Genomic DNA, 42191 nt, shown 5'->3' on the forward strand with positions numbered 1-42191 from the left:
CGGGGCGCTCAACTCGATCTCGCGGATGGTGGGGGCAAGCCAGCGAATGGCGGAAACCCGCAGACCCAAGGGGCCTGCGGGCGCGACCGGCACCGAAGCGCCGGTTCCGGGAGCAACCAGTTCCGTCATTCTGCTGCCGTAAGCTTGGGCTTGTAGCCCTTGGCCTTGGCCATGGTTTCCTCGTAGCCGTCCAGCCAGTCGGTCCCCTTGGGCACAAGGATGTCGCCGCCGCGCGCCGCCTGGGCGTATTCGGGGTGATCGACGAATTCGGGCAGCTTCTTGTTGTCGCGCCAGTCCATGGCGGCATCCAGCATGACGCGGCGCGTCAAGATGACCATGCGGTCCGAGGCCGCGAGGTGTTCCATTTCCCGGTCGACAATGGCGCCCATCGATTCCTGGATCATCTGGTCTTGCAGCGGGATGCCGACGACGCCGGTGTAGCTGTCGCCCGAACGCTGCCATTCGCGGTCGATGCCGTAATCGTTGGTGCGGTCCTTGACCGGACGCCAGCGGCCCTTCCAGTCGGTGGTGGTCGGCAGGTATTCCAGCGGGCGGGCGAGGCCGCCGACAGGGGTGCCGTCCAGATACTTCAGGCCCTTCTTGCCGCCCCCCCTGGCGCGCGAAAGGTCGATGTTGAAGATCATCGTGGAATCGTCGTCGATCGGAACCCAGGCGTTCGCGGTCTGCGCGACTTCCAGGCCGCCGCCACCGGGGTAGGTGACCCAGAACGGGTAGATGTAGCAGGCATAGCGCTGGTGCTCCTGGCCTTCATAGGCGTCGCGCTGCGCGGAATACATCGTGCCGAATGTGGTTGTCGTGACGTTGATCCTCGGGGCCTTGTTCTTGACGGTGAAAACCTCGGGGTCCGACAGATCCAGCTTGTCGCCGTCGACGCCGCCCACATGCAAGAAGCCAAGGTGCGAGGTGTCGATGTCGCCTTCCAGCGCCTGCATGTAGTTGCAGTCACGGTGGGTCAGGGCGATGTTGCGGTCATCGGGGTCGCCGATGATGGCATCCAGTTGCGGAAGGCCCGGGGGGTTGTCCTGGCGTTCGCCGAAATAGGCGAAGACGATGCCGCCGGATTCCGTGGTGCGGTAGGCGATGGCGGGGGTGCCGGCCGGGTATTTGTTCTTGTCTTCCAGGTTCGGCTGGTCCAGGCACTTGCCCGTCACGTCGAACTTCCAGCCGTGGTAGGCGCAGCGGATGCCGCCCAGTTCGTTGCGGCCAAAGAACAGGCTGGCGCAGCGGTGGGGGCAGCGGTGGTCCAGAACGCCGACGCGGCCTTCACTGTCACGGAAGGCGATCAGCTTTTCGCCCAGAATCATCAGGCGGACGGGATCGCCGTCGGCCTTCAGTTCGGACGACAGGCAGACGGGGGTCCAGAACTGGCGGAAGAACTCACCCATCAGGGTGCCCTTTCCGACGCGGCAAAGATCCTGGTTCTCTTCGGCTGTAATCATGGCTCTCTCCTAGAGTTCTACGGTCGAGACCGGCTCGGCAGCGCCGACGGCAAGCGGTTGAAGAACGCCGACGCGTTCCATATTGGCGCGGGCGATGGCCACGGCCCCCTCGCATTGCGAGGCATGGGTCATGGGCGCATTCAGGTAGTAGTCGGGCGGATAGAACCGCGCGGCCGCGTAATAGGGCACATACATCTCGTAGCGGGCCCGCAGATGCGGATTGGCAAGGCCGATATCGGCCCGGCGGTCGCGGCGCAGCTTTTCGATGTCGATCAGCGCGGAAACGGAGGTGGTCTCATCGGCCTCCTCGCGGAAGGCGAGCGTCCCGCCCATATGGTCGATGATATGCGAGCGGCCGCCCCGGTGGGTGCCATCGGGCGAGAAGCCGATCGCGCCGGCCACATTGGCGGAAATCATATAGCTCATGTTCTCGCCGACGCGGGCAAGCTTGGCCGCCTCTTGCAGCACCGAATGGCGCGAGTTGGTCGGGTGCAGGATCACCTCGGCGCCGTTGAGCATCATGCAGCGCGCCACTTCGGGAACGGTGATCTCGCCGCAGGCGATGACGCACAGCTTGCCAAGCGGCGTGTCCACGACCGGGAAGACATCGCCCATCGGCGTGACGCGCATGTAATCGGTCATGAAGTCATGCACCGAAGGGAAGGCCGCCACGTTCACACGACGGTAGTTCAGGATCACGGTGCCTTCGGGCCCGATGATGAAAGAGCTGTTGAAGTAGCGGCCCGGCCATTCCTCGGGCGCTTCGAACATATTGCCGGCGATGTAGATGCCTTCGCGCTTGGCCAGATCGCGCAGGGGCTTGGTGATCCAGCCGTCGATCCTGTCGCAGGCGCGCGCGATCCAGTCGGCGACCTGCATGCCAAGCGGCGGGCCGGACATGCCGAATTCGGGAAAGACAACCAGATCGGGGCGTTCGTCGCTTGCCAGTGCCTTTTCGATCAGGCCGACAAGGCGGGCCTGATTGCGCTTGATCACCTCGCGCGCGGCGGCATCGTCCGGGGCCTGGCTGGCACGTTCGCTCTGCATCTGGATGCAGGTCGCACGCCATGGCTTGATCGGCATTTTGGGTCTCCGTCCGGAAAGATCTGTCCGGTTTCAGTTCGGTGCCTGGATCAAGAACGATTTGCGCACCGTTGGTATACCAATTTTTTACATAGCCTTCCCAACAAGGCGCAACCTTTTTGGAACGCTGGGGCAAGGTCTGAACCCGAACGGCCCTAAATTTGTGCACCAATGGTATGCCAGATGACCAAAGCATAGGCCCCGACCATTGGTTGTCGGGGTTTGACGTCTCCATGCGGCTTTCCATGGGGGGGAATCGTGCTCTAAGAAGAAGCGAATCCCCAAGTTGCGGAGGCTCTCGGGCATGGCGATCACCGAAGAGATTGACGACGGCGCATTGCAGGACCATCCGAACCGGACGGAAACGGTTTACGAGATGCTGGTCGAGTTGCTGATCTCTGGTGAGCTGCGCCCCGGCGATGTCATCGTGGAGCGCAAGATGGCCGAGCGTCTTGATGCCTCGCGGACCCCCGTCCGGGAGGCGCTTGGTCGGCTAGAGGCGGAACGGCTGGTCTATAAACAACCCGGTCGCGGCGTGACCGTCAGCCCCTTCTCGACCGAGGCCTTTGTCGAGATCCTGAACATCCGCCAGCTTTTGGAGGGCGAGGCGGCCTGGCTGGCCGCCGGAGAGGTCCCGGCCGACCGTCTGGCGCTGATCCGGCAGGTGCAAGCGCAGCTCGAGGCCAATCCCGCGCCAACCCCCACCGACATTTGGGAAGCGGATGATCTCTTGCACGGCACCATCGCCGAAGCCGCCGGAAATGCGCTGATGGTTGACATGATCCGCGATCTGCGGCGGCGGACCCATGTCTTCAACGCCTTTCGCAGCCCTTGGGCCTTCTCTTATCAAGGGCGCGACAACCATCGCCTGCTTGATGCAATCGAGCGCGGTGAACGTAACAGCGCCCGTGACGCCATGTGGAGCCATATCGAAGCCGTGAAGATCGCGCTTGTCGACCGGTTGGCCGGTCGGACACGCGGGCCGAATATATGACACCAACGGAATTTCGCCGGGTCGAGGCGGCGCTTTTGGCGCAGGCCCATGTGACCCTGCCGCCTATGCCCGCGCCGATTGGCAACTTCATTCCCACCGCTTTGGCGGGCGGGCTCCTTTATCTGTCGGGTCAGGCTCCGCTGGATAAGACCGGCCAGCCGATGCGCGGCAAGGTGGGCTTGGACGTCTCGCCCGAAGAGGCGCGGCACCGGGCGGGGCGGGTGGCGGCCACGCTTCTGGGGCTGATCGGGCTGGAGCCGGGGCGCCTTTTGCGGGTGCGCCGGGTGGTGCGCCTGTTCGGCATGGTGAATGCCACCGCCGATTTCACCGCCGCGCATGAGGTGATGGATGGCTGCTCCGAGGTGTTGGACCGACTGTTTCCCGGCAGCCATGCCCGCACCGATGTGGTGCTGCCTGCCCTGCCCAACAACATCACGGTTGAGGTCGAGGCGATTTTCGAGATGGCGCCGAACTGAGTTCTCCCTCAGGGTCTAGACCCGCGCCGCCTTGCCTATCCGGCGGAGCAGCACGGCGGCAAGGATGATCGCACCGGTGATGATGTCTTGCAGAAACGTCGAGACGCCAAGGATCGTCAGCCCGTTGGAGATCACCGCGATGATCGCGGCGCCAACCAGCGTGCCCGGCACATTCGCCTCGCCATCGCGAAAGGCGGTCATCCCCAGAAACACGGCCGCATAGGCGGTCAGCAGATAGCCGCCCCCGCCCGTCGGATTTGCGCTGCCGATACGCCCGGTCAGCAGCATGCCAACCAGCGCCGCCAGCACCGCAGACAGGGCAAAGGCCGCCATCGTGTTCGGCACGATCCGCACCCCGGCCAGCCGCGCGGCCTCTTTGTTGCCGCCGATGGCGTAAAGGCGGCGGCCAAATTCGATGCGGTCCAGAAGCAGCCATATCACCACGGCGACACCGATCATCCACCATGTCTGCGTGGGTAGCCCCAGCGTGGTGCCGCGCGCCAGATCGCGCAGGTCCGGGGGCAGGCCGCCCATCAGGGTGGCCCCGTCCGACAGCCAGAACGTCAACCCGCCGACGATGGTGCCGACCGCCAGCGTGGCGATGAAGGACAGCACCTGAAACCGCGCCACGACATAGCCGGACAGCGCACCGAAAAGCGCCGCCACCGCCAGAACCGCCAGACAGGCCAGCGCCGGGGAAACCCCCTTGGCCAAGAGCACCATCATCAGGATGCCGCCGAAGGAGACCAGCGAGGCGGTGGCCAGATCGAACTCGCCCGCGGCCATGACGACGGTCGCGCCAATGGCCACGATGGCGAGAAGGGCCATCTGTTGGGTGATGTTGATAAGGTTGCCGGGCGTGCCGAAGGCCCGGGGCGAGGCGATGGCAAAGGCTGCGATGATCAGGATCAGCGCCAGAGCGGTGCCGTATCTGGCCAGAAAGCGGCTCATGCGTTCTGCTCCTTGGGGGGAATGGGCGCCGCTTCCGCAGCAAAGGCGGCGGCAACGACGGCGGCGGGGGTGATGGCCGGGCCGTCCAGCCGCGCGGTGATCTGGCCGCCCGCCATGACCATGACGCGGTCTGACAGCGACAGAAGTTCATCCATGTCGCTGGTGACCATCAGGACGGCGGCGCCTTCATCGGCCATGCGGCGGGCGATGGCGTGGATCTCGGCCTTGGCGCCGATATCCACGCCGCGAGAGGGCTCATCCAGCAGCAAGAGCCGCACCGGATGGCCGAACCAGCGCCCGAACAGCAGCTTTTGCTGATTGCCCCCCGAAAGGGTGAGCGGGCCATCCCAGACCCGGCCCAGCCGGATCGACAGCTTCGCGCGGATCGCTTCCGCCCGCGTGGCAAGGGCGCGGGTGCTGACGAGTGGCAGGCGGGGCAAGTGCCGCACGGCGGAAAGGTCCGTGATCGCAAGGTTTTCCGCAATCGGGCGGGTGGTGATAAGCCCCTCGGCCCGCCGATCTTCGGGCACAAGGGCAGCCCCTGCGGCGATGCGGGCCCCGATCCGGCCAGGCGGCATCACCTTGCCGTCAAGGGTGACCATGCCGCCGCCGTGGGGCCGTCCCCCCCAGATCTGCTTCAACAACGAACTGCGCCCCGCCCCGATCAGACCGTAAAGGCCAAGGATCTCACCCTCGCGCAGCTCAAGCGACAGGCGCGCGCCCGGGGGGCCGAAGGGCAGATCGGCGACCTTCAGAACGGATGCGCCGACGGGGCGGGCGGCCTGGCGCCGCGCCTCGGGGTGGTCGGTGCCGGTCATCAGGCGGATCAGATCGGCGCGGGTGACATCGGCAATGGCGCCTTGGCCGGTCGTGCGCCCATTGCGCAAGACGGTAAAGCTGTCGCAGATCTCCAGCACCTCATCCAGACGGTGCGAGATGAAGACGACGGCAACCCCCTCCTCGGCCAGCCGCCGCACCGCCGCATGAAGCCGCTGCGCCTCGGCCGAAGACAGCGAGGCGGTGGGCTCGTCCATCACGATCAGCCGCGCCCCCCGGGTCATCAGGGCGCGGATGATCTCCACCATCTGCTTCTGCCCGGTGGTCATGCGGCCAACCGGGCGGTTCAGCGGCAGGTCCGGCGCGATCCGCCCGGCCGCATCCTGCACCAGCGCGCGCATGGCGGCACGGTCGACGAAGGGACCGCGCCGGGGATAGGGGCGGCCGACAAAGCAATTCTCGACCACATCGAAATGCGGCACAAGCGAGAGCTCTTGATGAATGAACCGCAGGCCCAGGGCCTCTGCTTCACGCACCGATCCGATCCGCACCTCTGCCCCGTCCAGCGCGATCGCGCCGGAATCGGGCGTGACCAGCCCGGCAAGGGACTTGATCAGCGTCGATTTGCCCGCGCCATTCTCGCCCAGAAGACCATGGACGGAACCGGCGCCGACCGTCAGGTCGACGCCGTCCAGCGCGCGCGTGCCATCGAACCGCTTGTGAAGGCTGCGGACCGTCAGCACGAGGGGTCAGCCGCAGGTGACGCCAAGCGTCTCGGCGGTGATTTCCACCGCAGGGACATAGACTTCAGGCTCGGACACCGTGCCGCCGTCCAGCACTTTGGCCAGTTCCTCGGCCCCGATGCCGGCCATCCTGGGGAAGTCCTGCCGCAGGGTCGATTTGAAATGCGTGCAATCCTTGATCATCTGCACGGCCTGCTCGTTGCCGTCGATGCCCATGATGATGAACTTGGCATCGGGGCGTTCGGATTCGGCGGCGAGTTCGGCGCCGATTCCCGGATCGTCGAAGGCGGCCCAAACGCCGTCGATGTCATCGCCATATTGACGCAGGATGTTTTCCATCGCGATGCGGCTGTCATCGATCGGACCCGGCACCTTGACGTAATGTTCGGCCACGATCTCGACATCGGGGTAGTTCTTCAGCACCTCGTCCAGGCCCAGTTCGCGCTGATGCACGCCCGGGTGGGCCGAGTGGAAGAACTTGACGATCTTGCCCTTGCCGCCAAGTTCGCGGATCAGATTTTCCGACAGCGCAACGCCAAGATCGAAGTTGTTCGAGGTGACGTTCACCGTCACATCCTCTCCCGCCGTGCCATCAAGCGAGATGACAGGGATGCCCGCTTCATGCGCCAGCTTGACCTGATCGCCCACGGCGGCATGGTCGACCGAAATCAGCACGATGGCGTCGGGCCTGGCATTGACCGTATCCTCGATGCGCGAGGCCAGTTGGCCAAAGTCGTTGCGGGTATCGATGATCGTCGTGGACCAGCCGCGCTTGTCGCCCTCGGCCTTGAAGGACTGCGCCATCTCATTCGTCGGGATCGAGCTGATATAGGGCGTCAGGATCGTGATTTCCGTCGCCATGCCCGGCGTGGCGGCCAGAAGGGCGGCAAGCGGCAAAAGCGCAAGTCGTTTCATCTTGGTTCCTTCCTGTCTTGTTGTTCTGGTCTGGCTGGTCTGGGTCAAGGTGCGGAGGTGGTCAGACGGGTGCCGCCATCATGGCGCGCATCGGGTGCAGCGCGTCAATGGCCTGGCCATAGGCCGCGAACATCCGGTCATAGCGCGGCCGCATGGTCGGATCCGGGGTGAAGACCCGTTCGATATTGGTCATGGCGGGCACGGCATCGGCCATATGGGCATAGCGGCCCACACCTACCGCGGCCATGATCGCCGCGCCAAGGCAGCCGATATCGGCATGGGCCAGACGGTGCAGGGGAATACCCAGACAATCGGCGCGGATCTGGCTCCAGAGATCGGATTGCGATCCGCCACCGCCATAGAGCAGATGCCGGGGCGTAAAGCCGGCGGCCTGTTTCAGCGCGTCCAGCAGCAGGCGCGACGACAGCGCCACCCCCTCCAGCACCGCAAGCGCGGCCTCTGCCGGGCCGGAGCGGCTGTCCAGCCCGATGAAGGCGCCGCGGGTCTCGCTGTCCCATAGCGGCGCGCGCTCGCCTTCCAGATGCGGCAAGAACAGCACGGGGTTGCCGCGACGGTCGGCCTGTGCGGCAAGGCGCGGCACGTCAAGCGGGGCGATATTCGCGATATTCGCCCACCAGCGCAGGCAATCGGCGCCGCTTTGGGTGGGCCCGGCATGGACCACCATCTTCTCGACGGTCGGGAAGGTCACGACACCGGGGGCGGTGGTGCGGCGATCCCCGGCAATGGCGAGGATCTCGCTCGTGCCGCTCATGTACATACCCTGGCCGGGACGGAAGACCCCGCAGCCGAAGAGATTGCCCCAGGCGTCCATTGTCCCGGCGACCACGGGAACCTCATGCCCGGCGATCAGCGTGGTCCCCACGGTCTGAGTCATCGCTTGCAGGGGCGGCAGCCGCTGCGCCGCGCCCGGAACCCGCGCCAGCATCCCCGCGACATAGCGGTGGTCCGCGCCGACCTGTCCCCAGGCGGCGATCGGATCGGCCAGCGCGCGGCCGGTCAGATGGAACAAGCAGTAGTCCTTGGGCGTCAGCACATGGGCGCAGCGGGCCCAAAGCCCGGGGTGGTGGCGCGACAACCACAGCATCTTGGGCAGAACATGGCTGGGGCCGACCGGCACGTCCATCCCCTCGCCCCACCACTCGGCGCGGTCCTGGGCGGTGAAACCAGCGACCAGCTCTGCCGCTTCGGCCTGGGACCGCAGGTCCTGCCAGACGATTGCGGGCATCAGCGGGCGGCCCAGATCATCGACGAAGACATCGGTGTTCACTTGGCTGCAAAGGCCAAGCGCGGCGATGCGCGATGGCTCGATGGCTGCGGTCAGTTCCTCCAGGCCCTCGCGCAGGCCGCGCATCCAGTCTTCGGGATCCTGTTCAACCAGGCCGGGGCCCGGGCGATGGGTCGGATAGGGACGGCTGAAGCTGGCCAGAACCTGTCCGGTCTGGTCGAAAAGGCCGCCCTTCACCTGGGTGGTGCCAATGTCAAAGCCGATGAACACCGGCTTTCGTGGCATGCTGTCAGCCATCAAGGCCACTCCTTAGCTCGGTCAGAACCCGGGCCAGCACTTTCGGCCCGTCCAGCGCCGCCCGCAAGACCGCCGAGCCGACAACAACCCCGTCTGCCCCCATCGCGCGCATCTCGCGCGCCTGATCGCCGGTGCCGATACCGAAACCGGGCAGGATCGGCGCGGTGACGCCGCTTGCGCGCAGATCGGCGATGCGGGCGGCATTCCCCGGATCGATGCCGCTGCGCGTGCCGGTAACGCCTTCGACCGCCTGGAGCATCACGTAATAGCCCGCCGCTTGCGCCGCCTTCCGCCCGGCGGGGCTGACCGGCAGCGGCACGAAGGCGGAAAGCGGCAGACCGGCGCGCTGCGCTGTCGCTTCGATCTCTGGCAAGCTGCGGCTTTGCGCGGTGGCGACGACCAGCGCCGATTGCAGCCCGGCCCAAAAGGCCGGATCTCGGCGGCCTGGATGATCGGGATCGTCATAGCTCATCAAAAGCGCGGCGGGTGGTGTGGCATGAAGGGCCAGCCGGGTCAGCACGAGGTCCAGATCCGCGCGTGCCCGCCCACGATCCGCCCGCGCCATCGACGCCCGCACCTCGGCCCCGTCCAGGGCGGGATTGGCCGAGGCAAGGCCGATTTCGATCACATCCACCCCCGCATCCGCATAGACATCCAGCAGCGCGACCGGCACGGCCGGATCTCCCAGCGGGAAATAGCAGCTCAGGATCGGCGCGCGCAGCGGGCGGGCAAGGAAGGGTGTGTCGGGGGCGGTCTGCTTCATTCCGGTGATCCGGGGGCGGGGCCCCACATGGCGCGACATGGCGCTTTTCGGATCCTGTCATAGCAGCGGGTGGCGGATGTGCCAGAGCCTTTGCGTCGGCCAATTGCCCCGAGTTCCGGCAAAGGGGATGCGAATGCCTGCATGCCCTGCGCCGCGACCGACAATATGGTGCTGGCTTCGCTTTGTTCCGCGCGGCCGATCTGATCGGCGCAAAGCCAGCCGCATCGAGACGGAAAGGCAGAGCCCGATAACCAGCATCACCGACAAGCTCGCCGCCGCGGCACCGTTCCCGCGCGATGCCCTTATCGGTATTGGCCCTTCGAACTGCCGCCCGGACTGGTTCCCATAAGTCGCGACGACGCTATCGCGTCAGCGCCGTGGCCGCGACCAGGTTGCGGGCCTTCGGCGGGTCCGAAGGCCGGATTCTGATTTCCCTCTGGCCCGACTGTTCGCGAAAATGGTTTGGAGTGGCAGGTCTCGAACCTGCGGCCCCGGCGTCCCGAATGCCGCGCCGCCGAGGACCGTGGTCACGCCGGGTCCGAGACAGCGCAGGAAGGCCTCCCGGCTAGGAAGGCCGAGGCAAGCCGCAGCGCGAGCGAGACCCGCACGGGGGTAGGCTTGGGCCGATCAGCATCCTTGTCCCGCTGAGGCTCACCGAAGTCGATGTCGTAACCTTTGGCGCCGGTCCGCGCCTTTGCCTCTGCCGCCGGGGGCGGTTCACCCGTCGGCTCTGCTTCCCCGGCCGGTTCGGCATCCGGGGCGACGGGGACAACGTCGCGGGAATAGGCGGCGTAGCGATCGGACTTTTGCGACAGGGACCAGGCAGGCGGTGCAGCACCTCATTTGCATAGGCCTGGGCAGGGGAAGATCCGGGATCGGACAGGATTGACCTTTCAAGGGAAAACAGGGGGCGACCCATGGCGGGGGCCGCAGGGCGATGGGTTCGGGCAGGTGGGCGGGCCCCCGAGGGGAAGGAGGGCCAGTGCTGCCGCGCAGGCACGATTGCCCGCCAGGCGATGCCCTTGAACAGCGTTTTCATCTGCACCGGCGTCAGGGCCACTGGCCCTTCCCGCGGCTTCGGTCAGGTGAGGCGCTTGCGCTCCATCCGCTTCATGGTCGGCACCGGGCCGGTGCCGTCCCGGACCAGGGTTTCAGCTTGTCGGCGCTGCGCGACCGCAAGACGTAGATCGCGCGGTCGAAGGGGGCGAGGTCGAAGTGACTGGCGACATGGGCTGCCAACCCGTCCATACCCTTGCGGAAGTCGATCGGCTCGGCGGCGAGGAAGATGCGGAAGCTGGCGGGCGGCAAGATTATTGCGAAGCCCTCACAGCGCGCAACACCTCGGCCAGATGCGTGGCGGGGGCGCCGGGCGGGACCGCGATCTCCGTGTCCCCAATTCTGATACGCAGATCGGTCGTGCCGACGGCGGTCGCGGTCGGCGGGCCAGTGCTGTCGCCTGGAAGGGTCGGCTCCATGAAGCCCAGTTCTGGTCTCTTCGGCATTCCAGCCTGAACCATTTGGCAACGAGGGATTCGCTCCTGCCGATCTCGTGGGCGACATCGACGATCCTGCTGCCGACACCCATGCGCCCGGCGGGCCGGAGCCTTGATCTCGTCAGGCCGGTAGCGGGCCGTCGTTGGGAGGGCAATCCCCCGGACAGGATCTCGCTCGATACGCTCTCGTCCGGCATGGCCGTCTCCACGACAAGATAAGGGAGATGTATGTAAAATATTGATTTTTATTGATTTTGTTCCGATTGTGGGGGTTGCGCTTTTTGCCTTCGGTGCAGGTGCCCAGAAGATGATCTATACGACGAATGCCGTTGGCTCGCCGAACCGGATGCTGGGGAAGATCTTGAAAACCAAGAGCTCGTTCCCGACCGAGGAGGCCTCCACGAAGCTGATTTACCCCGCCGCTCGCAACTTCTAGATGAGCGCCCACGCAGTTCGCAAATGGGTTGCGGTCGGCAATCGGCTGACCCCCGTAGTCGGCTGGCTATAGTGCCTGCAGGGGGGATGCCTGACTAATGTATCTGAAGCGGTATGGGTACGAGCGGATACACAGAGGTTGAGACACCCTCGTTTCGGGCCATTGCCATCGACAGCAACGAGGTAGAGCATTTCCCGGCCACCCTCGCCCATCTGCGGGCCGTTGCCGTCGCGGAGCCTGCTGGTCGTAAGGTGCGGGCAGGGGCGAAGGAGCGGGTGGCGCCCCTGGGGAGGAGACCGTCGCAGCGGCAGGTTTGCGGCTCCGAGGAATGTGGGAAACGGCCTGCTGCGTCCGATGCGGAAATCGGCGGGTGGGGGATCGTGACTGGATTTCGAAATCCCGCGAGGGAGTTGGCCTTCGGCCTTTTGGTCGACGCGGAGGGGGATTGCGCGACATTCGTCTGCGATAGGACTTTGGAAATTGCGATGGACGTCGGCAGGGATCCCCTTTGAGGCGGATGGCCTGGAGATGGACAGCGAGAAGGCGGAGGATGCGGAAGCGCAGGGCGGGAAGACGCTTGGCGGGCAGGCGGATGGGGAGAATGCGGCTAGCGAGGCAGGGGCCGGGCGAGGGGAGGTTTGGGGGAGGGCGCTTGGCGGGTAGGCGGATGGGGAGGACGTGACCAGCGAGGCGAGCGCCGGGCGAAGAGGCAGAGTGCGGGGATACTGTGGCGGGGGCGGATAGCAAGAAAGCAGACTGCGAAGCAGGCACAGGGCGGGGGGGGGCGTGATAGGCAAGCTGATGGGGAGGGTGCGGACAGCGAGGTGGCCGATATCGCCGATCGGGGCGTTTCCGGTGGGTCGGGGATATCTGGAGCGGTGATTTCAGACGATCCGCCTCGGACATCGGATCGGTCTGCCTGGGATCAGCCTTCACCGGATCAGCCTCGTAGCGAGACAGGCGCATTTGCGGCTGCGGGTTCGCTGCGTTTGAGGCTATGATCCGGGGGAGAAATCCGGCGATCTTCCGCAAAGCCGTCGGGGTGGTTCGTTGAGCGGCCCCTCCGGATCGTCCCAGATTAGCTCTCGGATGGCGCTTTGGGAAAGCCCGATGACAGATCTTGGATAGCCGCCGAACATTGGATAGCCGCCGAACAGTCGCCCGGAGAACCTAGCCAGACCGCCTTTGCCGGACGGCCTCTTGCCTCGGGGAGGGATGCTCGCCAGTCTGTCGGTCCTGCGGTCCTGCGGTCCTGCGGTCCTGCGGTCCTGCGGTCCTGCGGTCCTGCGGTCCTGCGGTCCTGCGGTTCGGGCCCGGATACTGTCTTCCAACCCCCTGTTCTGAAAGGATGACCGGAGCGATGAAGTTCCTCGACCCTGACGATCCATTCTTCCGTTCTCCGGTTGCGCGCTGGCTGACGGTCTTGTTCCCGCTGGGCTGGGGCGGGGTCGAGATCTGGTTCGGCGCGCCCTGGTGGGGCGCGGCTTTCATCGGGATCGGCCTCTATGCCGGGATCAGGTTGCTGGGGCCGAAGGCCGGAACCGGAAGCCGCGGCGCCGGGGGTGAGGCCGGGCCGAAAGACGACCGCTCCGATCCGCCGGGCTGAGCGGTTTGTCCTCTTCCGGCGGGCGCTGTCTGGCCTTCGCCGTCCGCGTGGGCTGAGGCGCCAAGCCGGAACAGGACGGCGGACCACAGGACGGTGAACCGGGACAGGGGGGCAGGCCGGAGCGGGCCCAGGGGGGACGGGCCCAGGGGGGGCGGGCCCGGATGGTCCCGGCCAGGAAGGGGGGGCAACTTCGGTATCCGCCAGCCCCGCATGCCCCGATCCCGGATTCGCCATGCCGGAGCCGACAGATCCAGGGCCGGTCACCCTGGTTCCGCCATGTCCGAACCGGCCGCGTCCGAATCCGAGGATGCGTCCGGGCTGCGCCGTCGCCGCGCGCCTCTGCCCGCGGCCGCTGTCTTGGGTATTGTCCGGGGCGCCATCCTGGACGGCGGCGGTGCGCGCGGGCAAAAGACCCGGCCCCGCATCTCTCCGCTGTCGCCCTGCAACCAGGCCTCGCGCAGCCGACAGCCGGTCAGCTCCGGGATCAGCGCGATCATCGTCGCGCGGATCTGCTGGTGCTCCCCCGGTTTTGCATGGCCGAGACGGATGATCTCGACCCTGTTGTCCTTCAGGAACAGCACATAGTCGCGCCCGTCGCGCCGCGCCTCGAACCGCTCGGCGCCGGACATATGCGGCGCGGGCTGCGCCCCGCAGGCGGCCAGCAGAAGCATAAGAAGGGCGGCGGGCAGGGCGTTCATCCCGCCAGTCTTGCAGGAATTAGTTAATCCTTGGTTCACGACCGCCCCCGGCCTGAGGCCCAGATCGAAGCGCAGGCCGGTGCGCCGACCCTCGGACGGGAATGTTGCCGATCCCGCCCGAACCGGCTAGGAACGGCGCAACCGTTTCCCATGAGGCCAATGATGCGTCTGTCGCGCTACTTCCTGCCTGTCCTGAAGGAAAACCCGGCCGAGGCGCAGATCGTCTCGCACCGCTACATGCTGCGCGCGGGCATGATCAAGCAGCAGGCCGCCGGGATCTATTCCTGGCTGCCCCTGGGCCTGCGGGTCCTGCGCCGGATCGAGCAGATCGTGCATGAGGAACAGGTGCGCGCGGGCCATATCCCGCTCTTGATGCCGACGCTGCAACCCGCCGATCTGTGGCGCGAATCCGGCCGCTACGACGATTACGGCCAGGAAATGCTGCGCATCAAGGACCGGCACGAGCGCGACATGCTCTACGGCCCGACCAACGAGGAGATGATCACTGACATCTTCCGCAGCCATGTCAGCAGCTACAAGGACCTGCCGCTGACGCTCTACCACATCCAGTGGAAATTCCGCGACGAGCTGCGGCCGCGCTTCGGCGTGATGCGCGGGCGCGAGTTCCTGATGAAGGACGGCTACAATTTCGACGTCGACCGCGACTCTGCGCTGCATGCCTACAACCGCCATATGGTCAGCTACCTGCGCACCTATGAGCGGATGGGCCTGACCGCGATCCCGATGCGCGCGGCCTCGGGCCCGATCGGCGGTGACAACACCCATGAATTCCTGGTGCTGGCCAATACCGGCGAGAGCGAGGTCTTCTACGACGACCGGGTGACCGGGCTGAAACTGGGCGCGCGCGCGGTGGATTACGACGACCGTGCGCAGGTCGAGGGCATCTGCGGGGAGTTCACCACGCTCTACGCCCGCACCGACGAAACCCATGATCCGGCACTGTTCGAGACGGTGCCCGAGGCGCATCGCAAGGTCGGGCGCGGCATCGAGGTGGGGCAGATCTTCTACTTCGGCACCAAATATTCCGACGCCATGGGCGCGACCGTGGTCACCCGCGACGGCAGTCGCGTGCCGGTCGAGATGGGCAGCCACGGCATCGGCGTCTCGCGCCTTCTGGGCGCGATCATCGAGGCCAGCCACGACGACAAGGGCATCATCTGGCCCGAGGGCGTGACGCCCTTCCCGGTGGGGATCGTCAACCTCAAACAGGGCGACGGGGCGGCGGATGCGGCCTGCGCGGCGCTGGAAAAGGCGCTGCTGGCCCGGGGGCTGGAGCCGCTTTACGACGACCGCGACGAACGGGCGGGGGCGAAATTCGCCACCATGGACCTGATCGGCCTGCCCTGGCGCATCACCGTGGGCCCGCGCGGCCTGGCCAATGGCGTGGTGGAGCTGACCTCGCGCCGCACCGGCGCAAGCGAGGAACTGAGCCCCGAGGCCGCGGTCGAGCGGATCGCCGCGATCTATGCGGAGCATCCCTGACGTGGCCTTCGGTCGGATCCTCGTTCTGGCCGGATCGCTTGCGGGGGGCGTGGGCTTGTCGCAGTTTCCCGAATTCTCGCAGCAATATCTGCAACGCCTGGCGGGGCAGGTCGATGCCCTGGGCGAGGTGGTGCGCGACTTCGACGCCTCGGCCGCGCGCAACGGGCTGACGCGGGAGGCGGCGCTGGCCCAACTGACCGGCACCCCGTTCCTGGAGGACCGGCAGCGCGACCTGCGCCGCAGCTTCCTGCGCCATGCCCGGCTTTCCGACAATCTCATGGCCCTGCGCGAGGCCTCGCCGCTTCAGCGCATGACGATGCCGCAGCGGCTGGGGGATGCCGAGACGCTTTCGGCGACCTGGCAGGACTACCGCCCGGCGGTTCCGGCCACGCTTGACGGGGTGACGGCGGCGGGGGTGGGCTTTGTGGGCGGCGGCGGGCTTCTGGCCGCGCTTTGGGGGCTGTTGCGCCTGCCGTTCCGGCGTTTCGCCTGACCTCACGTCATCTTGAGCGCGGGATTGCCCGCAAACGCGGGTCGGGTCATGCTTTCTTGACCTTTTTCCAGCAAGATGACGCCATGACTCTGCCAGAACACCATTACCGCATCCTCAAGCGCCTGCCCTCGACCGGAGAGATCCTGGCCGACGGCATCGTCCATGCGCTGGCGCTTCTGGCCGGGATGATCGCCTTTCCGCTGCTGCTGTCGCATGCGCTGAACCATTCCGGCCTCGGCGTCTTCGCGGCGCTGACCGTCTATGCCGCGGGCTTCTTCCTGATGTTCGGCTTTTCGCTGGCCTATAACATGGCGCCGCCCTCTGCGGTGAAATGGCTGCTGCGGCGGTTCGACCATTCGATGATCTATGTGATGATCGCGGGCACCTATACGGCGGTGCTGGTGCATCTGGAAAGCCCGGCCTGGGCCTGGGCGATCGGCGGCGTGGTCTGGCTGGGGGCGCTGGTCGGGATCCTGGTCAAGGTGGCGCTGCCGGGGCGCTACGACCGGCTGTCGATCCTGGCCTATATCCTCTTGGGCTGGGTGGGGGCGGTGGCGGTGGTGCCGGTCTCGGCGGCGCTTCCGGCGGTTTCGCTGTGGCTGCTGGTGGCGGGCGGCCTGACCTATGTCCTGGGCGTGGCCTTCCATCTGTGGGAGCGGCTGCGGTTCCAGAATGCGATCTGGCATCTTTTCGTGGCCATCGCGGCCGGGCTGCATTTCGCGGCCATCGCGGTTTCGGTCGCGGCCTGAGCCGGTTCCGGCGGGAGGGCCGGGCGCGCCCGGGGGAAGGGGATGAGGCTCTGAGGGCACCGCTCGACCGCGCTTCGCCAGGCCGGGGCGGCGGCGACCCGCACGCGGCCCCTCGCCGCCGCAGGGCGCGCTTCCTTGACCTTTCCCGCCGCCCGGGCCAGTTTCGCCAAAAATCGGAAAGCCCGGGCAGATGGCCGCAACGACTCGACCCTTCTCCGCCTTCGAATGGATGATCGCCTGGCGCTATCTGCGCGCCCGCCGCGCCGAGGGCGGGGTCAGCACCATGACCTGGATCAGCCTGATCGGCATCACCCTGGCGGTTTTCGCCCTGATCGTCACGCTTGCCGTGCGCGCGGGCTTTCGCGACGAATTCGTCGGCACGATCACCGGCGCCAACGGCCATGTCTCGGTCTATACCACCGACCGCATCGACGAGAGCGGCCAGCGCATCCGCGGCTTTGCCGATTTCGAGGCGGTGCGCGCGCGCATCCTTGAAATCCAGGGCGTGACCCGCGCGGCGCCGCTGGTGAAGGGCCAGGTGTTCCTCAGCGACGGCGACCGCGGCGCCGGGGCCGAGGTGCATGGCATCCACCCCGAGGATCTGGCCTCGATCCCCCGGGTGGGCGAGGGCATCGCCGCGCGCGGCGAGATCGCCGATTTCCCGCGCGGCATCGCGATTGGCCTTGGCATCGCGCGCGACCTCGGCCTTTCGGTGGGGGACCGGGTGCGGGTGATCTCGCCCACCGGGGTGCGCACCGCCATGGGCACCAGCGCGCGGCAGAATGCCTATGAGGTGGTCTATATCTTCTCCTCCGGCCGCTACGACATCGACAAGACCCGGGTCTACCTGCCCTTCGATGAGGCGCAGAGCTTCTTCAACCGCGAGGGTTTCGCCGACGAGATCGAGGTCTCGGTCACCGACCCCGAAGAGGTCGCCCGCTACGGCCTGCCGCTTTTGAACGCCGCCGGGCCGGATGCGCTGCTCTGGACCTGGCAGGACAGCGCGGGATCCTTCCTGCGGGCGCTGGATATCGAGGACAACGTGATGTTCGTCATCCTGTCGATCCTGGTGCTGATCGCATCGCTGAACATCGTCTCGGGGCTGATCATGCTGGTGAAGAACAAGGGGCGCGACATCGGCATCCTGCGCACCATGGGCCTGACCGAGGGCGCGGTGCTGCGGGTCTTCTTCATCTGCGGCGCCTTCACCGGCGTGATCGGCACGGTGGCGGGTGTGGTGCTGGGGGTGCTCTTCGCGCTGAACATCGACCAGATCATGAGCCTGGTGAACTGGATCAACGGGGCCGAGGTCTGGGACCCTTCCATTCGCGGCATCTACAGCCTGCCCGCGCGATTGCAGCCGGGCGACGTGCTGTCGGCGGTGGGGCTTTCGCTGGGGCTGTCCTTCGTGGTGACGATCTTCCCCGCCCGCCGCGCCGCCCGCATGAACCCGGTGGAGGCCCTGCGCTATGAGTGACGCGCTTTTGCTCGACGGTATCGAGAAGGGCTACAACCCCGGCCGCCCCAATGCGGTCGAGGTGCTGCGCGGCGCCTCGCTTTCCGTGGCGCCGGGCGAGGTGGTGGCGCTGGTCGCGCCCTCGGGCGCGGGGAAATCCACGCTCTTGCACATCGCGGGGCTGCTCGACACCCCCGACCGGGGCCGGGTGGTCCTGGGCGGGCGCGAGATGGCGGGGCTCTCGGACCGCGCCCGGACCGAGGTGCGGCGCGGCGAGGTCGGCTTCATCTACCAGTTCCACCACCTGCTGCCCGAATTCTCGGCGCTGGAGAATGTGGTGATCCCGCAGCTTGCCAATGCCGTGCCCCGGCGCGCGGCCGAGGCGCGGGCGCGGATGCTGCTTGAGCGCGTGGGCGTGGGCGCGCGCGAAGATCATCGTCCCGCCGCCCTTTCCGGGGGCGAGCAGCAGCGGGTCGCCTTCTGCCGGGCGCTGGCCAACGGCCCGCGCCTCCTGCTGGCCGACGAGCCGACCGGGAACCTCGATCCCGCCACCTCGGACCGCGTCTTCGCCGCTTTGGTCGATCTGGTGCGCGAGACGGGGATGGCGGCGCTGATCGCCACCCACAACCTTGATCTCGCGGCGCGGATGGACCGGATCGTGCGGCTGGAAGCGGGGCGCGTGGTCTGATAGGCCCGGGCCTGTCCCACGCAGCCCCAAGACAGCCCCGGAGGAAAACATGCGCATCTGGATCGCGGCTTTGCCGCTGCTTCTGGCCGCCTGCCTGCCCGAACGCGACCGCCCGACCGGGCGCGCCGATTACGCCACCTTCTGCGCCGCCTGCCATGGCGCCTCGGGGGCGGGGGACGGCACGCTTGCGACCGATCTGATCGCGAGGCCCGCCGATCTGACCCGGCTGAGCGCGCGCAACGGCGGCACGTTCCCGAAGACGGCGGTCATGGCCAAGATCTGGGGCTACGCCGAGGGAACCGGCCATGGCGAGGCGGTCATGCCCCAGTTCTCGGCGCTCCTCGATTCCGATCTGGTGCCCTATGACGGCGGCGACGGGATCGCGACGCCGACGCCGCTGCGGCTGGTGCAGGTCTCGGAATATCTCGAATCCCTGCAACGCTGAGCCCCCTGGGCGCAGGGCGCGTTTGGCGCAAGGGGCGGCACGACCGCATGGGCGCGTGGCCTGCATGGGGGTGCGCCTAAAGGGCCCCCGCGCCCTGCACAATCGCGCGACGGCCGCCGCCTTCGGGCAAAAAAATGCCCGTGGGTTCTTGCCTGTGCGGCAGAAAGCCTTTCCTCTGGGGGGTAACAAAAAGAGGGGGGCGAAAACCATGGCCCGGATCGAGCAGGCGCCGAAATCCTGGAAACGTTTCATCTGGCCGGTGATCGGCGCGCTGGCGATCGTGATCTCGTTCTGGCTGCTGGCGCGCGAATTGCGCGGCATTTCCCGGGCCGAGCTTTGGGCCGGGATCGGCGCGCTTCAGGCCTGGCACTGGGGGCTGATCGCGCTTTGCACCATCGGCTGCTACTTCACCCTGGCGCTTTACGACCAGATCGCGCTGAATCACCTGGAAAAGCGGCTGAATTTCGTCTTCGTCGCGCTGTGTTCGCTGACCACCTACGCTTTGGCCCACAATATCGGCGCCTCGGCCTTCACCGGGGCGGTGATCCGCTATCGCGCCTATAGCTCCAAGGGGCTGAGCGGGGCCGAGGTCGGGATCCTGGTCACCTTCTGCTCCTTCACCTTCTCGCTGGGGGTGATGATCCTTCTGGGCGTGGCCTTTCTGTTCAGCCCGGGGCTGGAGGACCGCTTCGCCGAGGCGCTGTCGCCGGTTCTGGTGCGCTGGCTGGCCTTCGGGCTCCTGGTGCTGATCGGGCTTTATCTGCTGGGCAGCGCGCTTGGGCTGCGGCCCCTGCGGATCCGCAGCTTCACCGTCTCTTACCCGCGCCTGCCGGTGGCCTTGCAGCAGATCACCGTCGCGCCGGTCGAATTGCTGTTCGCCGCGGGGATCCTTTATTTCGCTTTGCCCGATGCCGGAAATCCCGGCTATCTGGTGGTGATGGGGGTCTTCGTCGTGGCCTTCGCGCTGGCGCTTTTGTCGCATGCGCCCGGGGGGCTTGGTGTGTTCGAGCTTGCGGTGCTGACCGCGCTGCCGGAATTCGAGCCGGAGGAGGTTCTGGCGGCGCTGATCGTCTTCCGGCTGTTCTATTTCATCCTGCCGCTGATCCTGTCCCTGATCGTGGTGGCGATCTTCGAACACGGGCAGTTGCGCGACAGGCGGGGGTAGGCGCCCCCGCCCCCGCCACCGGCAGGCAGGTCAGACGTCCAGCTCTTCGACGAAACGGGCGTTTTCCTGGATGAACTGGAAGCGCAGCTCGGGCTTCTTGCCCATCAGCCGTTCGACCAGATCGCCGGTGGATCCGCCCTCGTCCTCGTCGATCGAGACCCGGATCAGCTTGCGCGTCTCGGGGTTCATCGTGGTGTCCTTGAGGTCCTTGGCATCCATCTCGCCCAGGCCCTTGAACCGCTGGACGTCGATCTTTCCCTTGCCGCCCAGGCCCTTGGCCAGCCATTCCTCTTTCTCGGCATCGTCGGCGACGTAAAGGCGGCGCGCGCCCTGGGTCAGCCGGTAAAGCGGCGGGCAGGCCAGATACAGGTGGCCCCGGTCGATCAGCGGTCGCATCTGGGTGAAGAAGAAGGTCATCAGCAGGCTGGCGATATGGGCGCCGTCCACATCGGCATCGGTCATGATGATGATCTTGTCGTAGCGCAGGTCGTCGACGCGGAACTTCGCCCCCATCGAGACGCCGAGCGCCTCGCAGATGTCGCGGATCTCGGCATTCTCGCCCAGCTTCGACGAGGCCGCGCCCAGGACGTTCAGCACCTTGCCGCGCAGAGGCAGAAGCGCCTGGAACTTGCGGTCGCGCGCGCCCTTGGCGCTGCCGCCGGCCGAATCGCCCTCGACGATGAACAATTCCGTGCCCGAGCGGTTCGAGGCCGAGCAATCGACCAGCTTCCCCGGCAGCCGCAGCCGCTTGGTGGCGGATTTGCGCTGCGTTTCCTTTTCGGCCCGGCGGCGCAGCCGTTCCTCGGCGCGCAGCACCAGGAAATCCAGGATCGCGCCCGCCGATTTCGGATCGGCGGCCAGCCAGGTGTCGAAATGGTCGCGCACCGCGCCCTCGACCCATTTCGCGGCCTCTTCGGTCGCGAGCCGGTCCTTGGTCTGGCCGACGAACTGCGGCTCGCGCACGAAGACCGAGATCAGCGCGCAGCCCCCGGTCAGCATGTCCTCGCGGGTTATCTGGTCGGCCTTGCGGTTCTTGACCCGGTCGCCATAGGCGCGGATCCCCTTCAGGATCGCCGACCAGAAGCCCGATTCATGGGTGCCACCCTCGGGCGTGGGCACGGTGTTGGTGTAGGACCAGATGAACCCGTCGCGCGCGGGCGTCCAGTTGATCGCCCATTCGACCGAGCCGGGGACGCCGAACTTCTCGCGGAACGAGACCTTGCCCGCGAAGGGCTTCTCGGCATAGGTCGAATCCTTCGACAACTGCTCGGTCAGATATTCGCCAAGCCCGCCGGGATAGTGGAAGGTGGCCTCCTGCGGCATGTCGCCGTCGGGGATTGCCGATTTCCAGCGGATCTCGACCCCCGAATAGAGATAGGCCTTGGAGCGCACCGCCTTCATCAGCCGCATCGGCTTGAAGCTTTGATGGCCGAAGATCTCGGGGTCGGGGTGGAAGATGACGGTGGTGCCGCGCCGGTTGGGGGCGGGGCCGACCTTTTCCACCGGACCCAGCGGCTTGCCGCGCGAGAATTCCTGGACGTAAAGCTCGCGGTTGCGCGCGACCTCGACCCGCATGTGGTCCGAGAGCGCATTGACCACCGAAGAGCCGACCCCGTTCAGCCCGCCCGAGGTCTCATAGGCGTCGCCGTTGAACTTGCCGCCGGCGTGCAGCGTGCAAAGGATCACCTCAAGCGCGGATTTGCCGGGGAATTTGGGATGCGGATCGACAGGGATGCCGCGCCCGTTGTCGCGGATCGAAAGCGCGCCATTGGCCAGCAGTTCGACCTCGATCCGGTTGGCATGGCCCGCCACCGCCTCGTCCATCGAATTGTCGAGGATCTCGGCCGCAAGGTGGTGATAGGCGCGTTCGTCGATGCCGCCGATATACATGCCGGGCCGCATGCGGACCGCTTCGAGCGGCTCCAGAACCTCGATCGACGAGGCGTCATAGGTCTGGGCCTGCGCAGAGGCAAGAAGGTCGCCGGAATCGATGGGGGACATGGGCTGCTCTTGTCGTTGGTCGCGCCCATTAGACCATTTCCGGCGGCAGGGACGCAAGGGATGGTGGCGCCCCGCCCCGGCGGGGGCGAGGATTGGGGGCGCGGGAGGGGGGCTGCGCCCATGGCGGGGGCAGTTTCGCCCGGAGGCGGCCCCGGGGCAGGCGTGTCCGCCTTCCACGGCGATCGGGCGCGGCGCGTTCCCGCGCCGGGATCACAACCCGGCGGGCGGCGGCGCGCCAAGCCGGCCGGCGAGGGCGGCGAGCGTGGCGCGCGCCTCTTCCCACGGCGCGCGCCGCGCGGCATAGAGCGTGGCCTGGCTCTGGTGGATCAGCCCGTCCGAAAGGATGCGCAGGTGGTTCGCGCGCAAGGTCTCGCCGGTCGAGGTGATGTCGGCCACCGCCTCGGCGGTCATGTTCTTCACCGTGCCCTCGGTCGCGCCCTGGCTGTCGACCAGCGCGTAATCGGCGACGCCGCGCCCGGTCAGGAATTCGCGCACCAGCCGGTGGTATTTGGTGGCGATCCGCAGCCGGTGGCCATGGGTGGCGCGGAAGGCGGCGGCGGCGGCGTCCAGATCGTCCAGCGTCTCGACATCGATCCAGGCATTGGGCACGGCGATGATCAGATCGGCATGGCCGAAGCCCAGGGGGCGCCACTCGGCCACGCAATCCTGCCACCCGGCCAGCTTCTCGCGCACGAGGTCCGAGCCGGTCACGCCCAGATGGATCCGGCCCGCCGCCAGTTCGCGCGGGATCTCGCCCGCCGAAAGCAGCACCAGCTCGGCCGCCTCCAGCCCCTCGATGGCGCCGGAATATTCGCGCTCGTTCTCGCCCTTGCGCATGGTGACGCCGTGGGCGCCGAACCAGTCGAAGGTCTTTTCCATCAGCCGCCCCTTCGAGGGCACCCCGATCTTGAGCATCACTTTCCCCTCAGCCTGGCCGCGAGTTCGGGGCGGATGATCCCCCCCACGGCGGGGATCGAGCGGCCCTGGCCCAGCACCCGCGTCAGCGCGTCGTAGCGTCCGCCCGAGGCCACCGGCGGCAGATCCCCGGGGCCTTGCAGCGAGAAGACGAAGCCATCGTAATATTCCAGCGTGGTGCGGCCGTGGCTCGCCTCGAAGGGCAGGCTGTCGACATCGACGCCGCGCGCCGCCAGCGCGTCGAGCCTGCGGGCGAAGACCTCGATCGCGGGGGCGATCGCGGGCAGCATCGGCGCGATGCCGCGCAGATGGGTCAGCGCGGCCCGGGCGGGGGCCTGAAGCGACAGCAGATCGTAAAGCAGCGCCGCCTCGGGCGCCTCGATCGGCGGGGTCGCGGCATCCTCGATCAGGGCGCGGGCGCGGGCGGCGATATCCTCGGCGGTGCGCAGCCCGACGAGGGGGCCCGCCGCCTCGACCAGCGCCTCCGCGCTGTCCGAGCCGAGGCGCTCAAGCAGCGCGCGCCGCGCGGGCGGCATCGGCGCGCGGCCCGCGAAACGGTCGAGCAGCGCGCGGAACCTTTGCGGGCGCCACAGATGGCGCAAGAGCGCGGCGCGCCGCGCTTCCGAGGTCGAAAGCCCGCGCACGGCGGCCATCAAGATGCCGATGTCCCCGGTCAGAACCCGCAGCGGCAGGCCGCCCAGCAGGTCGGAAAACAGCGCGAAGACCTCGGCATCGGCCTCGGGCGCGGCGCGGTCGAAGACCTCGTATCCCACCTGCAGGTATTCGCGCGCGCGCAGGTCGGGCTGTTCCTGGCGGCGGAAGACCTTGCCCCTGTAGGCATAGCGCGCCGGTTCGGCGCCGTTCGTCATATGGGCCAGAACCACCGGGACGGTGAAGTCGGGGCGCAGCATCATCTCGCCGAAGACGGGGTCGGCGGTGACATAGGCGCGGGCGCGGATATCCTCGCCGTAAAGGTCGAGAAGGGTCCCGGCGGGTTGCAGGATCTCGGTCTCGACCGGCGCGGCGCCGGTGGCGAGAAGGGCGGCGTAAAGCCGTTCGGCCTCGGCGCGGGTGGCGGGTTTTTCGGGCATTCGGGTTTCCGGGGAGGGCGAGGATTCGGGCGGCGTTTCCGGTGAGGTTTCCGGGGATTTTCGCAGGGATTTTTCCGGGGATTTTTCCGTGGACTTTCCCGGGGGCGTTTCAGGATGCGAGCATCCGATGCACCGCCTGGACCAGATCGGCGCGCGCCACCTCGGTCTGGGCGGGGCGGTCCTTCCATTCGGCCAGGGTCGCATTCTCGGCGATCCGGGCACCCAGGACCAGGTCCTTGAGCACGACGACCCCGCGCGCGGCCTCGTCCGAGCCCTGGATCACCGCCACCGGCGCGCGGCGCTTGTCGGCATATTTCAACTGGTTGCCGAAGTTCTTCGGATTGCCCAGATAGACCTCGGCCCGCAGGCCCGCGGCGCGCAGCTCGCCCACCATGGCCATGTAATCACCCATGCGGTCGCGGTCCATCACGGTGACGACGACGGGGCCCGCGGCTTCCTGGCCGATGCGGCCCTTGGCGCGCAGCGCGGCCAGCAGCCGGTCGACCCCGATGGAAATGCCGGTGCCGGGCACGGTCTGGCCGGTGAAACGCTTGACCAGATCGTCATAGCGCCCGCCGCCCGCGACCGAGCCGAAACTGCGCTTGCGGCCCTTTTCGTCGAGAATCTCGAAGGTCAGTTCGGCCTCGAACACCGGGCCGGTATAATAGCCAAGGCCGCGCACGACGCCGGGGTCGATCTCGATCCGGTCCGGCCCGTAGCCCTGGGCGGCCAGGAGCGCGGCGATGGTTTCCAGCTCTTCCACTCCCTCGCGCCCGACCTCCGAGGATCCGACCAACTCGCGCAGCCGCGCAAGCGTCCCCGCGGTGCTGTCGCGTTTCGCGGCGACGAAACCCATGATCACATCGGCCTCGGCATCGCCCAGGCCCGCGCCCTTGGTGAAATCGCCCGACTCGTCCTTGCGGCCCTCGCCCAGAAGGGCGCGGACGCCCGCCGCGCCCAGCCGGTCGATCTTGTCGATGGCGCGCAGCACGATGCCGCGCGCCTCGGCCTTGTCGTCGCCCGAAAGGCCCGCGACCTCCATCACCCCGTTCAGCACCTTGCGGTCGTTCACCTTGATCACATAATCGCCGCGCGGGATGCCCACCTCTTCCAGCGCATCCGAGAGCATGGCGCAGATCTCGGCATCGGCCGCGACGCTGGCCGCGCCCACCGTATCGGCATCGCATTGGTAGAACTGGCGAAAGCGGCCGGGCCCGGGCTTTTCGTTGCGCCAGACCGGCCCCATCGCATAGCGCCGGTAGGGCGAGGGCAGGTCGTTGCGGTATTGCGCCGCGACCCGCGCCAGCGGCGCGGTCATGTCGTAGCGCAGCGCCATCCAGCTTTCGTCCTCGTCCTGCCAGGCGAAGACGCCCTCGTTGGGGCGGTCGACATCGGGCAGGAACTTGCCGAGCGCCTCGACCGTCTCCACTGCCGAGGTTTCCAGCGGATCGAAGCCGTAGCGATGATAGACCGCCGCGATCGCATCCAGCATCTGCTTGCGTTCGGTGACTTCCGCGCCGAAATAGTCGCGGAAGCCCTTGGGCGTTTCGGCCCTGGGACGGCGGATCTTGCCTTCGGACATGGGAAATCCCCTGATATCGGTCGGGGCTTCCCATATCGGATGGGGGCGCAGGCGGCAAGCGGGGCGCGTGTGTGGGTGCGGGCCCGGCGGGGATGGAGACGGGAATGGCGGACAGGCTTGACGGGATCGAGGAGCGGCTGGCGCATCTCTTGCGCGCGGTCGAGGATCTGTCGGACGTGGTCGCGCGCCAGGCGGGCGAGATCGAGGTGCTGACCCGCCGGGTGCGGCTTTTGCTGGAGCGCGAGGCCGAGCGCGAGGCGTTCGGCCCCGAGGCGCCGCCCGCGAACCAGCCCCCGCCGCATTGGTGAGGCGGGCGGGCGCGCCCGGAATGGCAGGTGCCCGGGGACGCTGGCGGCTGGTGTGCCGGGGGGGGTGGCGGGCTCGCGCGCCGGGTGCTGGCGGCATCACGCGGCCGCGCAGGATAGGCCGGGCGCAAGGATCGGCGATCGGCATGCCGGGTGAGGCCCTCGCCCGGGCGGCCTGGCCCGTCAGGCGGCGGGCGGCAGCACGCGCCAGGGCGCGGGATAGTGGTATTCCTCAAGATTGGCGGTCGGGCCGATCCGGTCCACCACCGCGAAAAGCCCCGGCGCATGCAGCGGCGTCAGCACCCCGTGCCAGGTGCCGCGATGCAGGTTGATCCCCTGTGCGCCGCTGGTGACGAAGGCCTGCGGCCGCGTCCCGGGGCCATCGGCGACGATCACCAGGAAAGGAAGCGCCGAAAGCGGCAAGAAGGCCTGGCTGCCCTCGGGGTGGCGCTCGATCATGTCGAAGACATAGGGCAGGGCGCGCGGTTCGGCGTCGAAGATCGACAGGCCCGCGCGCCCCGCCGCCGCGCCTTCGGCGCCGAAATCGAGCCGGGCGAGATCGTGGTGGCGGCGGCACAGCCCGGCATTGATCAGGCGGAAATCGCCCGCGGCCTCCAGCACGTCGCCATAGGGGGCGAAATCGGCGGCGGTGAGGGGGCGGGGGTGGATATCCTGCATCCGACGCTCCTTGTTTCTGAACGGGGTTGTTCGGGGGACGGGGGCGGCCCGGGATATGCGGGCCCGAAGGGGGCGGGTCTTGGCGGGTCTGGTCCGGGCAGGTCTGGAGGGCAGGTCTGGGGGACGGGTCTGGGAGGGGCGGGGCCGAAGCGGTTGGGGAGACGGGGCCGAGGGGGGGTGAGGCGGGGGCAGGCCGCCCTTGCGGAGCCCCGGGCCGCGAGGCCCGGAGCGTGCCGAGTGCGCCCCCCCCCGGGCGGCTAGCGCCCGAAGGCGCCGGGGCCGCGCAGCCGGGCGTGGCGGTTCACGTCCTTGTAAAGCAGGTAGCGGAACGGCCCCGGCCCCCCGGCATAGCAGGCCTGCGGGCAATAGGCGCGCAGCCACAGGAAATCCCCGGCCTCGACCTCGACCCAGTCGCGGTTCAGCCGATAGACCGCCTTGCCCTCCAGGATATAGAGCCCGTGCTCCATCACATGGGTTTCCTCGAACGGGATCAGCCCGCCGGGCTGGAAGGTGACGATGTTCACATGCATGTCGTGGCGCATGTCGAAGGGATCGACGAAGCGGGTGGTGGCCCAGGCCCCCCGGGTGCCAGGCATGGCGGCGGGCGAGACATGCTGTTCGTTGGTCACGAAGGCCTCGGGCAGGGGCACGCCCTGCGCCGGTTCGTAAAGCTTGCGGATCCAGTGCAGCGTCACCGGCTGGCGGGTGGGGTTGCGCAGGCTCCATGCCGCGCCGGGGGGCAGATAGGCATAGCCGCCGGGGGCCAGCGGATGGACCTTGCCGTCGAGCGTCAGCAGCGGGCGGCCGTCGGTGACGAAGAGGACGGCCTCGGCCCCCGCCTCGGGCTCGGGGCTGTCCGAGCCGCCCTCGGGGTCGATGGTCAGGACATATTGCGAGAAGGTCTCGGCAAAGCCGCTCATCGGCCGGGCGATCACCCAGAAATGCGTCCGGTCCCAGCCCGGCAGGTAGGAGGTGACGATATCCGTCATCACCCCGCGCGGGATCACGGCATAGGATTCGGTGAAGACGGCGCGCCCGGTGTGCAACGCGGTCTGGGGGGGCAGGCCGTCGATCGGCCCGGCATAGCTGCTCATCTCGTCTCTCTCACGGCAGGATGTCGTTCAGGCGCAGGGCTGCGATCCGCTCCACCTGCGCGCAGGCGGCGGCGAATTCGCGGGCGCTGTCATTGGCGATCCGGGCCTTGAAGGCGGCCAGGATCGACTGCTTGGTATTGTCGCGCACGGCGATGATGAAGGGAAAGCCGTGGCGCGCGACATATTCGGCGTTCAGCGCCTGAAAGCTTTCGCGCTCGGCGTCGGTCAGCGCATCCAGCGCGGCCGAGGCCTGTTCGGCCGTGCTTTCCGCCGTCAGCCGCCGGGCCTGGGCCAGCTTGCCCGCAAGGTCGGGATGCGCGCGCAGGACGGCCAGGCGCTCTTCCGCGCTGGCCGAGCGGAAGACCCGCGCCAGCGCATTGGCCAGGCCTGCGGCGCTGTCATGCGCGGGCCCGAGTTCCAGGTCGAAGGCGCGGTCGGCGACCCAGGGCGAATGTTCGTAGATGCCCCCGAAGCGGGCCAGGAAGCGGGCGCGGTCCATCGCGCTCGGCCGTTCGAACCGGGCGGGGGGATGCGTCTTGCGCCAATGTTCGGCGATGTCGATGCGGCGGGGGAACCAGACGCCCTCATGGCTTTGGGCGTAGTCGAGAAACCGCGCCAGCCCCGCCACCTTGCCGGGCCGCCCGATCAGCCGGTTGTGCAGCCCGATCGAGAACATCTTCGCGCGGCCCTCCGCGCCCTCGGCGTGAAGCGTGTCGAAACTGTCCTTGAGATACTGGAAGAACTGTTCGCCGGTGACATAGCCCGGCGCGGTGGCGAAACGCATGTCGTTCGCCTCCAGCGTATAGGGGATCACCAATTGGTCGTGATCGCCGAATTCGGCCCAATAGGGCAGGTCGTCGTCATAGGTGTCCGAGATCCAGGCGAGGCGTCGGGTCCCGGCGGTCAGGCGGACGGTGTTCATCGAGCAGCGCCCGGTATACCAGCCCTGCGGGGGGGCGCCGGTCACCTCGTGATGCAGGCGGAAGGCCTCGGCGATCTGGCGGGCCTCCTCCTCCTCGGGCATGTCGCGATGCTCGACCCATTTCAGCCCGTGCGAGGCGATCTCCCACCCGGCGGCCTGCATCGCCCCGACCTGTTCGGGATTGCGCGCAAGCGCGGTGGCGACGCCGTAGACCGTGACCGGGATCCCGCGCGCGGTGAACAGGCGGTGAAGCCGCCAGAACCCCGCCCGCGCGCCGTAGTCGTAGATAGATTCCATGTTCCAGTGCCGCTGGCCGGGCCAGGGCTGGGCCCCCGCGATGTCGGAAAGGAAGGCCTCGGACTGGCCGTCGCCATGCAGGATGTTGTTCTCGCCGCCCTCTTCGTAGTTCAGCACGATCGAGACGGCGATCCGCGCGCGCCCGGGCCAGGCGGCATCGGGTGGGTTCGGGCCGTGGCCGCGAAAATCGCGGGGGTATCGGTTCATGGCATTCCTCATCTTCCTGCCGCGACAATAGGCGGGCCGGGGCGCACGCGCTTTCAAGAATTGCGAGAAGGTGCTTTGACGGCAAGCGAATGTCGCTTTCGGCGCCCATTCGTGTTTGGCTGGCGGCCGGTTCGGCAGGATGGAGCGATGAAATGACGGGCGGCAGGCTGACAACCCATGTTCTGGACACCGCGCGCGGCAAGCCCGCCGCCGGGGTGCGGATCGCGCTTTACCGCATCTCGGGGCAAAGCCACCGCAAGATCGCCGAGGCGGTGACCAATGCCGATGGGCGCACCGACCAGCCGATGCTGGCGGGCGCGAAACTGACCCCGGGTAGCTATGAGTTGGTCTTCTTCGCGGGCGACTATCTGCGCGAAAGCGGCCAGGCCGGGGGCGAGGTGCTGTTCCTGGACCAGATCCCGATTCGCTTCGGCATTCCCGATGCGGGGCAGCATTACCATGTGCCGCTGCTGATCTCGCCCTTCGCCTATTCGACCTATCGCGGCTCCTGATCCCCGGGGGCGGTGAAGGGGAAGGTCATGAAGCCGGCACTTGCGGTCGGCGGCCAAAACGGGTCTGTTGCGCGCGCATCGACCACAGCCCCAGGGGAGGCCCAGCCCGTGCTTCATTTCCGTAATTTCGCCGTCGCACCGGCGTTTGTTCTTCTGATGGGGGGCACCGCCCATGCCGCGTTGACCGCGGATCAGATCTGGCAAGGCTGGCAGGATTCGGCCGCCGCAGTGGGGATCGCGCTTTCGGCGGCGACGGAATCGCGCGGGGACGGGGTGCTCACGCTCAACGGGCTGCGAATCGGCCTTGTCGGCCACGACGAGGCCGCGACGGTCTCTTTCCTCACGCTGACCGAGGTCGGCGACGGTTCGGTCCTGATCGAACCGGGCGATTCGATCTCCTTCGCGCAGGAGGATGATGGCCTTTCGGCGACGGCGGAACTGACCCATGAGGGATTCGCGCTGGTCGCCTCGGAGGGCGAGGCGGGCGCGATCCATTACGATTTCGCAGCCGATACGCTGGAGGTCAACTTCTCGGCCGAGGCCGAGGGCTATTCCTTCACCGACGAGCCCGCCCAGCCCCTTGTGACCGGGGGCGCCATGAGCTTCACCGATCTGGCGGGCCGCTACAGCGACACCCCCGGCGCGAACCGGGTCTTCGACCTGGCGGTGGCGGTGGCGGGCGTCAGCTATGAGATCAGCAGCGAGGATCCCAATTTCGGCAGCAGCAGCCATACCAGCAGCGAGACCGAGGATGTGACGCTGGGGGCCAGCCTGACCCTGCCCTCGGGCATCGCGCTGACCGAGATCGAATCGGGCGCGCAATTCTCCACCGCCCTGCGCGAGGGGCTGGCGCTGTCGATGGCGGGCAGCCAGGGCGTCTCGGTCGCCACCAGCCACGAGGCGAACGAATTTTTCCCGATGGAGGTCTCGGCCACCGGCCAGCCCGGATCCTGGGCCTTCGTCGCCGATCAGGAGCGGATCGCGCTTGAGAGCGAGAGCGAGGGGCTCAGCTTCCAGCTCAACATGCCGGAACTGCCTGCGCCGCTGGAACTGACCATGGGCACCGCCCGGTTCGACATGCTGGTTCCGGTCATTACCGGGGGCGAATCCGGGGATTACGCGCTGAGCTTCTCGATCGTCGATATCCTGGCGAGCGATGCCGCCTGGGACATGTTCGATCCCGAGGGGGTGCTGCCGCGCGATCCGGCGGCGCTGAACGTCGACCTGTCGGGTAGCCTGGTGGTCGACCTGCCGGACTTCCTGGTCGGCGGCGATGCGAGCGTGGCCGAGCCGGTGCTCGAAAGCCTCGACATCGCGGATATTTCCGTGAGCGTGGCGGGCGCGGCGCTTCAGGCCGTGGGCGCCTTCGTCTTCGACAACAGCCTCGGCACGCCCGTCCCGAACGGCGAGGCGGACGTCACCCTGACCGGGGCCACGGGGTTGATCGCGGGGCTTTCCGCGCTCGGGCTGATCTCGGAGATGGATGCCGCCATGGCGAGCGCCATGATCGACGCCTATATGGTGCCGGGCGACGCGCCCGACAGCCTGGAGGCCAGGATCGAGATCGACGAGAACGGCATGGCCTTCGTGAACGGCCAGCCGCTGCAATAGGCCGGGGCCGGTCTGAACGGCCGGGGCGGTCGCGGGCCGCTCTGGCCGACAGGATCGAGGGGGCGCGGATCACGCGCCCCCTTTTGCTTTGCACGGGCCTTTTGCTTGCCCGGGCCGGGGGCCTTCGGGCGGAAGGCGGCGGGACGGAAGGCGGGCTGCGCTTGTGGCGCCGGGTCGTGGTGTCCGGTCGTGGTGTCCGGCGTGGGGCCTGGCATCGGGCGGCGCGGGCTCAACCGCTGCCGTCCTCCCCGCCGGGGGCCGGATCCATCGCCTGGCGCATCGCCTCGCGGATGCGCGGGGTGATGAAATCGGTGAAGAGCCGCACCTTGGGATCCTTCAGCCGCCGGTGCGGCGTCAGGCTGGAAAGCTGCACCGGCAGCGGCGGATTGGCCTGCGCCACCGGGACCAGCCGACCCGCGCGCAGATGCTCGGCCACTTCGAACCGGGGTTTCAGCACGATCCCGTGCCCCTCCAGCGCCCAGCCGGTCAGCACATCGCCGTCGTCGCTTTCGAAGGGGCCGGTGATCTCGAACCGGCGCAGCCCCTCCGGGGTCTGCAGCGTCCACTGGAATTCCTTTGCCCCCGGATAGCGCAGGTTGAGGCAATCGTGTCGCCTTGAGACCAGCGCCGCCCCATTCTCGGGCATGCCGCGCCGCGCGATATAGTCGGGCGCGGCGCACAAGAGCCGCGCGCAATCGGCGATCAGCCGGACCTTGAGCGTCGAATCCTCAAGAATGCCCAGGTGGAAGGCCACGTCGATCCCCTCGGCCACCACATCGATCGGGCGGTCCGACAGCCGCAGCCGCAGGTCGATCTGCGGGTAAAGCGCGGTGAAGGCGGGCACATGCGGCGCGATCAGCCGCCGCCCGGTGCCAAGCGGGGCCGCGACGACGATGGTGCCGCGCGGGTTTTGCGTGACATCGGTGACCGCGGCCTCGGCCTCGACGATGGCTTCGAGCACCCTGGTCGCCCCTTCGTAGAAGATGCGGCCGTTCTCGGTCGGCTGCAGCGAGCGGGTGGTGCGGTTGAAGAGCCGCACGCCGAGATGTTTCTCAAGCTCGGAGATTCGCGCCGATGCCACCGCGGGCGAGGTGCGCTGGTCGCGGGCGGCCGCACTCATGCTGCCCAATTCATAGACACGGACGAACATGCGGATGTTGTTCACATAGCTCATCTGCGGTCCAGGCGGGAATGAGGGCGCCGGTCGGCGCTTTTGGGGATGCGGATTTTCTGCCAGGGTTTGAAAGTGATCCGGCATATCGACGGATTAACGTCAAATGCCCTGCCGGTATAGCCTCCACCGACCGAATGGTCCGGAAGACGGGGCCGGGCCGGAGAACGAAGCCAGACGCCACGGGGGTAGCACGAATGTATGACTGGGTGGTCCTTTGGGACTGGGTAGAGGTGGCCGTGCGCTGGCTGCATGTGATCACCGCGATCGCCTGGATCGGATCGTCATTCTATTTCGTGGCGCTGGACCTGGGGCTGCGCAAGACGCCGAGCCTGCCGCCCCTTGCCCATGGCGAGGAATGGCAGGTCCATGGCGGCGGATTCTACCATATCCAGAAATACCTGGTGGCGCCCGAGTTCCTGCCCGAGCATCTGGTCTGGTTCAAATGGGAAAGCTATGCGACCTGGCTTTCGGGCTTTGCCATGCTGGTGCTGGTCTATTACCTGGGATCGGACCTGTTCCTGATCGACCCGACGGTGATGGAGCTGACGGCGCTTCAGGCGGTGGCGATCTCGCTGGGTTCGCTGGCTTTCGGCTGGCTGGCCTACAACCAGATCTGCAAGACCTTCGTGAACGCCAACCAGACCGCGGTGATGGTGGCGCTGTTCGTGGTGCTGGTGGGGATGGCGTGGTTCTATACTTCGGTGTTTTCCGGCCGGGCGGCGCTTTTGCACCTGGGTGCCTTCACCGCGACCATCATGTCGGCCAATGTCTTCATGATCATCATCCCGAACCAGAAGGTGGTGGTGGCCGATCTGAAGGCGGGCCGCACGCCGGATCCAAAATACGGCAAGATCGCCAAGCAGCGCAGCACCCACAACAACTACCTCACGCTGCCGGTGCTGTTCCTGATGCTGTCGAACCATTACCCGCTGGTCTTCGCCACCCAATACAACTGGATCATCGCCAGCCTGGTCTTCCTGATGGGGGTGACGATCCGGCACTGGTTCAACACCCGCCATGCGCGGGCGGGCAATCCGCACTGGACCTGGGCGGTGACGGCGGTGCTGTTCCTGCTGATCGCCTGGCTTTCGACCGCGCCGATGCGCCAGCCGCCGCAGGAGGCCAGCCTGCATGGCGCGGCGCTGCGGCTGGCCGCGGCGCCCGAATTCGAGGAGGTGGTGATGATCGTGCAGAGCCGCTGCTCGATGTGCCATGCGAGCGAGCCTTATTGGGAGGGGCTGCACTGGCCGCCGAAGGATGTGGTCCTGGAAACGGAAAGCCAGATCGCCCGCGAGGCGAAGCGGATCTATCTGCAATCCGGGCTGAGCCATGCGATGCCGCCCGGAAACCTCAGCTATATGGAGGAGCGCGAGCGGGCGCTGATCGTGGATTGGTTCCGGGGGACCGGGCGGGCCGATCCGCTTTGACGGGGGGAGGAGGGGGGCGCTGCCCCCGTCTTCTGCGAAGACTCCCCCGGGATACTTTTGCCAAGATGAAGGGGCAAGGGGGAGGCCCGCCACGGCGCGTGGCGGGGGTAGGGGCCGGGGGTCAGTCGCCCAGCTTGGCGTGGACCTCGTCCAGGTCGATCTCGCCCTTGGGCATCTTGTTGGCGGGATTGTCGAAATCGTATTTGAAGAGCTGGAAGTCGCGCCGGTAGATTTCCCAGACCAGATGCATCGAGAGATCGTCGAAGTAATCCTCGACCGGATGGGCGCGTTTCGGGCCGTGGCCCTCGCTTTCGTTGAAGCGGGGCATGGCGGACAGGTCGATGCGGTGCGGGGTTTCGACGCTGTCGAGCACCTTCTGCATTCCTTCGTTGAACCTTTCGGTGAAGAGGATGTGGTCGTAGCGCCCGCCGTTCACGATGAAGGTCGCGACATGGCCCGACATCGCCGACCAGTGGATGTCGGGCTCCATCGGCTTTTTCCAGCGGATGGTGTCGCGCGCGAAGAGCAGGAAGCGCCGGAACGAGCGGATCTGGTCGAAGGGCTGCTTGCCGTCCTCTCCTCCGACCTCGATGCCGTATTTCTGGATCAGCAGCGGCACCAGGTTGCCCCGGTAGCGGCGGCCGTTGCGCTGGATGCCGCAGATCTTGTCGAAGAAGGACGACAGGATCCGGGTGTAGGGATTGCGCACGCAGGTGAAGGCGTAGCTCTTGTGCCGACGCACGTTCTTTTCGATCAGCGGCTGGCTGGCCTCGAGCGCCCATTTGTGCATGCCCGAAGTGGCGTCATGGATGTCGCCATCGAAGAACACGCCATGGTCGGAATGGAACATGATCTGCCCGATGGTCGAGCAGGCGCATTTCGGCACCACCCGATAGACCAGGCTTTCGCTCTCCGTCATCCATGTTCCCGGGAAACCCATGCTGCACCTGCCTCTTGCCGTGATCGGGATCTTCGTCGCCCCGAAACCAGTGGCGGGGACAGAAGCAAATAAACTCTGTCTTTTCAAGGAAGCATGAAACACTTTATGGAAACAATACCGCAGCCGTCCCGGTTTCGCTGCCCGATTCAGAAAAAGTGTGCCCTGTCATGGCGAAGATTGCCTACATCCTTCTGTGTCACAAGGACCCCGAAGGCATCATCGCCCAGGCCGAGCGGCTGACAGCGGCGGGGGATTGCGTCTCGATCCATTTCGACGGCCGGGCGCCGCGCGCGGCCTATGAGACGATCCGCGCCGCGCTGGCCGACAATGCCCAGGTCGTCTTCGCCGCGCGGCGGATCCGCTGCGGCTGGGGCGAGTGGAGCCTTGTCGAGGCCACGCTCGGCGCGCTTCGCGCGGCCGTGGCAAGCTTTCCCCGCGCCACGCATTTCTACATGCTCTCGGGCGATTGCATGCCGATCAAATCGGCCGAATTCGCCCATGCCTTCCTGGAGCGCGAGGATGTCGACTATATCGAGAGCTTCGACTTCGTGAACTCTGGCTGGATCAAGACCGGCATCCGGGAGGAGCGGCTGATCTATCGCCACTGGTTCAACGAGCGTACCAGCAAGGCCTGGTTCTACCGCTCGCTCGACTGGCAGCGGCGGCTGGGGCTGGAGCGGCGGATCCCGGCGGATCTGGAGATACAGATCGGCTCGCAATGGTGGTGTCTGCGGCGGCGCACGGTGGAATGGGTGCTGGATTTCATCGCCCGGCGCCGCGACGTGATGCGGTTCTTCCGCACCACCTGGATCCCGGACGAGACGTTCTTCCAGACCCTCGTGCGCCATCTGGTGCCCGAGGCCGAGATCCGCACCCGGCCGCTGACCTTCCTGATGTTCACCGATTACGGCATGCCGGTGACCTTCTACAACGACCATTACGACCTGCTGCTGAGCCAGGACTATCTTTTCGCCCGCAAGATCAGCGCCAATGCGAAAGAGTTGAAGGACCGCTTCGGCGCGCTTTACGCGGCCCCCGGCAAGGGGTTCGAGATCTCGAACGAGGGGCGCAGCCTCTACCGGTTCATCGCCGGGCGGGGCCGGGTCGGCCGCCGTTTCGCGCCGCGGTTCTGGGAAAACGAATCCAGCCTCGGGCGCGAGCGCACGCTGATGATGGTGACCTGCAAGAAATGGCATGTCGCGAAACGCCTGGTCGAGCGGGTGCGCGATGTCACCAGCCTGCCCGCGCTGGACTATGTCTTCAACGAAGAGGCCGCGGCGTTGCCGGATCTGGGCGGCATCCAGTCCAATATCGAGAAACGGACCCGCCATCGACGCGCGCTGGTGCGCATGTTGTTCGATTATTGGAAAACCGACCGGCTGATCTTCTGTATCGACCCCGCTTCGATCGACCTGATGCAGGATTTCTACAATGACAAGGCGCGGGTGCGCCTGCTTGAGATCCAGTGCGATTTCGATGACGACTATCTGATCGGCCATGCGCGGCGGGTGGGCCTGGCGGGCGAGCATACGCCGCAGGAAACGCTGGCGCGGCTTCTGCCCACCATCCGCTACGACGTGCGTTTCGAAAGCGACCGCATCCGCGAATGCGACTTTCCGAACTTCCACCGCATCCGCGAGGGCGCGGGCGTGGACGAAAACACCATGCCTTTGGCGGAATTCCTTGGTATCCCGGTGGACAAGGCGTTCCAGATCGCCTCGACCGACCATCTTTTCACGGATTGAACATGCCCGGACCCTATGACCCGCAGAACGTCTTCGCCCGCATCCTGCGCGGCGAGATCCCCAACAAGACCGTGGCCGAGACCGCCCATACCCTGGTCTTCCACGACATCCGCCCCCATGCGCCGCAGCATGTGCTGGCGATCCCGAAGGGCGCCTATGTCGACCTGGCCGATTTCGCCGCCAATGCCTCTGCCGAGGAGATCGTGGATTTCCATCGCACCGTGGCGCAGGTGATCGCCGATCTGGGGCTTTCGGGCCCCGAGGGCTACCGCGCCATCACCAATGCGGGCCTGCACGGCATGCAGGAGGTGCCGCATTACCACCTTCACATCCTCGGCGGCCGGGTGCTCGGCCGCCTGGTCGATCCTGCGTGAGGCCCGGCATGTCCGACGACGATTACGTCTATGACGAGGCGACGGGCGAATGGCGCCTGGCCTCGGAACTGGCGGCCGAGACCGCGCGGGTGGCGCGCGACGCGCTCGGCAATCCGCTGGCCGACGGCGATCAGGTGGTGCTGGTCAAGGATCTCAAGGTCAAGGGCGCGGGCCAGGTGCTGAAACAGGGCACGGTGATCCGCTCCATCCGCCTGACCGACGACCCCGAGGAGATCGACTGCCGCCACGAGACCATCCGCGGCCTGGTGCTGCGCTGCGAATTCGTGCGCAAGCGATAAGCGCTCTGGACCTCCGCGCGGCGCGGGTATAGCGGCCGTGCGGGCGGCGGGGCAGGGGCCCCGCCCGTAGAGCGAGGCGCGCGCGAGACAGATGGCGGCAAGCGACAATATGCGCGGGATCGTTCTGATGAACCTCGCCATGGCCTTCTTCACCCTCAACGACACGGCGATGAAGGCGGTGATGGAGGTCCTGCCCATGATGCAGGCCATCGGGCTGCGCGGCCTGCTCGCCACGCTGGCGCTGGCAGGGATCGCCTGGCGGATGGGTGTGCTGCTGCCGCCACTCGCCCCCCGGGACCGCCGACTGATCCTGTGGCGCACCCTGGCCGAGCTTGTCGCGACGCTGAGCTTTCTGGCCGCGCTCATCCATATGCCGATCGCCGAGATTTCGGCGATCCTCCAGGTCCTGCCCCTGGCGATGACCCTGGCGGCGGCGCTGTTCCTGGGCGAAAGGGTGGGCTGGCGCCGGGTGCTGGCGATCGCGACCGGCTTTCTGGGCGTGCTGCTGGTCATCCGCCCGGGGGGCGAGGCCTTCAACATCTGGGCGCTCTCGGGGCTGCTGTCGGTCGCGGCGGTGGTGCTGCGCGATTTGGCGACGCGGCGGCTGGCGCAGGCGGTGCCCTCGGTCTTCATCGCGATGGTGACGGCGGGGGCGGTGATGCTGATGGGATTTGCGGGCAGCCTCCTCGGCGAATGGGTGACGCCCGGCCCGCGCGAGGTCGGACTGATCCTCCTCGCCGCAGCGGCGCTGATCCTGGGCCTGGTCACCGTGGTCGCGGCGATGCGGGTGGGCGATGTCGCGGTGGTCTCGCCCTTCCGCTACGCGTCGCTCCTGTGGGCCATCGTGCTGGGCTGGCTGGTCTTCGGCCATCTCCCCGACGCGCTGGCCCTGACCGGGGCGGTGCTGATCGTGGCGAGCGGCGTCTTCACCCTCCTGCGCGAGCAAAAGCTGAAACGCGCGCGCCCGACCTGACCCCCCCCGGCCCCGAAAAAAAAACCGACCCGCAAAGCGGTAGCCCCGGCCTCTCCCCTTCATCTTGGCCCAAATATCCCGGGGGTGAGCCCGGGCCCCGCCCGGGCGAGGGGGCAGCGCCCCCTCACCTTTCGCGCCGCGCCAGGCACCCCGTTGACACCACCCGTTGACACCCCCGGCGATTCCCCCTATACGCCCGCTCACCCGTCGCCACAGGTCCGCCTTTGGCATCGGGTCAGAGCACCGAATATGGTCAAGATCCGGGTCCAGCACCCCGATCCTCTGGGAATTGTGCCGCGTCATCCCTGGAGTCGGGATGGGAGCGGCTTTCGTGTTTTGCGATGAGCGCATGGCACGGTCGAGAAGCGGCGCCCCGAAGGCAACGGGGCGAGTATCGAAAACGAGGAACGTGAATGCCGACGATTCAGCAGCTTATCCGGAAACCCCGGGAAGCGAATGCGCGCAAGTCCAAGTCCCAGCACCTGGAATCCTGCCCGCAGAAGCGGGGCGTCTGCACCCGCGTCTACACCACCACTCCGAAAAAGCCGAACTCGGCCATGCGGAAGGTCGCCAAGGTGCGGCTGACCAACGGATTCGAGGTGATCTCCTATATCCCCGGCGAAAAGCACAACCTGCAGGAGCACTCGGTCGTGCTGATCCGCGGCGGCCGGGTGAAGGACCTTCCCGGCGTCCGTTACCACATCCTGCGCGGCGTGCTCGACACCCAAGGCGTCAAAGACCGTCGTCAGCGTCGTTCGAAATACGGCGCCAAGCGTCCGAAGTGAGGTAGAGAGACATGTCCCGTCGTCACGCCGCAGAGAAGCGCGAAATTCTCCCGGACGCCAAATATGGCGACCGCGTCCTGACCAAGTTCATGAACAACCTGATGCTCGACGGCAAGAAATCCGTCGCCGAAGGCATCGTCTACGGCGCGCTGACCCGGGTCGAGACCCGGCTGAAGCGTTCGCCGGTCGAGGCCTTCCACGAGGCGCTCGACAATGTGAAGCCCTCGGTCGAGGTGCGCTCGCGCCGCGTCGGCGGCGCCACCTACCAGGTTCCGGTCGACGTCCGCCCCGAGCGCCGCGAGGCGCTGGCGATCCGCTGGCTGATCACCGCCGCCCGCAAGCGCAACGAGAACACCATGGAAGAGCGCCTGGCCGCCGAGCTTTCGGACGCGGTCAACGGCCGCGGCACCGCGGTCAAGAAGCGCGAAGACACCCACAAGATGGCCGACGCGAACAAAGCGTTCAGCCACTATCGCTGGTAAGGGAAAGCCATCATGGCACGCGAATATCCGCTCGACCTCTACCGCAACTTCGGCATCATGGCGCATATCGACGCGGGCAAGACCACGACGACCGAGCGCATCCTCTACTACACCGGCAAGTCCCACAAGATCGGCGAAGTCCATGACGGCGCCGCCACCATGGACTGGATGGAGCAGGAGCAGGAACGCGGCATCACCATCACTTCGGCCGCGACCACGACCTTCTGGGAAAAGACCTACGACGGCAAGGAAGCGGCGTCCAAGAAACACCGCTTCAACATCATCGACACCCCCGGCCACGTCGACTTCACCATCGAGGTCGAACGTTCGCTGGCGGTTCTCGATGGCGCGATCTGCCTTCTCGACGCCAATGCCGGCGTCGAGCCGCAGACCGAGACCGTCTGGCGCCAGGCCGACCGCTACAAGGTGCCGCGCATCGTGTTCGTCAACAAGATGGACAAGATCGGCGCCGACTTCTTCAAATGCGTCCAGATGATCAAGGACCGCACCGGCGCCACCCCCGCCCCGATCGCCCTGCCGATCGGTGCCGAGGACAAGCTGGAAGGCATCATCGACCTGGTGACCATGGAAGAATGGGTCTATCAGGGTGAGGATCTGGGCGCCTCCTGGGTGCGTCAGCCGATCCGTGCCGGACTGGCCGACGAGGCCGCCGAATGGCGCTCCAAACTGGTCGAGCTTGCCGTCGAGCAGGACGATGCGGCGATGGAAGCCTATCTCGAAGGCACCGAGCCCGACGTGGACACGCTGCGCGCGCTGATCCGCAAGGCGACGCTTTCGATGGCCTTCGTTCCGGTCACCGCCGGTTCTGCGTTCAAGAACAAAGGTGTGCAGCCGGTTCTTAACGCGGTCATCGACTATCTGCCCTCGCCCCTCGACGTTCCGGCCTATCTGGGCTTTACCCCCGGCGACGAGACCGAGACCCGCAATATCGAGCGTTCGGCCGACGACGCCCAGCCCTTCTCGGCGCTGGCGTTCAAGATCATGAACGATCCCTTCGTCGGCTCGCTGACCTTCACGCGGATCTATTCCGGCGTCCTGAAAAAGGGCGACCAGATGCTGAACGCGACCAAGGGCAAGCGCGAGCGCGTCGGCCGCATGATGATGATGCACGCCATCAACCGCGAGGAAATCGAAGAAGCCTTCGCGGGCGACATCATCGCGCTGGCAGGCCTGAAGGAAACCACCACCGGGGATACGCTCTGCGATCCGGCCAAGCCGGTCGTGCTGGAAACCATGACCTTCCCCGAGCCGGTGATCGAGATCGCCGTCGAGCCGAAGTCGAAGGCCGACCAGGAGAAGATGGGTCTGGCGCTGGCGCGTCTCGCGGCCGAGGATCCCTCGTTCCGCGTCGAGACCAACTTCGAATCCGGCCAGACCATCATGAAGGGCATGGGCGAACTTCACCTCGACATCCTGGTGGACCGCATGAAGCGCGAGTTCAAGGTCGAGGCGAATATCGGCGCGCCGCAGGTGGCTTATCGCGAAACGATCAGCCAGGCGCATGAGATCGACTATACCCACAAGAAGCAGACCGGCGGCACCGGCCAGTTCGCCCGCGTCAAGCTTCAGATCACCCCCACCGAACCCGGCGAAGGCTATTCCTTCGAATCGAAGATCGTGGGCGGCGCGGTGCCGAAGGAATATATCCCCGGCGTCGAAAAGGGCATCAAGTCGGTCATGGACTCGGGTCCGCTGGCGGGCTTCCCGGTGATCGACTTCAAGGTGGCGCTGGTCGACGGTGCCTTCCACGACGTCGACTCCTCGGTGCTCGCCTTCGAGATCGCGACCCGCGCGGCGATGCGCGAGGGCCTGAAGAAGGCCGGCGCCAAGCTGTTGGAGCCGATCATGAAGGTCGAGGTGGTGACCCCGGAGGAATATACCGGCGGCATCATCGGCGACCTGACCTCGCGTCGCGGCATGGTCCAGGGCCAGGATACCCGTGGCAATGCCAATGTGATCAACGCCATGGTCCCGCTGGCCAATATGTTCGGCTATATCAACAACCTGCGCTCGATGTCCTCGGGCCGCGCGGTCTTCACCATGCTGTTCGACCATTACGACGCGGTTCCGGAAAACCTGAGCCAGGAAATCCAGAAGAAATACGCCTGATCGGTGTGGCGGGGTGAAGCCCCGCCCTACCGCCCCGTAGGGCGCGCCGAGCGCGCGTCACAACCGACAAGAGAATAGGAGTTGCCACGATGGCAAAGGCAAAGTTTGAGCGCAACAAACCGCACGTCAATATCGGGACGATCGGTCACGTTGACCACGGCAAGACGACGCTGACGGCGGCGATCACGAAGTATTTCGGCGAATTCAAGG

At 66.9% G+C, this 42191-nt stretch carries 42 protein-coding genes (1 of these 42 only partly in view); 23 read left to right on the plus strand and 19 right to left on the minus strand.

Translation table 11 applies throughout. From position 1 onward, the window contains the following. The 3 genes in view from ABNX41_RS11040 to ABNX41_RS11050 are tightly spaced (at most 9 nt apart) and all read right to left on the minus strand, a layout consistent with a single transcriptional unit that may run on beyond the window. On the minus strand, positions 1-129 hold the 5' end (the start) of the coding sequence (locus ABNX41_RS11040; RefSeq protein WP_438669782.1) for a PDR/VanB family oxidoreductase. 870 nt of this gene lie to the left of the window's left edge; only the first 129 of its 999 coding nucleotides appear in the window; it begins with the start codon at positions 127-129; its stop codon lies off the left edge, out of view. Further along, positions 126-1460, minus strand: coding sequence for a Rieske 2Fe-2S domain-containing protein (locus ABNX41_RS11045; RefSeq protein ID WP_438669783.1), 1335 nt, complete (start codon positions 1458-1460; stop codon positions 126-128). Before ABNX41_RS11045 ends, ABNX41_RS11040 begins: the two co-directional genes overlap by 4 nt. A gap of 9 nt (positions 1461-1469) precedes the next feature. Then, positions 1470-2543, minus strand: a complete 1074-nt coding sequence (locus tag ABNX41_RS11050) for a nitrilase-related carbon-nitrogen hydrolase (protein WP_438669784.1) — start codon at positions 2541-2543, stop codon at positions 1470-1472. Between the two features lie 304 nt (positions 2544-2847). Here ABNX41_RS11050 and ABNX41_RS11055 point away from each other — a divergent pair, with 304 nt between their 5' ends. After that, positions 2848-3537: a GntR family transcriptional regulator gene (locus ABNX41_RS11055; RefSeq protein WP_438669785.1), complete on the plus strand. Its 690-nt coding sequence runs from the start codon at positions 2848-2850 to the stop codon at positions 3535-3537. After that, positions 3534-4013, plus strand: a complete 480-nt coding sequence (locus tag ABNX41_RS11060) for a RidA family protein (RefSeq protein WP_438669786.1) — start codon at positions 3534-3536, stop codon at positions 4011-4013. The genes ABNX41_RS11055 and ABNX41_RS11060 overlap by 4 nt, the downstream gene beginning before the upstream one ends. Before the next feature lie 15 nt (positions 4014-4028). On the opposite strand, the gene ABNX41_RS11065 is transcribed toward ABNX41_RS11060, so the two are convergent. The 6 genes from ABNX41_RS11065 to tnpB form a co-directional block, all read right to left on the minus strand. Beyond that, positions 4029-4964, minus strand: coding sequence for an ABC transporter permease (locus ABNX41_RS11065; RefSeq protein WP_438669787.1), 936 nt, complete (start codon positions 4962-4964; stop codon positions 4029-4031). Further along, positions 4961-6484, minus strand: a complete 1524-nt coding sequence (locus ABNX41_RS11070; protein ID WP_438669788.1) for a sugar ABC transporter ATP-binding protein — start codon at positions 6482-6484, stop codon at positions 4961-4963. Before ABNX41_RS11070 ends, ABNX41_RS11065 begins: the two co-directional genes overlap by 4 nt. A gap of 6 nt (positions 6485-6490) precedes the next feature. After that, the gene (locus ABNX41_RS11075; protein WP_438669789.1) at positions 6491-7399 is read right to left on the minus strand and encodes a sugar ABC transporter substrate-binding protein; all 909 of its coding nucleotides are present in this window, start codon (positions 7397-7399) and stop codon (positions 6491-6493) included. Positions 7400-7460: 61 nt separating this feature from the next. Next, entirely contained in the window at positions 7461-8942 is a 1482-nt protein-coding gene (locus ABNX41_RS11080) for a xylulokinase (protein WP_438669790.1), read from the minus strand. Continuing rightward, positions 8935-9705 carry a tryptophan synthase subunit alpha gene (locus ABNX41_RS11085; RefSeq protein WP_438669791.1) on the minus strand — a complete coding sequence of 257 codons (771 nt, stop codon included), beginning with the start codon at positions 9703-9705 and terminating at the stop codon, positions 8935-8937. Before ABNX41_RS11085 ends, ABNX41_RS11080 begins: the two co-directional genes overlap by 8 nt. 1110 nt (positions 9706-10815) lie before the next feature. Beyond that, the gene (gene tnpB, locus ABNX41_RS11090; protein WP_438669792.1) at positions 10816-11013 is read right to left on the minus strand and encodes an IS66 family insertion sequence element accessory protein TnpB; all 198 of its coding nucleotides are present in this window, start codon (positions 11011-11013) and stop codon (positions 10816-10818) included. A gap of 492 nt (positions 11014-11505) precedes the next feature. Here tnpB and ABNX41_RS11095 point away from each other — a divergent pair, with 492 nt between their 5' ends. Beyond that, the gene (locus ABNX41_RS11095; RefSeq protein WP_438669793.1) at positions 11506-11634 is read left to right on the plus strand and encodes a hypothetical protein; all 129 of its coding nucleotides are present in this window, start codon (positions 11506-11508) and stop codon (positions 11632-11634) included. A gap of 1360 nt (positions 11635-12994) precedes the next feature. Continuing rightward, entirely contained in the window at positions 12995-13240 is a 246-nt protein-coding gene (locus tag ABNX41_RS11100; RefSeq protein ID WP_438669794.1) for a hypothetical protein, read from the plus strand. A gap of 260 nt (positions 13241-13500) precedes the next feature. Here ABNX41_RS11100 and ABNX41_RS11105 read toward each other — a convergent pair whose 3' ends face one another. Continuing rightward, positions 13501-13938, minus strand: a complete 438-nt coding sequence (locus tag ABNX41_RS11105) for a hypothetical protein (protein ID WP_438669795.1) — start codon at positions 13936-13938, stop codon at positions 13501-13503. A 162-nt stretch (positions 13939-14100) separates the two neighbouring features. Between ABNX41_RS11105 and proS the strand changes: the two genes are divergently transcribed. The 7 genes from proS to ABNX41_RS11140 all read left to right on the plus strand — a co-directional run bounded on the left by proS (position 14101) and on the right by ABNX41_RS11140 (position 20437). Then, a complete protein-coding gene (gene proS, locus ABNX41_RS11110) occupies positions 14101-15441 on the plus strand; it encodes a proline--tRNA ligase (RefSeq protein ID WP_438669823.1) in 1341 nt (446 codons plus the stop codon). Beyond that, positions 15425-15934 (plus strand): DUF2937 family protein, encoded by a 510-nt coding sequence (locus ABNX41_RS11115; protein ID WP_438669796.1) that lies wholly within the window; start codon positions 15425-15427, stop codon positions 15932-15934. The genes proS and ABNX41_RS11115 overlap by 17 nt, the downstream gene beginning before the upstream one ends. A gap of 83 nt (positions 15935-16017) precedes the next feature. Then, the gene (gene trhA, locus ABNX41_RS11120) at positions 16018-16683 is read left to right on the plus strand and encodes a PAQR family membrane homeostasis protein TrhA (RefSeq protein ID WP_438669797.1); all 666 of its coding nucleotides are present in this window, start codon (positions 16018-16020) and stop codon (positions 16681-16683) included. Positions 16684-16873: 190 nt separating this feature from the next. Further along, positions 16874-18160: a lipoprotein-releasing ABC transporter permease subunit gene (locus ABNX41_RS11125; RefSeq protein ID WP_438669798.1), complete on the plus strand. Its 1287-nt coding sequence runs from the start codon at positions 16874-16876 to the stop codon at positions 18158-18160. Further along, complete coding sequence (locus tag ABNX41_RS11130) at positions 18153-18827, plus strand: ABC transporter ATP-binding protein (RefSeq protein ID WP_438669799.1); 675 nt, start codon at positions 18153-18155, stop codon at positions 18825-18827. The genes ABNX41_RS11125 and ABNX41_RS11130 overlap by 8 nt, the downstream gene beginning before the upstream one ends. 49 nt (positions 18828-18876) lie before the next feature. Beyond that, entirely contained in the window at positions 18877-19272 is a 396-nt protein-coding gene (locus ABNX41_RS11135; RefSeq protein WP_438669800.1) for a c-type cytochrome, read from the plus strand. Positions 19273-19480: 208 nt separating this feature from the next. Continuing rightward, positions 19481-20437, plus strand: coding sequence for a lysylphosphatidylglycerol synthase domain-containing protein (locus tag ABNX41_RS11140; protein ID WP_438669801.1), 957 nt, complete (start codon positions 19481-19483; stop codon positions 20435-20437). 30 nt (positions 20438-20467) lie between these two features. On the opposite strand, the gene ABNX41_RS11145 is transcribed toward ABNX41_RS11140, so the two are convergent. From ABNX41_RS11145 to hisS, 4 genes are all read right to left on the minus strand, one after another. After that, positions 20468-22438 (minus strand): DNA gyrase/topoisomerase IV subunit B, encoded by a 1971-nt coding sequence (locus ABNX41_RS11145; protein ID WP_438669802.1) that lies wholly within the window; start codon positions 22436-22438, stop codon positions 20468-20470. Between the two features lie 210 nt (positions 22439-22648). Beyond that, entirely contained in the window at positions 22649-23356 is a 708-nt protein-coding gene (gene hisG, locus ABNX41_RS11150; protein WP_438669803.1) for an ATP phosphoribosyltransferase, read from the minus strand. After that, the gene (locus ABNX41_RS11155; protein ID WP_438669804.1) at positions 23353-24444 is read right to left on the minus strand and encodes an ATP phosphoribosyltransferase regulatory subunit; all 1092 of its coding nucleotides are present in this window, start codon (positions 24442-24444) and stop codon (positions 23353-23355) included. The genes hisG and ABNX41_RS11155 overlap by 4 nt, the downstream gene beginning before the upstream one ends. A 109-nt stretch (positions 24445-24553) precedes the next feature. Next, positions 24554-26026, minus strand: coding sequence for a histidine--tRNA ligase (hisS, locus tag ABNX41_RS11160; RefSeq protein WP_438669805.1), 1473 nt, complete (start codon positions 26024-26026; stop codon positions 24554-24556). Between the two features lie 104 nt (positions 26027-26130). Between hisS and ABNX41_RS11165 the strand changes: the two genes are divergently transcribed. Then, on the plus strand, positions 26131-26334 hold the full coding sequence (locus tag ABNX41_RS11165; RefSeq protein ID WP_438669806.1) for a SlyX family protein: 204 nt from the start codon (positions 26131-26133) through the stop codon (positions 26332-26334). 180 nt (positions 26335-26514) lie between these two features. Here ABNX41_RS11165 and ABNX41_RS11170 read toward each other — a convergent pair whose 3' ends face one another. The 3 genes from ABNX41_RS11170 to puuE form a co-directional block, all read right to left on the minus strand. Beyond that, a complete protein-coding gene (locus ABNX41_RS11170) occupies positions 26515-27009 on the minus strand; it encodes an ureidoglycolate lyase (RefSeq protein WP_438669807.1) in 495 nt (164 codons plus the stop codon). Positions 27010-27266: 257 nt separating this feature from the next. Next, the gene (locus ABNX41_RS11175; protein WP_438669808.1) at positions 27267-28103 is read right to left on the minus strand and encodes a bifunctional allantoicase/(S)-ureidoglycine aminohydrolase; all 837 of its coding nucleotides are present in this window, start codon (positions 28101-28103) and stop codon (positions 27267-27269) included. A 10-nt stretch (positions 28104-28113) separates the two neighbouring features. Further along, positions 28114-29529, minus strand: a complete 1416-nt coding sequence (gene puuE, locus ABNX41_RS11180) for an allantoinase PuuE (protein WP_438669809.1) — start codon at positions 29527-29529, stop codon at positions 28114-28116. A 152-nt stretch (positions 29530-29681) separates the two neighbouring features. On the opposite strand from puuE, the gene uraH reads away from it, so the two are divergent. Further along, positions 29682-30041: a hydroxyisourate hydrolase gene (gene uraH, locus ABNX41_RS11185; RefSeq protein ID WP_438669810.1), complete on the plus strand. Its 360-nt coding sequence runs from the start codon at positions 29682-29684 to the stop codon at positions 30039-30041. Positions 30042-30149: 108 nt separating this feature from the next. Beyond that, positions 30150-31652, plus strand: coding sequence for a hypothetical protein (locus tag ABNX41_RS11190; protein ID WP_438669811.1), 1503 nt, complete (start codon positions 30150-30152; stop codon positions 31650-31652). Between the two features lie 229 nt (positions 31653-31881). Here ABNX41_RS11190 and ABNX41_RS11195 read toward each other — a convergent pair whose 3' ends face one another. Beyond that, positions 31882-32826, minus strand: a complete 945-nt coding sequence (locus tag ABNX41_RS11195; RefSeq protein WP_438669812.1) for a LysR family transcriptional regulator — start codon at positions 32824-32826, stop codon at positions 31882-31884. A 194-nt stretch (positions 32827-33020) separates the two neighbouring features. Here ABNX41_RS11195 and ABNX41_RS11200 point away from each other — a divergent pair, with 194 nt between their 5' ends. Beyond that, positions 33021-34253, plus strand: coding sequence for a urate hydroxylase PuuD (locus ABNX41_RS11200; RefSeq protein ID WP_438669813.1), 1233 nt, complete (start codon positions 33021-33023; stop codon positions 34251-34253). A gap of 121 nt (positions 34254-34374) precedes the next feature. Here the strand turns inward: ABNX41_RS11200 and ABNX41_RS11205 are convergent, their stop codons facing one another. Beyond that, positions 34375-35193: a sulfotransferase family protein gene (locus tag ABNX41_RS11205; RefSeq protein WP_438669814.1), complete on the minus strand. Its 819-nt coding sequence runs from the start codon at positions 35191-35193 to the stop codon at positions 34375-34377. A gap of 167 nt (positions 35194-35360) precedes the next feature. On the opposite strand from ABNX41_RS11205, the gene ABNX41_RS11210 reads away from it, so the two are divergent. From ABNX41_RS11210 to ABNX41_RS11245, 8 genes are all read left to right on the plus strand, one after another. Beyond that, a complete protein-coding gene (locus ABNX41_RS11210) occupies positions 35361-36938 on the plus strand; it encodes a DUF5928 domain-containing protein (protein ID WP_438669815.1) in 1578 nt (525 codons plus the stop codon). A gap of 2 nt (positions 36939-36940) precedes the next feature. Continuing rightward, a complete protein-coding gene (locus tag ABNX41_RS11215) occupies positions 36941-37312 on the plus strand; it encodes an HIT domain-containing protein (RefSeq protein ID WP_438669816.1) in 372 nt (123 codons plus the stop codon). Positions 37313-37320: 8 nt separating this feature from the next. After that, the gene (locus tag ABNX41_RS11220) at positions 37321-37611 is read left to right on the plus strand and encodes an alkylphosphonate utilization protein (protein ID WP_438669817.1); all 291 of its coding nucleotides are present in this window, start codon (positions 37321-37323) and stop codon (positions 37609-37611) included. Between the two features lie 109 nt (positions 37612-37720). Next, positions 37721-38584, plus strand: coding sequence for a DMT family transporter (locus tag ABNX41_RS11225; RefSeq protein WP_438669818.1), 864 nt, complete (start codon positions 37721-37723; stop codon positions 38582-38584). Between the two features lie 413 nt (positions 38585-38997). Next, the gene (gene rpsL, locus ABNX41_RS11230; protein WP_107674699.1) at positions 38998-39369 is read left to right on the plus strand and encodes a 30S ribosomal protein S12; all 372 of its coding nucleotides are present in this window, start codon (positions 38998-39000) and stop codon (positions 39367-39369) included. 11 nt (positions 39370-39380) lie between these two features. Continuing rightward, complete coding sequence (gene rpsG, locus ABNX41_RS11235; RefSeq protein ID WP_438669819.1) at positions 39381-39851, plus strand: 30S ribosomal protein S7; 471 nt, start codon at positions 39381-39383, stop codon at positions 39849-39851. 12 nt (positions 39852-39863) lie between these two features. Beyond that, on the plus strand, positions 39864-41981 hold the full coding sequence (gene fusA / locus ABNX41_RS11240) for an elongation factor G (protein WP_438669820.1): 2118 nt from the start codon (positions 39864-39866) through the stop codon (positions 41979-41981). Between the two features lie 89 nt (positions 41982-42070). Further along, on the plus strand, positions 42071-42191 hold a 121-nt coding region (locus tag ABNX41_RS11245; protein WP_438669824.1), incomplete at its 3' end, for a GTP-binding protein.

This window comes from Pseudogemmobacter sonorensis (assembly GCF_042762395.1).
Classification (GTDB): domain Bacteria; phylum Pseudomonadota; class Alphaproteobacteria; order Rhodobacterales; family Rhodobacteraceae; genus Pseudogemmobacter; species Pseudogemmobacter sonorensis.

What these genes read in the sequence shown, in the direction of transcription:
- ABNX41_RS11080 (WP_438669790.1), bottom strand. Translation starts at nt 8,942, where the DNA reads ATGGCTGACAGCATGCCACGAAAGCCGGTGTTCATCGGCTTTGACATT.
- rpsG (WP_438669819.1), top strand. Translation starts at nt 39,381, where the DNA reads ATGTCCCGTCGTCACGCCGCAGAGAAGCGCGAAATTCTCCCGGACGCC.
- rpsL (WP_107674699.1), top strand. Translation starts at nt 38,998, where the DNA reads ATGCCGACGATTCAGCAGCTTATCCGGAAACCCCGGGAAGCGAATGCG.
- ABNX41_RS11205 (WP_438669814.1), bottom strand. Translation starts at nt 35,193, where the DNA reads ATGGGTTTCCCGGGAACATGGATGACGGAGAGCGAAAGCCTGGTCTAT.
- ABNX41_RS11105 (WP_438669795.1), bottom strand. Translation starts at nt 13,938, where the DNA reads ATGAACGCCCTGCCCGCCGCCCTTCTTATGCTTCTGCTGGCCGCCTGC.
- ABNX41_RS11100 (WP_438669794.1), top strand. Translation starts at nt 12,995, where the DNA reads ATGAAGTTCCTCGACCCTGACGATCCATTCTTCCGTTCTCCGGTTGCG.
- ABNX41_RS11220 (WP_438669817.1), top strand. Translation starts at nt 37,321, where the DNA reads ATGTCCGACGACGATTACGTCTATGACGAGGCGACGGGCGAATGGCGC.
- ABNX41_RS11225 (WP_438669818.1), top strand. Translation starts at nt 37,721, where the DNA reads ATGCGCGGGATCGTTCTGATGAACCTCGCCATGGCCTTCTTCACCCTC.
- ABNX41_RS11145 (WP_438669802.1), bottom strand. Translation starts at nt 22,438, where the DNA reads ATGTCCCCCATCGATTCCGGCGACCTTCTTGCCTCTGCGCAGGCCCAG.
- ABNX41_RS11170 (WP_438669807.1), bottom strand. Translation starts at nt 27,009, where the DNA reads ATGCAGGATATCCACCCCCGCCCCCTCACCGCCGCCGATTTCGCCCCC.
- ABNX41_RS11050 (WP_438669784.1), bottom strand. Translation starts at nt 2,543, where the DNA reads ATGCCGATCAAGCCATGGCGTGCGACCTGCATCCAGATGCAGAGCGAA.
- ABNX41_RS11125 (WP_438669798.1), top strand. Translation starts at nt 16,874, where the DNA reads ATGGCCGCAACGACTCGACCCTTCTCCGCCTTCGAATGGATGATCGCC.
- ABNX41_RS11195 (WP_438669812.1), bottom strand. Translation starts at nt 32,826, where the DNA reads ATGAGCTATGTGAACAACATCCGCATGTTCGTCCGTGTCTATGAATTG.
- fusA (WP_438669820.1), top strand. Translation starts at nt 39,864, where the DNA reads ATGGCACGCGAATATCCGCTCGACCTCTACCGCAACTTCGGCATCATG.
- puuE (WP_438669809.1), bottom strand. Translation starts at nt 29,529, where the DNA reads ATGAACCGATACCCCCGCGATTTTCGCGGCCACGGCCCGAACCCACCC.
- ABNX41_RS11210 (WP_438669815.1), top strand. Translation starts at nt 35,361, where the DNA reads ATGGCGAAGATTGCCTACATCCTTCTGTGTCACAAGGACCCCGAAGGC.
- ABNX41_RS11130 (WP_438669799.1), top strand. Translation starts at nt 18,153, where the DNA reads ATGAGTGACGCGCTTTTGCTCGACGGTATCGAGAAGGGCTACAACCCC.
- hisS (WP_438669805.1), bottom strand. Translation starts at nt 26,026, where the DNA reads ATGTCCGAAGGCAAGATCCGCCGTCCCAGGGCCGAAACGCCCAAGGGC.
- ABNX41_RS11135 (WP_438669800.1), top strand. Translation starts at nt 18,877, where the DNA reads ATGCGCATCTGGATCGCGGCTTTGCCGCTGCTTCTGGCCGCCTGCCTG.
- ABNX41_RS11175 (WP_438669808.1), bottom strand. Translation starts at nt 28,103, where the DNA reads ATGAGCAGCTATGCCGGGCCGATCGACGGCCTGCCCCCCCAGACCGCG.
- uraH (WP_438669810.1), top strand. Translation starts at nt 29,682, where the DNA reads ATGACGGGCGGCAGGCTGACAACCCATGTTCTGGACACCGCGCGCGGC.
- ABNX41_RS11060 (WP_438669786.1), top strand. Translation starts at nt 3,534, where the DNA reads ATGACACCAACGGAATTTCGCCGGGTCGAGGCGGCGCTTTTGGCGCAG.
- ABNX41_RS11045 (WP_438669783.1), bottom strand. Translation starts at nt 1,460, where the DNA reads ATGATTACAGCCGAAGAGAACCAGGATCTTTGCCGCGTCGGAAAGGGC.
- ABNX41_RS11115 (WP_438669796.1), top strand. Translation starts at nt 15,425, where the DNA reads ATGCGGAGCATCCCTGACGTGGCCTTCGGTCGGATCCTCGTTCTGGCC.
- trhA (WP_438669797.1), top strand. Translation starts at nt 16,018, where the DNA reads ATGACTCTGCCAGAACACCATTACCGCATCCTCAAGCGCCTGCCCTCG.
- ABNX41_RS11085 (WP_438669791.1), bottom strand. Translation starts at nt 9,705, where the DNA reads ATGAAGCAGACCGCCCCCGACACACCCTTCCTTGCCCGCCCGCTGCGC.
- ABNX41_RS11155 (WP_438669804.1), bottom strand. Translation starts at nt 24,444, where the DNA reads ATGCCCGAAAAACCCGCCACCCGCGCCGAGGCCGAACGGCTTTACGCC.
- ABNX41_RS11055 (WP_438669785.1), top strand. Translation starts at nt 2,848, where the DNA reads ATGGCGATCACCGAAGAGATTGACGACGGCGCATTGCAGGACCATCCG.
- ABNX41_RS11140 (WP_438669801.1), top strand. Translation starts at nt 19,481, where the DNA reads ATGGCCCGGATCGAGCAGGCGCCGAAATCCTGGAAACGTTTCATCTGG.
- ABNX41_RS11095 (WP_438669793.1), top strand. Translation starts at nt 11,506, where the DNA reads ATGATCTATACGACGAATGCCGTTGGCTCGCCGAACCGGATGCTGGGG.
- ABNX41_RS11075 (WP_438669789.1), bottom strand. Translation starts at nt 7,399, where the DNA reads ATGAAACGACTTGCGCTTTTGCCGCTTGCCGCCCTTCTGGCCGCCACG.
- proS (WP_438669823.1), top strand. Translation starts at nt 14,101, where the DNA reads ATGCGTCTGTCGCGCTACTTCCTGCCTGTCCTGAAGGAAAACCCGGCC.
- ABNX41_RS11165 (WP_438669806.1), top strand. Translation starts at nt 26,131, where the DNA reads ATGGCGGACAGGCTTGACGGGATCGAGGAGCGGCTGGCGCATCTCTTG.
- ABNX41_RS11065 (WP_438669787.1), bottom strand. Translation starts at nt 4,964, where the DNA reads ATGAGCCGCTTTCTGGCCAGATACGGCACCGCTCTGGCGCTGATCCTG.
- ABNX41_RS11200 (WP_438669813.1), top strand. Translation starts at nt 33,021, where the DNA reads ATGTATGACTGGGTGGTCCTTTGGGACTGGGTAGAGGTGGCCGTGCGC.
- ABNX41_RS11215 (WP_438669816.1), top strand. Translation starts at nt 36,941, where the DNA reads ATGCCCGGACCCTATGACCCGCAGAACGTCTTCGCCCGCATCCTGCGC.